The sequence below is a fragment of the Amycolatopsis alkalitolerans genome (assembly GCF_006152065.1).
In the GTDB taxonomy this organism is placed as follows: Bacteria; Actinomycetota; Actinomycetes; order Mycobacteriales; family Pseudonocardiaceae; genus Amycolatopsis_E; species Amycolatopsis_E alkalitolerans.
Window position 1 is genome coordinate 1 of record NZ_VDFW01000002.1, and the last position, 56,951, is coordinate 56,951.

At 69.3% G+C, this 56,951-nt stretch carries 51 protein-coding genes (1 of these 51 running past the window's edge); 30 read left to right on the forward strand and 21 right to left on the reverse strand.

Annotated elements, in window-relative coordinates:
* Nucleotides 1-123: 123 nt before the first annotated feature.
* Complete coding sequence (locus FG385_RS02025) at nucleotides 124-756, reverse strand: class I SAM-dependent methyltransferase (RefSeq protein ID WP_139094861.1); 633 nt, start codon at nucleotides 754-756, stop codon at nucleotides 124-126.
* A 160-nt stretch (nucleotides 757-916) separates the two neighbouring features.
* Between FG385_RS02025 and FG385_RS02030 the strand changes: the two genes are divergently transcribed.
* On the forward strand, nucleotides 917-1,654 hold the full coding sequence (locus FG385_RS02030) for a GntR family transcriptional regulator (RefSeq protein WP_139094862.1): 738 nt from the start codon (nucleotides 917-919) through the stop codon (nucleotides 1,652-1,654).
* 69 nt (nucleotides 1,655-1,723) lie between these two features.
* Here FG385_RS02030 and FG385_RS02035 read toward each other — a convergent pair whose 3' ends face one another.
* The 4 genes from FG385_RS02035 to FG385_RS02050 form a co-directional block, all read right to left on the reverse strand.
* The gene (locus FG385_RS02035; protein WP_235022334.1) at nucleotides 1,724-3,028 is read right to left on the reverse strand and encodes an OFA family MFS transporter; all 1,305 of its coding nucleotides are present in this window, start codon (nucleotides 3,026-3,028) and stop codon (nucleotides 1,724-1,726) included.
* Between the two features lie 190 nt (nucleotides 3,029-3,218).
* Entirely contained in the window at nucleotides 3,219-5,342 is a 2,124-nt protein-coding gene (locus FG385_RS02040; protein WP_139094864.1) for an acetate--CoA ligase family protein, read from the reverse strand.
* On the reverse strand, nucleotides 5,342-6,568 hold the full coding sequence (frc, locus tag FG385_RS02045; protein ID WP_139094865.1) for a formyl-CoA transferase: 1,227 nt from the start codon (nucleotides 6,566-6,568) through the stop codon (nucleotides 5,342-5,344). The genes FG385_RS02040 and frc overlap by 1 nt, the downstream gene beginning before the upstream one ends.
* 11 nt (nucleotides 6,569-6,579) lie before the next feature.
* Nucleotides 6,580-8,259: a thiamine pyrophosphate-binding protein gene (locus FG385_RS02050; protein WP_139094866.1), complete on the reverse strand. Its 1,680-nt coding sequence runs from the start codon at nucleotides 8,257-8,259 to the stop codon at nucleotides 6,580-6,582.
* Between the two features lie 160 nt (nucleotides 8,260-8,419).
* Here FG385_RS02050 and FG385_RS02055 point away from each other — a divergent pair, with 160 nt between their 5' ends.
* Together FG385_RS02055 and FG385_RS02060 are read left to right on the forward strand one after the other, a co-directional pair.
* Nucleotides 8,420-9,391: a 2-dehydropantoate 2-reductase gene (locus FG385_RS02055; protein ID WP_139094867.1), complete on the forward strand. Its 972-nt coding sequence runs from the start codon at nucleotides 8,420-8,422 to the stop codon at nucleotides 9,389-9,391.
* Nucleotides 9,388-10,920 (forward strand): aldehyde dehydrogenase family protein, encoded by a 1,533-nt coding sequence (locus FG385_RS02060; protein WP_139094868.1) that lies wholly within the window; start codon nucleotides 9,388-9,390, stop codon nucleotides 10,918-10,920. The genes FG385_RS02055 and FG385_RS02060 overlap by 4 nt, the downstream gene beginning before the upstream one ends.
* A 258-nt stretch (nucleotides 10,921-11,178) precedes the next feature.
* Here FG385_RS02060 and FG385_RS02065 read toward each other — a convergent pair whose 3' ends face one another.
* Complete coding sequence (locus FG385_RS02065; RefSeq protein WP_139094869.1) at nucleotides 11,179-12,489, reverse strand: DUF349 domain-containing protein; 1,311 nt, start codon at nucleotides 12,487-12,489, stop codon at nucleotides 11,179-11,181.
* Between the two features lie 213 nt (nucleotides 12,490-12,702).
* Here FG385_RS02065 and FG385_RS02070 point away from each other — a divergent pair, with 213 nt between their 5' ends.
* Genes FG385_RS02070 through dapF form a run of 3 tightly spaced genes read left to right on the forward strand, consistent with a single transcriptional unit; the run spans nucleotide 12,703 to nucleotide 15,179 of the window.
* Complete coding sequence (locus FG385_RS02070) at nucleotides 12,703-13,368, forward strand: class III extradiol dioxygenase subunit B-like domain-containing protein (RefSeq protein ID WP_139094870.1); 666 nt, start codon at nucleotides 12,703-12,705, stop codon at nucleotides 13,366-13,368.
* Nucleotides 13,365-14,348 carry a tRNA (adenosine(37)-N6)-dimethylallyltransferase MiaA gene (miaA, locus tag FG385_RS02075; protein ID WP_139094871.1) on the forward strand — a complete coding sequence of 328 codons (984 nt, stop codon included), beginning with the start codon at nucleotides 13,365-13,367 and terminating at the stop codon, nucleotides 14,346-14,348. The genes FG385_RS02070 and miaA overlap by 4 nt, the downstream gene beginning before the upstream one ends.
* Nucleotides 14,349-14,357: 9 nt before the next feature.
* The gene (dapF, locus tag FG385_RS02080) at nucleotides 14,358-15,179 is read left to right on the forward strand and encodes a diaminopimelate epimerase (protein ID WP_139094872.1); all 822 of its coding nucleotides are present in this window, start codon (nucleotides 14,358-14,360) and stop codon (nucleotides 15,177-15,179) included.
* On the opposite strand, the gene FG385_RS02085 is transcribed toward dapF, so the two are convergent.
* Complete coding sequence (locus FG385_RS02085) at nucleotides 15,170-16,411, reverse strand: MFS transporter (RefSeq protein WP_139094873.1); 1,242 nt, start codon at nucleotides 16,409-16,411, stop codon at nucleotides 15,170-15,172. The two genes, dapF and FG385_RS02085, sit on opposite strands and share 10 nt — an antisense overlap.
* A gap of 54 nt (nucleotides 16,412-16,465) precedes the next feature.
* Here FG385_RS02085 and FG385_RS02090 point away from each other — a divergent pair, with 54 nt between their 5' ends.
* From FG385_RS02090 to FG385_RS02100, 3 genes are read left to right on the forward strand one after another with little or no spacing between them, the layout of a single operon-like run.
* Entirely contained in the window at nucleotides 16,466-16,966 is a 501-nt protein-coding gene (locus FG385_RS02090) for a winged helix-turn-helix domain-containing protein (protein ID WP_139094874.1), read from the forward strand.
* Between the two features lie 43 nt (nucleotides 16,967-17,009).
* Nucleotides 17,010-18,443, forward strand: coding sequence for a GTPase HflX (gene hflX / locus FG385_RS02095; RefSeq protein ID WP_139094875.1), 1,434 nt, complete (start codon nucleotides 17,010-17,012; stop codon nucleotides 18,441-18,443).
* A gap of 26 nt (nucleotides 18,444-18,469) precedes the next feature.
* Nucleotides 18,470-19,495: a hypothetical protein gene (locus FG385_RS02100; protein WP_139095181.1), complete on the forward strand. Its 1,026-nt coding sequence runs from the start codon at nucleotides 18,470-18,472 to the stop codon at nucleotides 19,493-19,495.
* Here the strand turns inward: FG385_RS02100 and lexA are convergent, their stop codons facing one another.
* On the reverse strand, nucleotides 19,496-20,221 hold the full coding sequence (lexA, locus tag FG385_RS02105; RefSeq protein WP_139094876.1) for a transcriptional repressor LexA: 726 nt from the start codon (nucleotides 20,219-20,221) through the stop codon (nucleotides 19,496-19,498).
* Nucleotides 20,222-20,476: 255 nt separating this feature from the next.
* Between lexA and FG385_RS34235 the strand changes: the two genes are divergently transcribed.
* The 3 genes from FG385_RS34235 to FG385_RS02120 all read left to right on the forward strand — a co-directional run bounded on the left by FG385_RS34235 (nucleotide 20,477) and on the right by FG385_RS02120 (nucleotide 24,574).
* The gene (locus tag FG385_RS34235) at nucleotides 20,477-20,941 is read left to right on the forward strand and encodes a LysM peptidoglycan-binding domain-containing protein (RefSeq protein ID WP_200834263.1); all 465 of its coding nucleotides are present in this window, start codon (nucleotides 20,477-20,479) and stop codon (nucleotides 20,939-20,941) included.
* Between the two features lie 285 nt (nucleotides 20,942-21,226).
* Complete coding sequence (nrdR, locus tag FG385_RS02115; RefSeq protein ID WP_139094877.1) at nucleotides 21,227-21,721, forward strand: transcriptional regulator NrdR; 495 nt, start codon at nucleotides 21,227-21,229, stop codon at nucleotides 21,719-21,721.
* 27 nt (nucleotides 21,722-21,748) lie between these two features.
* Entirely contained in the window at nucleotides 21,749-24,574 is a 2,826-nt protein-coding gene (locus FG385_RS02120) for a vitamin B12-dependent ribonucleotide reductase (protein ID WP_139094878.1), read from the forward strand.
* Between the two features lie 145 nt (nucleotides 24,575-24,719).
* On the opposite strand, the gene FG385_RS02125 is transcribed toward FG385_RS02120, so the two are convergent.
* Both FG385_RS02125 and FG385_RS02130 read right to left on the reverse strand, forming a co-directional pair.
* Entirely contained in the window at nucleotides 24,720-25,055 is a 336-nt protein-coding gene (locus FG385_RS02125) for a MerR family transcriptional regulator (protein WP_139094879.1), read from the reverse strand.
* A 223-nt stretch (nucleotides 25,056-25,278) separates the two neighbouring features.
* On the reverse strand, nucleotides 25,279-25,494 hold the full coding sequence (locus FG385_RS02130; RefSeq protein WP_139094880.1) for a hypothetical protein: 216 nt from the start codon (nucleotides 25,492-25,494) through the stop codon (nucleotides 25,279-25,281).
* Nucleotides 25,495-25,531: 37 nt separating this feature from the next.
* Between FG385_RS02130 and FG385_RS33745 the strand changes: the two genes are divergently transcribed.
* On the forward strand, nucleotides 25,532-25,696 hold the full coding sequence (locus FG385_RS33745) for an amidohydrolase family protein (RefSeq protein ID WP_160148704.1): 165 nt from the start codon (nucleotides 25,532-25,534) through the stop codon (nucleotides 25,694-25,696).
* Nucleotides 25,697-25,856: 160 nt separating this feature from the next.
* Nucleotides 25,857-26,603: an SDR family oxidoreductase gene (locus FG385_RS02135; RefSeq protein ID WP_139094881.1), complete on the forward strand. Its 747-nt coding sequence runs from the start codon at nucleotides 25,857-25,859 to the stop codon at nucleotides 26,601-26,603.
* On the opposite strand, the gene FG385_RS02140 is transcribed toward FG385_RS02135, so the two are convergent.
* Nucleotides 26,569-28,599 carry a prolyl oligopeptidase family serine peptidase gene (locus FG385_RS02140; RefSeq protein ID WP_139094882.1) on the reverse strand — a complete coding sequence of 677 codons (2,031 nt, stop codon included), beginning with the start codon at nucleotides 28,597-28,599 and terminating at the stop codon, nucleotides 26,569-26,571. The genes FG385_RS02135 and FG385_RS02140 overlap by 35 nt on opposite strands.
* Before the next feature lie 224 nt (nucleotides 28,600-28,823).
* Between FG385_RS02140 and FG385_RS02145 the strand changes: the two genes are divergently transcribed.
* Entirely contained in the window at nucleotides 28,824-29,252 is a 429-nt protein-coding gene (locus FG385_RS02145) for a CBS domain-containing protein (RefSeq protein ID WP_139094883.1), read from the forward strand.
* On the opposite strand, the gene FG385_RS02150 is transcribed toward FG385_RS02145, so the two are convergent.
* The 4 genes from FG385_RS02150 to FG385_RS02165 are packed head-to-tail and all read right to left on the reverse strand — an operon-like array spanning nucleotide 29,234 to nucleotide 32,600.
* Nucleotides 29,234-30,304: a DUF2293 domain-containing protein gene (locus FG385_RS02150; RefSeq protein ID WP_139094884.1), complete on the reverse strand. Its 1,071-nt coding sequence runs from the start codon at nucleotides 30,302-30,304 to the stop codon at nucleotides 29,234-29,236. The genes FG385_RS02145 and FG385_RS02150 overlap by 19 nt on opposite strands.
* 20 nt (nucleotides 30,305-30,324) lie before the next feature.
* Nucleotides 30,325-30,999 (reverse strand): response regulator, encoded by a 675-nt coding sequence (locus FG385_RS02155; RefSeq protein ID WP_139094885.1) that lies wholly within the window; start codon nucleotides 30,997-30,999, stop codon nucleotides 30,325-30,327.
* Nucleotides 30,969-32,087 (reverse strand): histidine kinase, encoded by a 1,119-nt coding sequence (locus FG385_RS02160; RefSeq protein WP_139094886.1) that lies wholly within the window; start codon nucleotides 32,085-32,087, stop codon nucleotides 30,969-30,971. Before FG385_RS02160 ends, FG385_RS02155 begins: the two co-directional genes overlap by 31 nt.
* Before the next feature lie 15 nt (nucleotides 32,088-32,102).
* Entirely contained in the window at nucleotides 32,103-32,600 is a 498-nt protein-coding gene (locus FG385_RS02165; RefSeq protein ID WP_139094887.1) for a hypothetical protein, read from the reverse strand.
* A gap of 172 nt (nucleotides 32,601-32,772) precedes the next feature.
* On the opposite strand from FG385_RS02165, the gene FG385_RS02170 reads away from it, so the two are divergent.
* Nucleotides 32,773-33,834: a DUF4192 domain-containing protein gene (locus tag FG385_RS02170; RefSeq protein WP_160148705.1), complete on the forward strand. Its 1,062-nt coding sequence runs from the start codon at nucleotides 32,773-32,775 to the stop codon at nucleotides 33,832-33,834.
* A gap of 758 nt (nucleotides 33,835-34,592) precedes the next feature.
* Here FG385_RS02170 and galE read toward each other — a convergent pair.
* From galE to FG385_RS02185, 3 genes are all read right to left on the reverse strand, one after another.
* The gene (gene galE / locus FG385_RS02175; RefSeq protein WP_139094889.1) at nucleotides 34,593-35,561 is read right to left on the reverse strand and encodes a UDP-glucose 4-epimerase GalE; all 969 of its coding nucleotides are present in this window, start codon (nucleotides 35,559-35,561) and stop codon (nucleotides 34,593-34,595) included.
* 88 nt (nucleotides 35,562-35,649) lie between these two features.
* The gene (gene galK, locus FG385_RS02180) at nucleotides 35,650-36,870 is read right to left on the reverse strand and encodes a galactokinase (protein ID WP_139094890.1); all 1,221 of its coding nucleotides are present in this window, start codon (nucleotides 36,868-36,870) and stop codon (nucleotides 35,650-35,652) included.
* Between the two features lie 99 nt (nucleotides 36,871-36,969).
* Nucleotides 36,970-37,665, reverse strand: a complete 696-nt coding sequence (locus FG385_RS02185; RefSeq protein WP_200834264.1) for a metal-dependent transcriptional regulator — start codon at nucleotides 37,663-37,665, stop codon at nucleotides 36,970-36,972.
* Nucleotides 37,666-37,771: 106 nt separating this feature from the next.
* Here FG385_RS02185 and FG385_RS02190 point away from each other — a divergent pair, with 106 nt between their 5' ends.
* Nucleotides 37,772-38,944 (forward strand): acetoin utilization protein AcuC, encoded by a 1,173-nt coding sequence (locus FG385_RS02190; RefSeq protein WP_139094892.1) that lies wholly within the window; start codon nucleotides 37,772-37,774, stop codon nucleotides 38,942-38,944.
* Between the two features lie 31 nt (nucleotides 38,945-38,975).
* Entirely contained in the window at nucleotides 38,976-41,774 is a 2,799-nt protein-coding gene (locus FG385_RS02195; protein WP_139094893.1) for a bifunctional acetate--CoA ligase family protein/GNAT family N-acetyltransferase, read from the forward strand.
* A gap of 64 nt (nucleotides 41,775-41,838) precedes the next feature.
* Here FG385_RS02195 and FG385_RS02200 read toward each other — a convergent pair whose 3' ends face one another.
* From FG385_RS02200 to FG385_RS02210, 3 genes are read right to left on the reverse strand one after another with little or no spacing between them, the layout of a single operon-like run.
* Entirely contained in the window at nucleotides 41,839-43,329 is a 1,491-nt protein-coding gene (locus FG385_RS02200) for a long-chain-fatty-acid--CoA ligase (RefSeq protein ID WP_139094894.1), read from the reverse strand.
* Nucleotides 43,326-44,333, reverse strand: coding sequence for an acyl-CoA dehydrogenase family protein (locus FG385_RS02205; RefSeq protein ID WP_139094895.1), 1,008 nt, complete (start codon nucleotides 44,331-44,333; stop codon nucleotides 43,326-43,328). The genes FG385_RS02200 and FG385_RS02205 overlap by 4 nt, the downstream gene beginning before the upstream one ends.
* A gap of 9 nt (nucleotides 44,334-44,342) precedes the next feature.
* Entirely contained in the window at nucleotides 44,343-45,515 is a 1,173-nt protein-coding gene (locus FG385_RS02210) for an acyl-CoA dehydrogenase family protein (RefSeq protein ID WP_139094896.1), read from the reverse strand.
* A 103-nt stretch (nucleotides 45,516-45,618) separates the two neighbouring features.
* Between FG385_RS02210 and FG385_RS02215 the strand changes: the two genes are divergently transcribed.
* The 12 genes from FG385_RS02215 to FG385_RS02270 all read left to right on the forward strand — a co-directional run.
* Nucleotides 45,619-45,810, forward strand: coding sequence for a ferredoxin (locus tag FG385_RS02215; RefSeq protein ID WP_139094897.1), 192 nt, complete (start codon nucleotides 45,619-45,621; stop codon nucleotides 45,808-45,810).
* A gap of 34 nt (nucleotides 45,811-45,844) precedes the next feature.
* Nucleotides 45,845-46,681 carry an SDR family NAD(P)-dependent oxidoreductase gene (locus tag FG385_RS02220; protein WP_200834285.1) on the forward strand — a complete coding sequence of 279 codons (837 nt, stop codon included), beginning with the start codon at nucleotides 45,845-45,847 and terminating at the stop codon, nucleotides 46,679-46,681.
* Nucleotides 46,678-48,189, forward strand: a complete 1,512-nt coding sequence (locus tag FG385_RS02225) for an aldehyde dehydrogenase family protein (protein WP_139094899.1) — start codon at nucleotides 46,678-46,680, stop codon at nucleotides 48,187-48,189. The genes FG385_RS02220 and FG385_RS02225 overlap by 4 nt, the downstream gene beginning before the upstream one ends.
* Entirely contained in the window at nucleotides 48,190-48,945 is a 756-nt protein-coding gene (locus tag FG385_RS02230; RefSeq protein ID WP_139094900.1) for a glucose 1-dehydrogenase, read from the forward strand. It begins immediately after the preceding gene.
* Between the two features lie 118 nt (nucleotides 48,946-49,063).
* Nucleotides 49,064-49,858: an MlaE family ABC transporter permease gene (locus tag FG385_RS02235; protein WP_139094901.1), complete on the forward strand. Its 795-nt coding sequence runs from the start codon at nucleotides 49,064-49,066 to the stop codon at nucleotides 49,856-49,858.
* Entirely contained in the window at nucleotides 49,858-50,709 is an 852-nt protein-coding gene (locus FG385_RS02240; RefSeq protein ID WP_200834265.1) for an MlaE family ABC transporter permease, read from the forward strand. The genes FG385_RS02235 and FG385_RS02240 overlap by 1 nt, the downstream gene beginning before the upstream one ends.
* On the forward strand, nucleotides 50,706-52,040 hold the full coding sequence (locus FG385_RS02245) for an MCE family protein (protein WP_139094903.1): 1,335 nt from the start codon (nucleotides 50,706-50,708) through the stop codon (nucleotides 52,038-52,040). Before FG385_RS02240 ends, FG385_RS02245 begins: the two co-directional genes overlap by 4 nt.
* Nucleotides 52,037-53,080 carry an MCE family protein gene (locus tag FG385_RS02250; RefSeq protein WP_139094904.1) on the forward strand — a complete coding sequence of 348 codons (1,044 nt, stop codon included), beginning with the start codon at nucleotides 52,037-52,039 and terminating at the stop codon, nucleotides 53,078-53,080. The genes FG385_RS02245 and FG385_RS02250 overlap by 4 nt, the downstream gene beginning before the upstream one ends.
* A complete protein-coding gene (locus tag FG385_RS02255; RefSeq protein WP_139094905.1) occupies nucleotides 53,077-54,108 on the forward strand; it encodes an MCE family protein in 1,032 nt (343 codons plus the stop codon). Before FG385_RS02250 ends, FG385_RS02255 begins: the two co-directional genes overlap by 4 nt.
* Nucleotides 54,105-55,292, forward strand: coding sequence for an MCE family protein (locus FG385_RS02260; RefSeq protein ID WP_139094906.1), 1,188 nt, complete (start codon nucleotides 54,105-54,107; stop codon nucleotides 55,290-55,292). The genes FG385_RS02255 and FG385_RS02260 overlap by 4 nt, the downstream gene beginning before the upstream one ends.
* Nucleotides 55,289-56,446, forward strand: coding sequence for an MCE family protein (locus tag FG385_RS02265; protein ID WP_139094907.1), 1,158 nt, complete (start codon nucleotides 55,289-55,291; stop codon nucleotides 56,444-56,446). The genes FG385_RS02260 and FG385_RS02265 overlap by 4 nt, the downstream gene beginning before the upstream one ends.
* Nucleotides 56,446-56,951 carry the 5' portion of an MCE family protein gene (locus FG385_RS02270; protein ID WP_139094908.1) on the forward strand. The gene runs 751 nt beyond the window's last position, so 506 of the gene's 1,257 nt are visible here — the first part of the coding sequence; its start codon is at nucleotides 56,446-56,448; its stop codon lies beyond the right edge, outside the window. Before FG385_RS02265 ends, FG385_RS02270 begins: the two co-directional genes overlap by 1 nt.

Sequence of the window (56,951 nt, forward strand, 5' to 3'; positions counted from 1 at the left end):
TACTCGCCACCGCGCCGGGCAACACCGGCACACCATGCGCGGCGAAGAGATCCTTCGCCTGGTATTCGTAGAGGTCCATGAGCATATCGTAGACTGTATGCAGTATGGTGAGAAGGGGTGATCTCAGGGTTCTTGGGGTTTGCGTACCAGCAGGTGTGCCTGCCGGAACCGCTCGTTTTCGTAGGGCTCGCGCTGCATCCGGGCGATCTCCGAGAACCCGGCCTGGCACAACAGGTCCGCGAGGCTGTCCGGCGACCATTGATAGGCGAGCGTGACCTTGTGGTCGACTTCCCGCGGCAGCGGGTCGTCACCGGTGAGGAATCCGAGCAGCACGTGGCCGCCCGGCGCCAGCACCCGCTCGAACTCGGTGAACACGGCCGGCAAGTGCCGCGGTGGCGTGTGGATGGTGGAGAAGAACGCGAGAATGCCGCCGAGAACTCCGTCGGCGAGGTCCAGTGCGGTCATCGAACCCTCGTCGAACCGCAGGTCCGGATGAGCCTGCCGGGCCAGGGTGACCATCTCGGAGGACAGGTCGACGCCGAAGGCGGTCAGCCCGAGGGAGTGCAAGTGTGCGGTCACGTGGCCGGGTCCGCATCCGATGTCCGCGACCGGTCCGGTGTTGCTGGCCCGCACGAGTTCGGCGAACGTGGCCAGCAGCGCACGTTCCAGCGGTAAGGTCTCGAGCACGTTGCTGAATAGTTCGGCGTAGAGCGGTGCAACGGCGTCGTAGGCAGCCTTGGTGGAAGGTTCGGTCACGGCGGAAACATAGTCGCGCCCGACCTGCCGGCCTGGCGCGGCACTGGCTGGGTGCCACGATCCGCGAAGCGGCCGGCTGACCGGCGTGCGTCAGGTCACGGGAAAAGGGCGAACGGTTCATTGTATGCTGTAGCCAGTCGACTAAATGCTGGGAGTTCGCATGCCGCCGAGTGAGTTGCCGCAGGATATGGCGGCGCGCCGGATCGACCGGCCCGTACCCTTGCGGGAACGGGTTTACCAGGCGATGCAGGAGCTGATCATCTCGCGCCAGCTGGCGCCCGGCCAGCATCTCGTGGAGAGCGAGCTGGCGGAGATGCTCGGCGTTTCCCGCCAGCCGATCCGCGAAGCGTTGCAGCTGCTGAACTCCGAGGGCTGGGTGGACCTGCGGCCCGGGTACGGCGCGTTCGTGCACGCCCCTGCCGACACCGAGGTGGACCAGTTGCTGGCCGTCCGGTCCATCTTGGAGAGTGAGTCGGCCAGGCTGGCCGCCGAGCACGCGGACGAAACGAGCATCGAGCGGCTGCGCCAGATCTGCGCGGACGGCGAAGCCGCCCTCGCCTCCGACGACATCGACGGGATGGTCGCCGCGAACGCCGACCTGCACCGCGCGGTCACCGAGCTGTCCGGCAACCAGGTATTGCTCGATTTCGTGACGCAGGTCGACCGGCGGGTCCGCTGGTACTACACGCCGATCGCCAGGCAGCGCGGCAAGAAGTCCTGGCAGGAGCACGAGAAGCTGATCGACGCCATCTCTCGTGGCGACGCCGGACGGGCCGCGCAGATCATGCGCGAGCACACCGAGCGCACCCGTCAGTCCTATCTGGAAGAGCGGCGGAACAAGCCTGCCGAGGAAGCGGTACCCCTGCACACCCGGCGCCGCCGCCCCCGCCGCGCCTGACCCGCCTGATGCCGTGAGGGGCCCCCTCACGGCCCATAAGGGCATGAGGGGGTCCCTCACGGCATTTCGTCAGCTAGTGCCGCCTGCTTCGGTGGCCGGGCGCAGGCTCGCCGGGGCCCGTGGCGGCGTCACGGTGAGCCGCGGGCGCCGCAGGAACAGCGCGAGCACGCCCGTGCCGATCCCGATGCCGCCGGCCAGCAGGAACGCGCCGCCGTAACCCCAGGCGCCCACGACCACCGAACCGAGACCGGAGCCGACCAGTCCCGAAACCAGCTTGGAACTGTAGACGAGCCCGTAGTTCGACGCGTTGTTGTTCTCCCCGAAATAGTCCGCCGTCATCGCCGCGAACAGCGGGAAGATCGCGCCGCCGCCGAACCCGGAAACCATCGAGGAGAGCAGGAACAGCGGCATGTTCCCGACCGACCCCGACAGGTAGACCGCGAACTGCGCCAGCCCCAGTGTCACGCAGACGATCACCAGGGTCTCACGCCTGCCGTACCGGTCCGAGATCCAGCCGATCACACCCCGGCCGGTCCCGTTGATCAGCGCCTTCAGGCTCATCGCCAGCGCCACGATCCCGCCGGCGAACCCCATCTCCTCACCGAAGGGAACCTGGAAGGCGATCCCGAAGATGTTCACCCCGGCCGTGCAGAGCAGGCAGAACCACATCAGCGGCAGGACACCGGTCTTGAACGCTTCCCGCGGCGTGTACTGCTTGAGCGCCGGCGGGTTCTTGCGCAGCGACCGCCGCACCCGCGGGTCGTCGGTCGCGGCGCGCAGCGGGTCCACGTGCGGCGGCCACCAGTTCTTCGGCGGATCCCGGAAGAAGAACCCGCTCACGCCCACCGCCGCGGCCAGGAACACGCCCACCACGAACAGCACCGTGCGGTAGTTGCCCAGATCCAGGTACTGCTGGAAAAGGAAGATGAACGGGATCGAGCCGTAAGCGAACCCGCCGTTGACGAATCCCGTCTTGCCGCCCTTGCGCTCGGGATACCATTTCCCGACCATGTTCACGCAGGTCGCGTAGACGAACCCGGCCCCGGAACCGCCGAAGAACCCGAAACCGAGATAGGCCCAGAACACCGACGGCGAATAGGCGAGCGCCACATACCCCAGCAACGCCCCGGCGGCTCCCAGCAGCATCGCCGCCCGTGCGGACAACGTGCCGTTCTCGCGCATCCGCCCGGCCGGGAAAGCGACTCCGGCCTGGAAGAACACCCACACGCCCAGCAGCCAGAAAATGTGGGCGCCGTGCCAGTTGTGCGCCTCGGACAGGGTGTCTTCGGCGGAGGTGAAAGCGTATTCCGACGAGCTGATGGCCATCATGGCGACCCAGGGCAGCCACACCATCCACGCCCGTGCACGGCCCATGATATCCCGGTCGGTCTCCCCGACCCGGTAGATTCTCCCGTTACTGTCGACTACTTCCCGGAATTTCGGCGGCGCTGGCGAATCCATTCCGTTCTCCTTTTTCTGTTGTCCCCCCGTTTTCCTCCGTCAGGTGGTACTGGCGAACCGCCCGGCCGGCGCCGTCATCACCGGCCGGGCGGTTTCGCGTCGTTTACAGCAGTCCGGCCGCCCGTGCCCACTGGTACTTCGCGCCCAACACGGCCACCGGGCGTTCCGTCGTGTACGGGTAGGCGATCACCTTGTGGTCGAACAGGTACTCGCACGCCTTCTCGACCTCGGTGTCGCCCGCGAGCGAGGCGACCACGGGCTTGTCGATGCCCTTGGCCCGGAACTCCTCGACCACGCGGGCGGTCAGTTCGGCGAACACCATCGGCGGCGTCACGATCGTGTGCCAGTAGCCGAGAATGAGCGCGTGGATCCGCGGGTCCTCCAGGCCCAGCCGGATCGTCGCCTCATACGTCGACGGTGGCTCGCCGCCGGTGATGTCGATCGGGTTGCCCGCCGCGCCGAACGGCGGGATGAACTTCCGGAACGCCTCGTCGAGGTCCGGTGGGATGTCCATCAAGGACAGTCCGTTGTCGACACACGCGTCCGAAAGCAGCACGCCGGAGCCGCCGGCCCCGGTGATGATCACGACGTTCTCACCCTTGGGCGCCGGCATCAGTGGCAGCGACCGCGCGTACTCCAGCATCTCGTTCAGACCCGGGGCCCGCACGACGCCCGCCTGACGCAGGATGTCGTCGTAGACCTTGTCGTCACCGGCGAGAGCGCCGGTATGCGAACCGGCGGCCCGTGCGCCCATGTCGGTACGGCCGGCCTTGAGCACCACGACCGGCTTCGTCTTCGTCGTGCGCTGCGCGGCGGAGACGAACGCGCGCCCGTCCTTGAGATCCTCCAGATGCATCGCGACGCATTGGGTGTTGTCGTCCTGCTCGAAGAACGTCAGCAGGTCGTCTTCGTCCACATCGGACTTGTTGCCAAGGCCGACGATCGCGGACACGCCCATCTTCGTGGTCCGGCTGAACCCGAGGATCGCCATCCCGATCCCGCCGCTCTGCGAGGTCAGCGCGACGCCGCCGCGCACGTCGTACGGGGTGCAGAACGTGGCGCACAGGTTCTGCGGCGTGTAGTAGTAGCCGTAGATGTTCGGGCCCAGCATGCGGACCCCGTAGCGCCTCCCGATCGCGACGATCTCGTCCTGTAGTTCCTGGTTGCCGGTCTCGGCGAATCCGGACGGGATCAGCACCGCCGCCGGCACGCCCTTCTCGCCGCATTCGGTCAGGGCGGCGGCCACGGACTTCGCCGGGATCGCGAACACCGCGACGTCCACCTCGCCCGGGATGTCCCCGACCGCCGGGTACGCCTTGCGCCCCATGATCTCGTCGGCCTTCGGGTTGATCGGGTAGATCTCGCCCGCGTACCCGCCGCCCAGCAGGTTCTTCATCACCGAGTTGCCGATCTTGCCCTCGGTGTCCGAGGCGCCGATGACCGCGACCGAGCGCGGGTTCATCAGCCGGTTCATCACGCGCAGGATTTCCTCCTGCGACGGCCGTACCGGCTCGGTCACCTCGCCCGTCTCGACCAGGATCCGCACGTCCGCCGCGATCGCACCGTCCGCCGCCGCGAACACCGGGTTGAGGTCGAACTCCCGGATCTCCGGGAAGTCGGTGACCAGAGTGGACACTCGCTGGATCACCGCGGCGAGCGCATCCACGTCCACCGCGTCCGCGCCACGGACGCCGTGCAGGACCTCGGCGGCGTCGATACCGTCCACCATGGACTTCGCTTCGGCGAGATCCAGTGGTGCCAGCCGGAAGGTGACATCCTTGAGCACCTCGACGAGCACGCCGCCGAGGCCGAACGCGACCACCTTGCCGAACGTCGGATCGGTCGTGGCGCCGATGATGACCTCCTGGCCGCCACTGGCCATCTGCTGCACCAGCACGCCCGTGATGCTCGCGGAAGCGTTGTACGCCTTGGCATTCGCGACGATCTTGTCGAACGCCTCGCGGACCGCGCCCGCGCCTTCCACGCCCACGATGACGCCGCCGGCTTCGGTCTTGTGCAGGATCTCCGGAGAGACGATCTTGCACGCGACCGGGCCGCCGATCTCCTCGGCGAGCGCCGCGGCCTCGTCCGGCGTGGTGGCAAGCCCTTCCCAGGGTGCCGGGATGCCGTAGGCGTCGCAGATCTGCTTGCCTTCGGGCGCGGTCAGCGCCTCCCGGCCCTCGGCGCGCACCTTGTCCAGGATCTCGCGAACGATGCTCTGGTCCATCAGATGACTCCCTTGGCCTTGAGTCCCGCCAGTTGCTCGCCCAGCCCGAGTTCGCGGGCGTAGACGTCCTCGTTGTGCTCGCCGAGTAAGGGAGAACGCTGGACGTCGACCGGTGAATCGGACAGCTTGAGCGGGCAGCCGACAGTCGTGAACTCGCCGCGCTCGGGGTGGTCGACCTTCACGACCATCTCGTTGTCGGCCAGCGACTCGTCCTCGATGATCTCCTTGGTGGACAGGATCGGCCCGCACGGGATGTTGTGCGCGGTGAGCTCTTCCAGCACCTCCCATTTGCCGAGGCCGATGCTCCAGTCCTCGATCAGCTGGAACATCTTGTCCAGCTTGTTCAGCCGTGCCTCGGGCGTGGCCCACTCGGGATCCTCGGCCAGTTCGGGCCTGCCGATCAGGTTCGTGATGGGTCCCCAGCCGACGGGCTGCACGATCACGTAGATGTAGTCGTTCGGACCGCCGGGCGCGCATTTCACCGCCCAGCCCGGCTGCCCGCCGCCACTCGCGTTGCCCGAGCGCGGTACGGTGTCGCCGAATTCCTCGTTCGGGTACTCGTTGAGCGGGCCGCGCGTGAGCCGCTGCTGATCGCGCAGCTTGACCCGCGCGAGGTTCAGCACGGCGTGCTGCATCGCGACCGTCACCCGCTGGCCGCGGCCGGTGTGCTCCCGCTGGTACAGCGCGGCCAGGATGCCGGCCACCGTGTGGATCCCGGTGCCCGAGTCGCCGATCTGCGCGCCGGTGGCCAGTGGCGGCCCGTCCTCGAAACCGGTCGTGCTCATCGACCCGCCCATCGCCTGCGCGACTACCTCGTAAGCCTTGAAATGGGTGTACGGGCCCTCCCCGAAGCCCTTGATGGAGGCGAAGATCAGCCGCGGGTTGAGCTCCTGGAGCCTGTCCCAGGTGAAGCCCATCCGGTCGAGCGCGCCGGGCCCGAAGTTCTCCGCGAGCACGTCGAACCGGGGCAGCAGTTCGGTGAAGATCCGCTTGCCCTCGTCGCTTTTGAGGTTGAGCGTGATGCTCCGCTTGTTACAGTTGAGCATCGTGAAGTAGAGACTGTCCACATCGGGCAGGTCACGTAACTGTTTGCGGGTGATGTCGCCGCCGGGCGCTTCGAGCTTGACCACGTCGGCGCCGAGCCAGGCCAGGATCTGGGTGCAGGACGGTCCTGATTGGACATGGGTCATGTCCAGGACACGCACGCCTTCGAGTGCCTTTCCCATGACGTTTCCCCTCACTTGTACATGGTCTGGTTCATGGTTCCCGGCGCGTACACGTCCGGGTCCACCCACACGTTGATCAGCGACGGTTTGCCCGACTCGCGGGCGCGCTGCAGGGCCGGCGCGATGTCGGCCGGGTCGCGTACTTCTTCGCCGTAGCCGCCGAGCATCCTGGCGAACTCGCTGTAGGGCACGTTGCCGAGCGTGTTGCCGACGCGGCCGCGGTCCTCGCCGTATTTCTGGATCTGCCCGTAGCGGATCTGGTTCATCGACGAGTTGTTGCCGACGATCCCGATGAACGGGAGGTTGAACCGTACGAGCGTCTCGAAGTCCCAGCCGGTGAGGCTGAACGCGCCGTCGCCGAACAGTGCGACCACTTCCTGGTCCGGGCGGGCGTACTTCGCGGCGAGCACGAACGGCACGCCGACGCCGAGGGTGCCGAGCGGGCCCGGGTCCATCCAGTGGCCCGGCGCCTTCGGCTGCACGACCTGGCCGGAGAACGTGACGATGTCACCGCCGTCGCCGATGTAGATCGAGTCCGGCGTGAGGAACTCGTTGATCTCGTGGACGAGCCGGTACGGGTCGATCGGGTTCGCGTCGGAATGCTGGCGCGGCAACCGCTTCTCGTATGCCTGCGTCTCGACGGCGCGCAGCTCCTCGAGCCATTCCTTGCGCCCGGTCGCGCCGTTGTCGGCGCGGCCGGAAGCGGCCTGCGTGACCGAGGACAGCACGACCCCGGCGTCCCCGACGATGCCGAGGTCGATGTCGCGGTTCTTGCCCACCGTGCGGTAGTCGAGGTCGATCTGCACGACGGTCGCGTCGGGGGACAGGCGCTTGCCGTAGCCCATCCGGAAGTCGAACGGGGTGCCGACGATGATGATCAGGTCGGCGTTGCCGAAGGCGTAGCGGCGGGCCAGTTGCAGGTGGTGTGGGTCCTGCGGGGGCAGCGTGCCCCGGCCGGAACCGTTCATGAACGCGGGCACGTTCAGCTCGCGGACGAACTGGATCGCCGCATCGGTCGCCCGGCAGGTCCATACCTGGCTGCCCAGCAGCACGCACGGTTTCTCCGCCTGCACGACGAGATCCGCCAGCCGCTCGATCGCCTCGGGGTCGCCGGCCGACCGGGTGGAGGCGCGGTAGCCGCCCGCCTTCGGGATGCGGGCCTTCTCGAGCGGGACCTTCGCGTCGAGCACGTCGCGCGGGATCTCCAGGAACGACGGGCCCGGGGCGCCGGCGTAGCACTCGCGAAACGCCATCGAGACCAGGTCGGCGGCGCGTTCCGTCGCGGGTACGGTCGCGGCGAACTTCGTGATCGGCGACATCATGTCGACGTGCGGGAGGTCCTGCAGCGAGCCCATCTTGTGCTGGCTGAGCGCCCCCTGGCCACCGATGAGCAGCATGGGACTCTCCGCGCGCAGGGCGTTCGCCACGCCGGTCACCGCGTCGGTCGTCCCCGGCCCCGCGGTCACGACGGCGCAGCCGGGCTTGCCGGTGACGCGCGCATAGCCGTCGGCGGCATGGGCCGCGACCTGCTCGTGACGGACGTCGATCACGTCGATGCCCTCGTCCACACAGCCGTCGTAGATGTCGATGATGTGGCCGCCGCACAAGGTGAAGATGACCTCCACACCCTCCGCTTTCAGGGCCTTCGCCACGAGATGCCCGCCGGAGATCAACCCGGGTTCGCCTGACATGCGCCCTCTCCTCACAACATTGTGGCTACCGAATACTGCATACGATATGGAGCCATGGTGGCCCTCGATCGACGCGGTTGTCCAGAGCTTCGAAGCCATTGACCAAATCTCTCCATACCGTATACTGCATACAATACTCTCGCAAGATCGAGGAGACACCGTGAAAGTCGCTGTTCTCGGTGCCGGCGCCATCGGCGCGTATGTCGGCGCCAGCCTTCACCGCGCGGGAGCTGAGGTGCACCTCATCGCCCGCGGTCCGCATCTGGCCGCCATCCGCTCGTCCGGGGTGCGCGTGACCAGTGAGCGGGGCGATTTCACCGCGCACCCGCACGCGACCGACGATCCGGCCGAGGTCGGCCCGGTCGATCATGTTTTCCTTGGCCTGAAAGCGAATTCCTATGCCACCTGCGGCCCGCTGATCGAGCCGCTGCTGGCCGGGCACACGTCGATCATCGCCGCGCAGAACGGCATCCCGTGGTGGTACTTCCACGGCCTGCCCGGTCCGTACCAGGGGCGCCGGGTCGAAACCGTCGACCCGGGCGGGGCGGTCAGCGCGGTCCTGCCGGTGCACCGCGCGATCGGCTGCGTCGTCTACGCGGCGACGGAAATCTCCGCGCCGGGCGAGATCCGGCATCTGGAAGGTACGCGGCTGTCGATCGGTGAGCCGGACGGCAGCGTCTCGGCGCGCTGCCGCGAGTTCTCCGACGCCATGGTCGCCGGCGGTCTCAAATGCCCGGTCGAACCGGATCTGCGCCACGACATCTGGATCAAGCTGATGGGCAACATCGCGTTCAACCCCATCAGCGCGCTCACCCGCGCGACGATGCTCGGTATCTGCAAGCACACCGATACCCGCTCGACGGTGGTACAGATGATGCGCGAGACGCTCGACGTCGCCGCGCGGCTCGGCGTGCATCCGGAGGTGTCCATCGACCGGCGGCTCGCGGGCGCGGAACGGACCGGCGAGCACAAGACGTCCACGCTGCAGGACCTGGAGAAAGGCAAACCCCTCGAACTCGACGCCATCCTCGCCGCCGTGGTGGAGCTGGCGGATCTGACCGGCGCGCCGGTCCCGACGCTGCGCGTCGTCAACGCGCTGGCCGGGCTGCTCGGCGAGCAGGTGGCCTCGTGATCATCAAACCGGGAACCGAGTGGGAAAGCGTTTACAGCCGGTGCCGTTCCGTCGCGCCCGAGGCGTTCGGCGGAGAGCGGCTGCGGAACTTCTGGGGCGGGCGCTGGCGGTCGGAGGGGACACCGACCGAAACGACCTCGCCGATCGACGGCACGGTGATCACCGGCCCGCCCCGGCTGGAAACGGTCGACGCGAAGCGGGCGGTGCGGGCGAGCCTCAACGAGCACCGCACGTGGTCGTTCGCGCCCCTGGCCGAGCGGAAGAGGCGGGTGGTCGCCGCGCTCGGCGACCTCGCCGAGCACCGCGAGCTGCTCGCCCTGTTGCTGGTGTGGGAGATCGGCAAGACCTGGAAGTCCGCACAGTCCGATGTGGACCGGTGTGTCGACGGGGTTCGCTGGTACGCCTCGAATATCGAAGGCATACTCGAGGGCCGGGCGCCGTTGCCGGGGCCGGTCAGCAACATTGCGAGCTGGAACTACCCGATGAGCGTGCTGATGCACGCGATGCTCGTCCAGGCACTCGCCGGCAACGCGGCGATCGCGAAAGCGCCGACCGACGGGGGAGTGAACTGCCTGACACTCGCGGTCGCATTGGTGGCGCGCCAAGGGGTTCCGGTGACGCTGGTGAGCGGTGGCGGCGCGGAGCTATCCGAGGCGCTCGTGCGGTCGGACCTGATCGGTTGTCTGTCCTTTGTGGGCGGACGGAGCAGCGGAGGGGAGATCGCGGCGAGCCTCGTCGACTCCGGCAAGCGGCACATCCTCGAGCAGGAGGGGCTGAACTGCTGGGGCGTCTGGGAGTTCAGCGACTGGCCGGCCTTGGCGAGGCATGTCCGCGGCTCGTTCGAGTACGGCAAGCAGCGGTGCACGGCGTATCCGCGTTACGTGGTCCAGCGTTCGCTGTTCGACGACTTCCTCGCGGCATACCTGCCCGCCGTGCGGGAGCTGAAGGTCGGGCATCCGCTGGCCGTCGCTCGGGCCGAGGATCCGTTGCCACAGCTGGATTTCGGGCCGCTGATCAATGACGTGAAGGTCAAGGAGCTGTGCGATACGGTCGACGATGCGATCAGCCGTGGCGGTGTGCCGCTGCATCGCGGCTCCCTCGGGGAGGGACGGTTCCTGCCGGGACAGGACACCGCTGCGTACCTCGCGCCGGTGTCGATCCTGAACCCGCCGCCTTCGTCGCCGCTGCACCACGCGGAACCGTTCGGGCCGGTGGACAGCGTCGTGCTGGTGGACACCGAGGCGGAAATGCTGGCGGCGATGAACGCGAGCAACGGTTCGCTGGTGGCTTCGCTGGCTTGCGACGACGAGCCCACCGCGCGGCGGCTGGCGGCGGACCTGCAGGCGTTCAAGGTCGGCATCAACCGCCCGCGCTCACGCGGCGACCGCGAGGAACACTTCGGCGGCCGGGGCGCCTCATGGCGCGGCGCGTTCGTCGGCGGCGAGTTGCTCGTGCAGGCCGTCACCGAGGCGCCGGACCGCCCCCTCTACGGCCACTTCCCCACCCACACCCTCTACCCCCCGACCTGACCGACCCCCGGCGCGAGTCGGCCTCCCACAGCGGGTGTGTCCGGCTTCCGGGACGGGTGAGTTCGGCTTTCGATCCCGGTGAGTCCGGCTTTCGGTGCGGGCGAGTCTGGCTCCCGCGCGCCGCGAGTTCGGCTTTCGGCCCCCGCAAATCAGGCCCTCGTGTCCCGCAAGCTCGGCCCGCGGACGCCCACGCCCGAGCCCGACAAGACCGTCGCTCCGCGCCGTCAGCTCACCCGGCCGCGCGGAGCGCTTTCCACTTCACCGGTCGGCGACGGCGCGCTCCGCCGCCTCCATCCACTCCCGCCATTGCGCGGCCTGCTCGTCGGCCTTCTTCGCGCGGCGCTCGTCGCCCGCGGCGCGGGCCTTTTCCGCCTGGCTCTCGAACTGGTGCACCCGCTCGCGGAACTGGTCGACGCGGGCCTGCACCTCGGGATCCGTGCGCCGCCACCGGCTTTGCTCGACGTCGTGGACGCGGTCGGCCACCGCTTTGAGCCGGCCGTCGAGTTCGCGGATCCGTTCCCGCGGCACCTTCCCGATCTCGTCCCACTGCTCCTGGAGCCGCCGCAGGTGCGTCTTCGCCGCGTCCAGGTTCGCAGCCGGGTCGAGCTTCTCCGCCTCGGCCAGCAGCTCCTCCTTGCGCGTCGCGTTGGTGGCGAACTCCGCGTCGCGCTCTGAGTACACGGCCGACCGGCGTGCGAAGAACTTGTCCTGCGCCGACCGGAACCGCTGCCACAGCGCGTCGTCGGTCTCCTTCGGCGCGCGGCCCGCCGCCTTCCACTCGGCCATCAGGTCCTTGTACCGCCCCGCGGTCGGACCCCAGTCGGACGAGTCGACCAGCGACTCCGCCTCGGCGATCAGTTCTTCCTTGCGCGCCTTCGCCGCCGCGCGCTGCTTGTCCAGCTCCGCGAAATGCGACCCGCGGCGGCGGTTGAACGCCTCACGTGCCTTCGAGAAGCGCTTCCACAGCTCGTCGTCGGTCTTGCGGTCGACGCCCTTGACCGTCTTCCACTCGTCGAGGATCGCGCGCAGCCTGTCCCCGGCCGCCTTCCACTGAGTGGACTCCGCGGCGATCTGCTCGGCTTCCTCGGCGAGCGCCTGCTTGCGCTCGATCGCAGCCGAACGTGCTTCCTCCCGCTCGTGCTTGGCGTTGGCGAGCGCGCCCTCCGCCTGCTCGACGATCCGGTCGAGCCGGGTGCCGAGCGCGGTCAGGTCGCCGACCACGGCGGCCTCGGACAGCCCGCTCCGCAGCTGGGTCGCGCTCTGCAGTGCCTGCTTCGGGTCCCCGGCGCCTGAGCTCAGGCGGGTCGCGAGCAGTTCGACCTCGGTGCGCAGGTCGTCGAACCGGCGCGCGTAGTGCAGCAGCCCTTCCTCGGGGCCGCCTGCCTGCCAGACGCCGACCGTGCGTTCACCCTCCGCGGTCCGCACGTAGACGTTGCCCTCTTCGTCCACCCTGCCCCAGCGGGACGGGTTCGGCTCGGCCGGCGGAACCGGCCGGTCGTGGCCGGCCGGCGGGTGCGGGAGCGGCATCTTGTGCGGCGCGGGTACGCCGGGCTGGGTCTCGTCGGCCATCGCAGGCTCCTTATCGCCTGTCGGGCCCGCCGGTCGGCGGGCGCCCCACCGGGATGGGGCCGGGTCGTGCGGGGGAGTGCTTCCACCCCCACGCCGCATTCAAGCAGTTCAGCGCTGCTTGCGGTACTCGGTGTGGTGGGTCGGAGCGGGTGATTCTACTGTCTGTGGCTGTGGGGGCGGTGTGATCACGGCGGCCCGGTAACCTCGACCAGTGTGATCAGGCGTGCCGTCGTGGTACCACAACCCCCGTTGCTGGTGCCTCGGCTTTCCCCCGGACCCGCTCCTGACCTGGCCACTCTCCGCGAGGCGTGCGTTGCCGCGGCCGGCACGCTGGGCCCGGTGTGGACGGCTGTCGGCGTGCATACGCGGGACGAGGTCATCGGCCCGGACGCGGCCGGTTCCTTCCGTGGTTACGGCGTGGACGAGCGCGTCCGGCTGTCCGCGCACGGGACGGACCGTGATCTGCCGTTACCCGCGCTGATCGCGGGCTGGTTGCGGGAGCAGGCGGGGGCCGAGTCGGTTCAGGTGCGGCTGGTCGCGGAAGGCACGAGAGCCGCGGACTGTGCCCGCCTTGGTCACGAACTGGACGGTGACCTGCTGATCCTCGGTGACGGCTCGAACCGGCACGGCCCCGGCTCACCCGGCAGCGAGGACGAGCGCGCACCCGCGTTCGACGAACTGGTCGCGAAGGCGCTGGCGAAGGCCGACACCGAGGCCCTGCTGCGGCTCGACCCGGCGCTCGCCAGGGATCTCGGCGCCGGCGGCCGCGTGCCGTGGCAGGTACTCGCCGGCACGGGCGGGGACTGGCACGCGGAACTGCTGTACTCCGCGGCACCGTTCGGGGTCGCCTACCACGTCGCGGTGTGGGAGCGGGGATGAGGACCGGACCAGCAGGCGCGGACGAAGGAACGCCTGCGCAGGAGGACCGGCGGGGTGCGGGGTCTCCCGCATCGGCGCCGAGGGCACCGATCGCCGTGGTCGGGCCGACCGCGACCGGGAAGTCCGAGCTCGCCATCACCCTCGCGGAGCAGGTGGGCGGTGAGGTGGTCAACGCCGACGCGATGCAGCTCTACCGCGGCATGGACATCGGCACCGCGAAGGTGACGGTCGAGGAGCGCCGCGGTATCCCGCACCACCTCCTCGACGTGCTCGACGTGACCGAGACCGCGTCGGTCGCGGCGTATCAGCGTGACGCGCGGGCCGTCGTCGAACGCCTGCTCGCCGAGGGCAAGGTGCCGATCCTCGCGGGCGGCTCCGGACTGTACGTGCAGGCGGTGCTCGACGACCTGCGCTTCCCCGGCACCGACCCGGCCGTCCGTGCCCGGCTCGAAGCGGAAGCGGCCGAAGCCGGGGCCGCGACGATGCACGAGCGGCTCGCGCGCCTCGATCCCGCCGCGGCGGCGGCGATCCTGCCCTCGAACACCCGCCGGATCGTCCGCGCGCTCGAGGTCATCGAGCTCACCGGCGAGCCGTTCTCCGCCACCATGCCGAAACCCGGGCCGGCGCGTTACGGCGCGGTGCTCGTCGGCGTCGACCGCGAACCGGCGGAACTGGACGAACGGGTCGACCGGCGGGTGGACCGGATGTTCGCGGCCGGGCTGGTCGACGAGGTACGCGCGCTGGCCGATCGAGGGCTGCGCGAGGGGAAGACCGCTTCGCGGGCGCTCGGGTACCAGCAGGTGCTGGCGCAGCTCGACGGAGCCGGGGATTTCGCGGCGGCCGCGGCGGCGACGAAGCAGGCCACGCGCCGATTCGTTCGCAGGCAACGATCCTGGTTCCGCCGGGACGGCAGGATCGCCTGGTTCCCGGGAAACGATCACAGCGTGGCCGCGCGAGTGCTTTCCGTGCTCTGCCAGTAGTCTGACCGTGTGGCGATCGAGTTTCTCAAGGGGCATGGCACACAGAACGACTTCGTGCTGCTGCCCGATCCGGACGGCCGGCTCGACCTGACACCGGGCCGGGTTGCCGCGCTGTGCGACCGCCGGCGTGGGCTCGGCGCCGATGGGGTGCTCCGAGTGGTCCGGTCCACCGCGCTCGGGCAGGAGTCCGCGGGTGAGTGGTTCATGGACTACCGCAACGCCGACGGGTCCCTCGCGGAGATGTGCGGCAACGGGATGCGCGTGTTCGCGCGGTACCTGACCGAGTCGGGGCTGGCCGCCGGGCCGGAGTTCGTGCTCGGCAGCCGCGCCGGTGACAAGCGCGTGATCGTGCGCCCGGGCGGCTCGGTCACCGTGCACATGGGGCCGGCCTCGATCACCGGCGCCTCGGTCGCGATCGTCGACGACCGGGACTTCTCCGGCGTCGCGGTGGACGTCGGCAACCCGCATCTGGTGTCCGTTGTGGACGATGACGTCGCCGAGCTGAACCTGTGCGAAGAGCCGCGGTACGACAAGGACTTCTTTCCCGAGGGCGTGAACCTGGAGTTCGTGAACCCGCTGGGTGCGGGCGCCCTGCGCATGCGGGTGTACGAGCGGGGCGTCGGCGAGACGCGCTCGTGCGGCACGGGTACGGTGGCCGCGGTCGCCGCCGCGTTGCACCTCGCCGGCACCGACAGTGGCGAGTCCACAGTGGACATACCGGGCGGCCGGGTCACGGTGTCGATGGAGCGCGGCGAGGCCACGCTGACCGGCCCCGCGGAGCTCGTCGCGCGCGGTGAGCTCTACGACGAGTGGTGGGACGCTCAGGCGTAGGTCGCTTCCTTCGGCAGGTCACGCATCTTCCGCAGCGGTGAGAGCACCACCAACGCGACCGGGATGACGAGCGAGGCGGACCCGATCCACAACGCGCCCCGCACGCCGAGCCAGGCGCCGAGCCCGCCGCCGATCAGCCCGCCGATCGGCATCGTGCCCCACACCAGGAACCGCACGGTCGCGTTCATCCGGCCGAGCAGCCGGTCCGGGCAGATGGCCTGGCGGTAGCTGACCTGCGCGACGTTGTAGACGATCACGCCGAAGCTCATCACGGCGGCCCCCGCCGGCACGAGTGCGATGCGCCAGCCAGGCGCGGCGAGCGGTACCAGCAGCTGGAACGGCCAGGTGAGCAGGGGGATGAGCCAGATCGCCCTGGCCTGCCCGATACAGCGGGTGCACCAGCCCGAGACGAGTGCGCCCGCGACGCCCCCGACGCCCATCGTCGTCAGTATCGCGCCGACCGCCGCCGAGCCGAGGCCGAGGTTCCGGGTGAGGAACAGGATCAGCATCGCCTGGAAGATCGTGTTCCCCAGGTTCGCCGTGCCGGTGCACAGCGTGATGGCCCGCAGCGTCGGGTTGTGGAACACGAAGCGCATGCCTTCGGCGACCTGAGTCCGTAGCCGTGTCCCGTCGTGTCGTTCAGGTTCGGGCTCGACGGTCTTGATACGCAACAGGAAAAGCCCCGAGGCGAGGTAACCGAGCCCGGTCGCGAGCACCGCGTTCGCGGCGCCCGCGAGCTGTGCGAGTCCGCCGCCGAGCCCCGGGCCGGCGACCTGCGCGACGGACTGGCTGGCCTGCAGCTTCGCGTTGCCTTCGAGCAGGTGCTCCCGGCCTACCAGGGACGGCAGGTACGACTGGTAGGAAACGTCGAAGAACACCGTGCAGGCACTGACGAGCAGCGCCACGACGATCAACTGGGCCAGCGTGAGCACACCCGTCCACCACGCGAGCGGCACCGTGCCCAGCAGCGCGGCACGGGCGAAGTCGGCGCGCAGCATCAGCGGGCGGCGCCGCAACCGGTCCACCCAGACGCCCGCCGGCAGCCCGATGAGCAGGAAGGCCGCGTTCTCGGCGGCCGTGAGCAGGCCCATTTCGAACGGCGTCGCGGCGAGCACGGTCGCCGCGAGCAGGGGGATCACGGTCTGGCCCACGAAGGTGCCGCCCTGGCTGACCGTGTCGCTCGCCCACAGCCGCCGGAAGTCCGCATGGAACCAGAGCGTGTCGCGCCGCATGGGAACCAGTCTTCCCCGAGTGATTGGAAACAGTCAATCACTTAAGCTTGGGTAGTGACGACCCGCCGCGAAGCGACCGAGGCCGAGGCGAACGCGCTCGCCTCCGGAATACGGCTGCGCATCATCCGGTTGACCTATGCGGACGCGCTGACCAACAAGGAGTTGGCCGAGCGTCTGGGCCGCGACCCGGCGACGGTGCTACACCACGTGCGCAAGCTGGTGGACACGGGCTTCCTCGCTCCTCAGCCGCCGCGGCGCGGGAAGCGGGGCGCGAAAGAGATCCCTTACCTGTCCACGGGGTTGTCGTGGTACCTCACGGGCGCAGGGCTCCATGAGGAGACGGCGAAGGCGATGCTGGAGGCCTTTCTGGCGGAGATCGCCGAGGTGGCCCCGGCCCGGCTACGGCAGACGAGGCTCGTCGTGCAGGTGCCGGAAGAGGGCCTCACCGAGTTCGAGGACCGGCTCCAGGATCTGCTGGAAGAGTTCAAGGACCGGTCGGACACCGGCCGCGGCGAGCGCACCGCGATCTACGTCGCGACATACCCGAGCCTGTAATGCGCTCGGCATCTCCCGCGAATCGTGGGACGATAGAAGGACGATGACAGAACTGACACACACAGACTTCCTCGAAGAGGACCCGTCGGCCGGCGAGCTGGAACTGGAGGAACGCGCCTCTCTCAGGCGTGTCGCCGGGCTCTCCACCGAACTGGCGGACGTCACCGAGGTCGAGTACCGGCAGCTCCGCCTGGAACGAGTGGTGCTGGTCGGCGTGTGGACCGAAGGCACCGCGGCGCAGTCCGAAGGGTCGCTGGCGGAGCTCGCGCGACTGGCCGAGACGGCGGGCTCGGAGGTGCTCGAGGGGCTCGTGCAGCGGCGCGACAAGCCGGATCCCGCCACGTACATCGGCTCGGGCAAGGTGCGCGAGTTGTCCGACGTCGTCATCGCGACCGGTGCCGACACGGTGATCTGCGACGGTGAGCTCTCGCCGGGCCAGCTGCGCCAGCTGGAGGCCAAGCTCAGGGTCAAGGTGATCGACCGGACGGCGCTGATCCTGGACATCTTCGCCCAGCACGCCCGCTCGAAGGAGGGCAAGGCGCAGGTCGAGCTGGCCCAGCTGCAGTACCTCATCCCGCGGCTGCGCGGCTGGGGCGAATCGCTGTCCCGGCAGGCCGGTGGCCGCGCGGGTGGCGCGGGCGGCGGCGTGGGCCTGCGTGGTCCCGGTGAGACGAAGCTCGAGACCGATCGCCGACGGATCGGCAAGCGGGTGGCGAAGCTGCGCCGCGAGATCGCGGCGATGGACACGATCCGGGGCACCAAGCGGGGCCGCCGGCTCGCCAACGAGGTGCCGAGCGTCGCGATCGTCGGTTACACGAACGCGGGTAAGTCGAGTCTGCTCAACGCCATCACGGGCGCGGGCGTGCTCGTCGAGGACGCGCTGTTCGCCACGCTGGACCCGACGACCAGGCGGTCGGCGACGCCGGACGGGCGCACGTACACGCTGACCGACACCGTCGGGTTCGTACGGCACCTGCCGCATCAGCTGGTCGACGCGTTCCGTTCGACGCTGGACGAAGCGGCCGACGCGGATCTGCTGGTGCACGTCGTGGACGGGTCCGACCCGGCGCCGGAAGAGCAGGTCGACGCGGTGCACGAGGTGCTCGCGGAGATCAACCGCCGGCGGTCCTCGGCCCTGCCGCCCGAGCTGCTCGTGATCAACAAAGCGGACGCGGCGGACGAGCTGTCCCTGGTGCGGCTGCGGCATTCCCTGCCCGACGCGGTCGTGGTGTCCGCGCGGACCGGGAAAGGCGTGCCGGAGCTGATCGAGGAGATCGCCGCGCGGCTGCCCCGGCCTGAGGTCACCGTCGAGGCGCTCGTCCCGTACACGCGTGGAGCGCTCGTCGCCCGGGTGCACTCCGACGGCGAGGTGCTGACGGAGGAGCACCTCCCGGAAGGTACGCGGCTGTGTGCGCGAGTCCGGCCGGATCTCGCTTCGGCGCTGGAATCCTATGTCGTGAACGGCTCCCCGGCCTGACTGTCGGTACCGTCGGTTCGGTGACCATGCGCTGGGGCGCGCTGCTCGCCACCTTCTCGTTCGTCCTCGCGCTGTCCGTCGCTCCCGCCGCGGCGGCGGACGCGCCGGCCACGGTGTGCACGGTCTCGGACCAGCGGCTCACCGAGATGTCCGGGCTGGTCAGTGACGGGCAGTGGTGGTACGCGATCAACGACGGCGGCAGCAAGGTCCAGGTTTTCGTGCTCGGGCACGACTGTGCCGTGCAGCGGGTGATCACGAACTCTCTCGATCCGTATGACCCGGAGGACCTCGCGAGGACGCCGGACGGCACGTTGTGGCTTTCGGACACCGGCGACAACGACAAGAAGCGCGCCACGGTCGCGCTGGTCGCTCTGCCGCCGCAGGGCAAGGCGACGCTGTACCGGCTGACCTATCCGGACGGCCAGCACGACGTGGAAGCCCTGCTGCTCGACCGGCAGGGCACTCCCTATCTGGTGACGAAGACCCCGTTCGGCGACTCCGGCGTCTACCGTCCGGTTTCCGCGCTGACAAGCCCTGGGCCGACCCCGCTCGAGAAGGTCGGCACCGTCGAGTTCAAGACCACCGGCACTCCCGGCGGCCCGGTGGCCGGTTTCGGTTCCGTGCTCGTGACCGGGGCCGCTTCGAGCGCCGACGGCACGGTGGTGGCCCTGCGAACCTACACCGACGCCTATCTGTACCTGGCTCCGGACGGCGACGTGGCGGCGGCGCTGAAACGGGCCCCGGTGCGTATCCCGTTGCCCGACGAGCAGCAGGGTGAGGCGCTGGCGTTCGAACCGGACGGCACGCTCTTGTCCGGCGGGGAGGGCGCCGGACAGCCGATCCGCGCGGTCAAGAACGCCGCGTCTCTCGTTGCGCCACCGACGCAGGACGCTCGGGACGGCGCCCCGGCCGCCGCCGGTCACGAGAGCAGTTCCGGCGCTGGAGGCTCGCCGGGCATCAGCCCGGTATCAGCCCTGATCCTGGCCGTGGTCCTCGCGGGCGGTGGCCTCTTTGCGGTCGCCAGGCTCCGGCGCCGCTCCGCCCGTAAATAGCTACAGCCGGCGCAGAACGGCCACCACCTTCCCGAGAACGGTCGCCTCATCCCCATTGATGGGCTCGTACGCTTCGTTCTGCGGCAGCAGCCAGAGGTGGCCGCCCTGGCGTTTGAACGTTTTCACCGTTGCCTCGCCGTCGATCATCGCGGCGACGATCTCACCGTTGTTCGCGGTCGGCTGCTGGCGCACCGCGACCCAGTCGCCATCGGTGATCGCGGCCTCGACCATCGAGTCACCGGTGACTTTCAGCAGGAACACCTCGCCCTCGCCGATGATGTCCTTCGGCAGCGGGAACACGTCCTCGATCGCCTGCTCGGCCAGCACCGGTCCACCGGCGGCGATCCGGCCGACCACCGGCACGTACGCGGGCTTCGGCATGTCACTCTCGGTGCGCCCGATCCGCGCGGCGCGCTCGGCATCCGCGGTGAGCACGCCGACCGCACGCGGCCGGTTGGCGTCGCGGCGCAGATATCCCTTGCGCTGCAAGGTGCGCAACTGGTGCGAGACCGAGGATGTGGACGTGAGGCCGACCGCCTCGCCGATCTCGCGCACGCTCGGCGGATAGCCGAACCGGTCGACCCAGGCGCGAATGACCTCCAGGACCTGCTGCTGCCGCGGGCTCAGGCCCTCCTCGACATCCTCGGGATCGGGGAGCGGGTGCACATCCCCGAATCGTCCGCCGGGCCTGCGCGGAATCTCGGCCGACTCTTCGCTGTCTGTCATGGTGCTGCCTTCCAGCCACATCGCTCGGTTCGTACCTGCCGGGCCGCAGACCGTGCGCGACCGGCGCGTATCGCCTTGTCCTGGTCACCGAGGGTAGTGCACCGGACGCCGAACATCAAACAACTGTTCGAGCGACACGCCGGGTGGCTCTCGATTTTGTCGGACCCTGGTGGTACACATTCGCGCAGAGATTCGATAGAACGAGTGTTCGACCCGAGGCCCGCCCTGCGGGGCCGGGCCACGAGGAGGTTCACGATGTCGATACTGCTGGACAGTAGCGCGGTGACCAGCGAGAACGCGACTGGAGCCCGTCCGGTGCCGGTCCGGGCGCGAAGGCGCGGGGAGCCCCGCCGGCCACCCACACGCGCCCGGGTCGTCGCCGGTCGCCGCCGGGCGGTCGTACCTGACTGCGCGCCCCGGCGCGTCGTACCGCGCTGGCCGTGGCTCGCCGTGGTCGCTCTCGCCGTCGGGCTCATTGTCACCGGTCTGGGTGTTTTCGCCGAAGGGATGTCGGGCGCGGTGCCCGAGCGGACGGCCACGGTGACCGTCGGCGTAGGTGAGACGTTGTGGGACGTCGCCCAGGAGTACGCGCCGAGTGCGGATACCGGGGCCGTCGTGGCCCGCATCAAGCAGGTGAACGGCCTCGGCGACGCCACCGTCGTGCCCGGCCTGCCGCTGACCGTCCCGGTGGACTCGGGACCGCTCGGCGCGGGCCGGTGACCTCCCGCCGAGAGGTGCCTCGTGACACGCGCTTCACCCGGCCGGGTCGCTTGCGCCGCGTTGGCGTGCGATCTAAGGTCAACCGCTATATCTAGTAGTTACATGGCTGTAGTTGGTCCACAAGTTGGGGTAGACTGAAAAGCGAGTTGTCCACAGCTAGGTGATGTCCACCCACCGGATATCCACAAGATGATCACCAGGTCAGCATCGTTTCCGGGCCGTTGCGTGGCGGCCGGGCGCGACGGGTATCCAACGGGAACAGACGGAAGGGGAAGGTGATCGGTCGTGCGGTGCCCGTTCTGCCGCCATGCCGACTCCCGGGTCGTCGACTCCCGCGAGGTGGACGAGGGGCAGGCGATCCGCCGCCGCAGGTCGTGCTCGGCCTGCGGCCGCAGGTTCACCACCTCGGAGACGATGGTGCTCGCCGTCGTCAAGCGGTCCGGGGTGACCGAGCAGTTCAGCAGGGACAAGGTGGTCCGGGGCGTGCGCCGGGCCTGCCAGGGCAGGCCGGTCGACGACGACGCCCTGCAGCAACTCGCACAGCGGGTCGAGGAGTCGATCCGCTCCGCTGGCGTCGCGGAGATCCCGAGTCACGAGGTCGGCCTCGCCATCCTCGGTCCGCTCCGGGAACTCGACGAGGTCGCGTACCTCCGGTTCGCCAGCGTCTACCGCTCCTTCTCCTCGGTGGAGGACTTCGAGAAGGAGATCGCGGACCTGCGCGCGGCCATGGCGGATTCGGGAGCGCCGCACGACGGCGACAGGAGCGCGGCCGGCGAGTGAACTCGCCGGCGGGAGAGGGACAAGTCGATGACGGAGACCGTGGCGACAGGCAGTAAAGGCGCGAAGAGGGGTAAGCGCGGGCTCACCGTCGAGCGCGTGTTCACCACTGAGGGTGTGCACCCTTATGACGAGGTGAACTGGGAAAAGCGCGACGTCGTGATGACCAACTGGCGCGACGGTTCGATCAACTTCGAGCAGCGCGGGGTCGAGTTCCCCGGGTTCTGGTCGGTCAACGCGACGAACATCGTCGCCAGCAAGTACTTCCGCGGCGCGGTCGGCAGCCCGCAGCGCGAGAACAGCCTCAAGCAGCTCATCGACCGGGTCGTGAAGACCTACGTCAGGGCCGGCACCGAGAACGGCTACTTCGCCACCGGGGCCGACGCCGAGATCTTCGAGCACGAGCTGACCTGGATGCTGCTGCACCAGGTGTTCAGCTTCAACTCCCCGGTCTGGTTCAACGTCGGCACGACCTCGAAGCAGCAGGTCAGCGCCTGCTTCATCCTCGCGGTCGACGACAACATGGACTCGATCCTCAACTGGTACAAGGAAGAGGGCCTGATCTTCAAGGGCGGCTCCGGTGCCGGGCTGAACCTGTCGCGCATCCGCTCCTCGAAGGAGCTGCTCTCCTCCGGCGGCACCGCCTCCGGCCCGGTCTCGTTCATGCGCGGCGCCGACGCGTCCGCGGGCACCATCAAGTCCGGCGGGGCGACCCGTCGCGCGGCGAAGATGGTCGTGCTCGACGTCGATCACCCCGACGTCGAGGAGTTCATCCAGACGAAGGCGCGCGAGGAGGAGAAGATCAAGGTCCTGCGCGACGCCGGGTTCGACATGGATCTCTCCGGTGCCGACATCCACTCGGTGCAGTACCAGAACGCGAACAACTCCGTCCGCGTCAACGACGAGTTCATGCACGCGGTCGAGTCGGGCGGCGAGTTCGGCCTGCGTGCCCGCCTGACCGGCGAGGTGATCGAGACCGTCGACGCGAAGAAGCTCTTCCGGTCGATGGCGCAGGCCGCGTGGGAGTGCGCGGACCCGGGCCTCCAGTACGACAGCACGATCAACGACTGGCACACCTGCCCCGAGTCGGGCCGCATCTCCGCGTCCAACCCGTGCAGCGAGTACATGCACCTGGACAACTCCAGCTGCAACCTCGCCTCGCTGAACCTGCTGAAGTTCCTGAAGGACGACGGCATGTTCGACGCGGAACTGTTCGTGAAGGCCGTCGAGTTCGTCATCACCGCGATGGACATCTCGATCTGCTTCGCGGACTTCCCGACCGAGCCGATCGGTGACACCACGCGCAAGTTCCGCCAGCTCGGGATCGGCTACGCCAACCTGGGTGCGCTGCTGATGGCCACCGGGCACGCCTACGACTCCGACGGCGGCCGTGCACTGGCGGCGGCGATCACCTCACTGATGACCGGTACCTCCTACCGCCGGTCGGCGGAGCTGGCCGGGATCGTCGGCGCGTACGAGGGCTACGCCCGCAACGCCGAGGCGCACCAGCGCGTCATGCGCAAGCACGCCGCGGCGAACGACGCGATCCGCACCCTGCACGCGAACGACGCCGCGATGCGCGGCCTGGCCACCACCGAGTGGCAGCGCGGTATCGAGATCGGCGCCAAGAACGGCTGGCGCAACGCGCAGGCCAGCGTGCTCGCGCCCACCGGCACCATCGGTTTCATGATGGACTGCGACACGACCGGGATCGAGCCGGACTTCTCGCTGGTCAAGTTCAAGAAGCTGGTCGGCGGCGGCTCGATGCAGATCGTCAACCAGACCGTCCCGCGCGCGCTGAAGGCCCTGGGCTACCAGGACGAGCAGATCGAGGCGATCGTCGAGTACATCGCGCAGCACGGTCACGTCGTGGACGCGCCGGGCCTGCGCCCCGAGCACTACGAGGTGTTCGACTGCGCGGTCGGCGAGCGGTCGATCAGGCCGATGGGGCACGTGCGGATGATGGCGGCGGTGCAGCCGTTCATCTCGGGTGCGATCTCGAAGACGGTCAACATGCCGGAGGCGGCGACCGTCGAGGAAATCGAGGAGATCTACTTCGAGGGCTGGAAGCTGGGGCTGAAGGCGCTCGCGATCTACCGTGACAACTGCAAGGTCGGCCAGCCGTTGTCCACGGCGAAGAAGTCCGAGGCCAAGGCGGACGTCGAACCGGAGAAGGTCGTCGAGTACAAGCCGGTCCGCAAGCGCCTGCCGAAGAAGCGCCCGAGCCAGACCTTGTCGTTCACCGTCGGCGGCGCCGAGGGCTACCTGCACGCGGGTTCGTACCCGGACGACGGGCTCGGCGAGATCTTCGTCAAACTGGGCAAGCAGGGTTCGACCCTGGCCGGCGTGATGGACGCGTTCTCGATGTCGATCTCGGTGGGCCTGCAGTACGGGATCCCGCTCGAGTTCTACGTCTCGAAGTTCTCCAACCTGCGCTTCGAGCCGGCCGGGATGACCGACGACCCGGACATCCGGATCGCCACGAGCGTGCTGGACTACCTCTTCCGCCGGCTCGCGCTGGACTACCTGCCGTACGAGAAGCGGGCGCAGCTGGGCATCTTCACCGCCGAGGAGCGCACCAAGCAGGTCGAGTCCGGTTACGGCAGCTCCTCCGCTCCGGAGCTGGAGAGCGTGGACCTGGAGGAACTGCGCAGCACGGTCGAGTCGCGCCGCGCCGAAACGGAGCCGCACCGCCCGGTCGAGCCGGAGGCGGCGCACAGTACGGCCGAACTGATGGACCTGCACCTGGGCAAGGCCAACGACGCGCCGCTGTGCATGACCTGCGGCACGAAGATGCGCCCCGCGGGCTCGTGCTACGTCTGCGAAGGCTGCGGCGCCACGTCGGGCTGCAGCTGAGCCTTGGCTGACAGTAAATAAGGTGGTCAGATGGGGTGCGGACTTCGTGTCGGCACCCCATCTGCCGTTTTTTGGCGAGTCGGGCGTTGCGTTCAACCCAACACGTGCGCTGTAGTGGCCGGCGGTGGCTACTCGGCCTGTTCGGTTACCGGATGGCCTGTCGAAGTGTCTGGCGGGCGCGTGTCAACTCGTCCGCGCGCTGATCAAGGCGGGCGAGTGGGGTGCGTAACTTGTTCAGCACACCTGGGCACGGACGCAGCGAGCCGTCCGCGACGGCACAGGGCAGCAGCTGCCGAATCAGCTCGGTGGACAGTCCGGCGGCCAGCAGGGCACGAATGTGCCTGACCCTGTGCTCGGCGGCATCGTCGTAGTCGCGGTATCCATTGGCTGCCTGCTCGATGTGAGCAGGCCGAACCCGTTCGTAGTAACGGAGTGGGCGCTCGCTCGTCCCGGTGAGTTTGGCCAACTGTCCGATCAACATCGCCGCGCCACTGAGCTTGACCTTGCCATTGTGTCAACGTCCAACACTGGGGCCGGTGGCCGCATTCCGCCGCCACCGACCATGACCATTCGGCACCCGGCCGCATCCTGAGCGAGCCACCGATCTGGCCTCGTTCCGGCGCGAGAGGAGCGTGCGGGACGAGACGATCAGCGGACGGTCCAACGGGCCGGACAACTACCGAACCGCCTGGCAGGAACTCGACTCAGCGTGCGCGGCACACCCCGACCGTTTCATCGGGTTCGGCAAGGTTCGCCTGGACGTCCCGGCCCCGCAGATTGCGGCGGACGTCGAGCGAGAGGTCCTCGGCCGGGGCTTTCGGGGCATCGGTGAGCTGACGCCGCCACCGGACGGAGCCGGGCGGATCGAGCCGGTTCTGCGAGCAGCCACCGATCGAGCTGGCCCGGGAAACCCCGAACATCTACCTGGAGCTGTCGACAGCGAACATCATCTTCGCGGTGCGACTGGCCATCAACGAGATACCTGAGCGCGCACTGTTCGGTTCCGACGCCCCCTATGGCGACCCGATTCTCTCCCGCGCCACCGTCGAACGCGTGACTCAGCCAGGTGCGCTGCGCGATCGCGTCCTCGGCGGCACGCTGGCCGAACTGCTCGATCTCTGACCGCACGCACGGCTTCGACACAAGCTTGGGGGTGACCGAGCCAGGCCCGGTCACCCCGCCAAACCACTTGTTCACTTGCTGCCCGCTAACCTCTGTCACGTTCCGGCGTGCCGTCTCGTCGTAACTGCGGGAACCTGGAACCGGCGAACAAGGGGGTACCGTGAACGAGACGATCCTGGTCACCGGCGGTACCGGCACCCTCGGCCGCGTCGTGGCGGAACGGTTGCTGGGTGACGGGCGCGAGGTGCGCGTGCTCAGCCGCAAGCCCGCGCCCGCGGGCACGCCCTACTCGTGGCGAACGGGGGACCTGAAGACGGGTGCCGGGATCGCCGAGGCGACCGAAGGCGTCGACACGATCGTGCACTGCGCCTCGAACCCGATGGGTGGGGACGTCGCGGCCACGCGGAACCTGATCGAGGCCACCCGTGGGGCGCACCTGGTGTACATCTCGATCGTCGGGATCGGCCAGATCCCCTTCTTGTACTACAACGCGAAGCTCGCGACCGAGCGGCTCATCGAGAACTCCGGGTTGCCGTGGACGATCCTGCGTGCCACCCAGTTCCACGATCTCGTCGCCGGCTTCACCAAGGCCCAGCTCCGCCTGCCCGTCACCTTCACCCTCAAAGGCCGCTTCCAGCCGGTCGACGTCCGTGAGGTCGCCGACCGGCTGGTCGAGTTGGCGCTGGGGCAGCCCGCCGGTCGCGTGCCGGACATGGGCGGGCCCGAGGTGCGCGACTCGCGCGAACTCGCCAGGGCCTGCCTCGCCGCGGTCGGGCGGACCAAGCCGGTGGTCGCGCTTTCCTTACCGGGCAAGGCGGCCAGGGCTTTCCGCGCCGGGGCGAACCTCACGCCCGCGCACGCCGACGGGAAGGTCACCTTCGAGCAGTACCTGTCGGAGCATAGCTGAGCTGGGACCACAGGAACTCGAACAGCAACGCCCATTTCTGGGCCAGCTGCTCGTTGTCCGCGGCGGCGCCGTGCCCGCCCTCGATGTTCTCGTGGTAGCGCACCTGGTAATCCTGCTCGCGCATCTTCGCGACCATCTTCCTCGCGTGCCCGGGGTGTACCCGGTCGTCGCGAGTGGACGTCATGAACAGCGTCGGCGGGTAATCACGTCCACTGTGGACGTTCTGGTACGGCGAGTACTTCCTGATGTACTCCCACTGCGCCGGGTCGTCCGGGTCGCCGTACTCGGCCATCCACGACGCGCCCGCGAGCAGCAGGTGGTAGCGGCGCATGTCCAGCAGCGGCACCTGGCACACGATCGCGCCGAAGAGCTCCGGGTACCGCGTCAGCATGACGCCCATCAGCAGGCCGCCGTTGCTTCCCCCGTGCGTGCCGAGCTTCTCCCGCGTCGTGATCCCGCGATCGATCAGATCCTTCGCCACCGCGGCGAAATCCTCGTACACGAGGTACCGGTTCTCCTTCATCGCCCGGGTATGCCACGAGGGCCCGTATTCGCCGCCACCGCGGATGTTCGCGAGCACATACGTTCCGCCACGGGCGATCCACCCGCGACCGAGCACCCCGCTGTAGTCGGGCAGCCGCGAGACCTCGAACCCGCCGTAGCCGGTCAGCAGCGTCGGCCCGCCCGCCGCTTTCGGCCGGACCACGAAGTACGGGATCTGGGTGCCGTCGGGGGAGGTGGCGAAGTACTGGCCGACCGTCGTCCCCTCGGCGTCGAACCGGGTGGGTGACTGCTTCAGGACCTCGGCCGGCCCGCCGACCTGCCCGTAGGACAGCGTCGGTGGCTCGGCGAAACCACTGGTGCTCAACAGGTATTCGTCGCTTTCAGCCGGATCGGTGTCCACGATCTCGGCGACGCCCAGTTCGGGCCCCGCGGGCATCGGCTCGCGGCGCCAGCCCTCGCCCGGCGTCAGCACGTGCAACCGGGTGCGCACGTCGGACAGTGTGGTGAGCAGCAGGTGGTTCCGCGTCCAGGCGTAGTCCTCGAGCGAGGTGCGGGCGTCCGGCTCGAACAGCACGGTCAGCTCGCGCCAACCCGCGAGGTAGCCGTCGAACGGGGCGGCGAGCAGGGTGCCCGCTTCGTACTCCCGCTCGTTGACCGTCCACGGTGAACGTGTCCGGATGAGCAGCCATTCGCGATGCACCGTCGTCTGCGCGTCCTCGGGCACATCGATGCGCACGAGGCCGTCGGGGGTGCGCAAGAACTTCTCGACCCGGTAGAAGTCCGGCGAGCTGCCCACGAAATCGCGTTCGAAGCCCGGCGTGGAATCGTGGTAGCCGAACGCCGAAACGTCCTCCGGCTTTCCTTCGTAGACGGTCACCGCCTTTTCCAGCGGGGTGCCGCGCTGCCATTCCTTGATCACTCGCGGATAGCCGGAGGTGGTCAGTGAACCTTCGCCGAAATCGGTGCCGACATAGATCAGGTTCTCGTCGATCCAGCCGACGCGGCTCTTGGCTTCGGGCAACTGGAATCCGTCCTCGACGAACTCGCGGCGATCGAGATCGAACTCGCGGACCACGGTCGCGTCGGCGCCGCCGCGCGAAAGTTCGATCAGCCCGAGCCGGTAGCCGGGCCGCAGCACGCTCGCGCTCTGCCAGACCCAGTTTTCGCGCTCCCGCTGGGCAAGCGCGTCGATGTCGAGCAGCACCTCCCAGTTCGGACGGTCCTTGCGGTATTCATCCAGAGTTGTGCGCCGCCACAACCCGCGCGGATTGCCGGCGTCCTGCCAGAAGTTGTAGAAGTATTCGCCGCGCCTGCGGATGTAGGGAATCCGATCATCGGCGTCGAGCACCTCGCGGATTTCCGTGCGCAGTCGCTCGAACCGTTCGCTTCCGGTCATCTCCTCGAGCGTCTCGGCGTTGCGGGCGCGCACCCAATCCAATGCCGCATCGCCGGTCACGTCCTCGAGCCACAGAAACGAGTCATCGTCAGCCATGCGGGACAGTGTGCCAGCTGAAGACGATTTTCAGGACAGGTTCGCCGACCATCGCCCGGATGGAAGAATCGCGCCCTGGGGCACCCGGTTCGACGGGGGTTTCCGGTTCTTCGCAACGCGTCACCCGGTCGGTCCAACCGGCGGTTCGCCCGGATCGTGGCTTTCGTCTTCGAGTGCCGGGCCCTAACCTGATGTGAACCAGATCACTACCCGGGAGGTGCTGGATGAGGATCGCGGACGTCCTGCGCAACAAGGGCACGGCGGTCGCCACGGTCTCGCCACAGGCGACCGTCGCGCAGCTGCTGGCTGGGCTGGCCGAACACAACATCGGCGCCATGCCGGTGCTCGGCCCGGACGGGGTCGTGGGCATCGTCTCGGAACGGGACGTCGTGCGCAAGCTGCACGAACGCGGTGAAGGCCTGCTCTCGCGGCCCGTCTCGGAGATCATGACCACCGTCGTCGCCACCTGCACGCCACGGGACTCGGTGGACGACCTGAGCGTGCTGATGACCCAGCGCCGGGTCCGGCACGTTCCCGTGCTCGACGAGGGGCAACTCGCCGGCATCGTGAGTATCGGTGACGTCGTGAAGACCCGCATGGAGGAACTCGAAGCCACTCACGAGCAGCTCCAGGCCTACATCGCGCACGGTTGACCGCGCTCCCACAGCGCCAGCACACGATCGATATCGGCCCGGATGGCTTCCCGCGCCTCGTCGCGGGGCATCCCGGCCATGAGCATCGCGTCGTATCCGGTGTCCTCGTGGCGGATCGACGCGACCACGGCGAGCCGGACGGCCTCCTCGTCCAGCGCGCGGCCGGCCGCGGACCTGCCCACCCGCCCGCTGCCCCGGGCGCCCGCATGCTCCGCGATCGCGTGTGCGCGGCCGGTTGCGCACCCAGGGAACAGCCGGCGGATCTCCGCGGCCATCGCGGCCTGGAACTCCACGTCCTGCTCGGCGCGGCGGACGGCATCTCGTTCGCGGCGGCGGGCGCGGACCTCCTCGTCGGCGAGGCACTGGCTCTCGGCCCGTTCGAGCGCCGCGCGCTCGACCAGGAGCCCTTGCCGCTCATAGCGTTTACGGCGCTTGTTGAACCGCATCACGAGTACGGCGAGAGTGCTTTCCTTCTTCGCGCGCCGGGACAGCGCCGCGTTGCCCGAGGGCAGGAACACCAGATGGCCGAAGTCCGCGCACGGCAGGCACAGCGGCTGGTCGCCGTCGAGGTGCATCCATTCGCCCGCCGCGCCCTCGGTCCCGCAACCGGCGCACGTCCAGTCGTTCAGGGGTGAGACGGCGACGAGGTCCGGCGCCTGGTTCTGCCGGGTTTCGAGGCGCTCGCGCTGCTTGCCCGACAGCTCCGGCGACATCCAATGCGTGCGGAAGATCCGTTGCAGCGCCTCGTTTTCGGAGAAGACGAGGGGGCGCCGGTCTCTCGTTCCGGCCAGGTATCCGGCTTCGCCCGGCTGCAGTCCCCGCTCGCGGGCCCAGTCGCGCAGGTACTCGAATGCCGTCAGCACCTTCGTTTCGTCCACCGGGAGCACGCCGGCCAAGGCGCCCGGGCGCCCGCCTCGCCACTCCCGCACGGCGATTGGGGACAGCCACCGCAAACCCGTCAGCACCTCGACCGGCGCCACGTACTTGGTGTTGCGCAGCAACGACTCCGCGACGTCCACGACCCGGCGCTGGAGTTTCGGCTGATCGGCCATGGCCGGGCAGTTTACCGGGGTCAGTGCTGCGCGAGACCGGTCCGGTAGGCGAACGCCACGGCCTGGGCCCGGTCACGCAGACCTGCCTTCGCGAACAGGTGGTTCACATGCGTCTTGACCGTCGCCTCGCTGATGAAGAGCGTTCGCGCGATCTCCGTATTGGACAGGCCGCCCGCGATCAGCCGGAGTACCTCGACCTCGCGTGCGGTGAGCCCGCCGACCTCCGGTGTGCGCGGCGCCTGTGCCCGACTCGCTGCCTCGACGAGCCGCCGCTGCAACTCCGAATCCACTGTGGACACCCCGCTGGCGGCTGAGCGCAGCGCCCGCGCGATCGACTCCGCGTCGGCGTCCTTGGTGAGGTAACCCCGCGCGCCGGCGCGCAGCGCGGACAGTAGGGAGTCGTCGTCGGCGTAGGTGGTCAGGACCACCACTTCGGTATCGGGATGTTCGGCGCGGACGCGAGCCGTCGCGGCCACCCCGTCGCAGCGCGGCATCCGCAGGTCCACGAGCAGCACGTCGGGTTCGTGCTCGGCCACGAGCCGCACCGCCTCGATCCCGTCGGCCGCGGCGCCCACGACATCGATTTCGGGCAGCAACCCGAGCAACGTCATCAGGCCCTCGCGGACCACGGCCTGGTCGTCGGCCAAGACCACACGCAGCGGTTTCACGCCGGTACCGTCAGCTGTACCCGCCATCCATCCTCCCCCGGTCCCGTGGCGAGCCGCCCGCCGAGCTGCTCGGCCCGCTCGCGCATCCCCCGTAGACCGTAACCCGGCGACGTGCCCGGCGCGGGCCGCTTGCCCTGCTGGTCGAGGACGGTCACCTCGACTTCGCCGGCCGAGTAGGCCAGTTCGACCCGCACACGGGCGCCCGGCGCGTGCTTACGGGTGTTGGACAGCGCCTCCTGCACGGCCCGCAGCAGCGTGGTACTGGTGGCCGCGTCTATTGCGCGAGGCTCACCGCGCACGGTCAGCGCCGCGGGCGCGCTCGTGTCGAGCCGGTAGCCCGCGAGCAGGTCCTCGATCGCGCGCTCCAGCGGCACCGGATCGTCGCGCAGGGCGGCGACGGCCTGCCGTGCTTCGCCCAGGCCGTCGGCGGCGAGTTGCTGTGCGCGTTCGATCTGCGCGAGCGCCTCGGCGCTCGCCCCGTCCCGGATCAGCATCAGGCGCGCGCCCTGCAGGTTGAGGGCGAGCCCGGACAGTGAGTGGGCGAGGACGTCGTGCAGTTCGCGGGCGATCCTGGCGCGCTCGGCGAGCGCGGCGGCGAGCGCGTGCTCCTCGGCGGCGGTGCGGGCACGGGCCAGCGCGAGCTCGGTCTGCTCGAGGCGGGCTACCCGGTCGCGGCGGTTGAGCCCCAGCAGGATCACGACCGCGATCAGCGAGATGTCGAGCAGCGCGTTCCGCAGGGTCACGTCGTAGCGCAGGAACAGGGCGGTCGTCGTGCCCGCCATGACCAGCCCGATCGCGAGCGCCGTCCAGAGCGACACGAACCGTGACGCGTAGAAGATCGTGGTGAACACGACGACCGAGACGAGCGAAGCGGGATGCAGCACCCACAGCGTCCCGCTCGCGGCGGCGAGGACGATCAGCCCGGCGGGCAGGAGCCAGGCGGGCTTGGACGGCAGCCACAGCATCGGCAGCGAGGCGACGAGCGCGACCGCCGCCAGCGGCCAGGTCAGCGGCGTGTACCGCGGGGCCGTGCTGATCAGCGGGATGAGCACGAGCAGCCAGCGCAGCGAGTCCAGCGCGAGGGAGTACCGCTCCCGCCTGATGCCGGGCGTCATGCCGTTCAGCATGCCTCAGCTTGGGGCGGTCTCGGACCTGCTGGCGGCGATCGGGAGGTCGCGGCGGCGTGCCCGGTGGTAGATGAGCGCGTTCTGGACGCCGATGCTCACACCGAGCGAGAGGAGAGTGGACGACGAGGTCAGCGGGCCCGTGAGTCCCATCTTCACCCCGGCGAGGGCGAACCCGATCCGGATCGCGATCGTCACGAGCCACAACGCGAGGGTCACCGCCGTGCCCTTCTGGAAGGCGTAGCCGTCGCGGGTGTCCAGATGCGTGCTCGCGCCGCGCGCGATGCCGAGCGCCAGCAGCACCAGCAGGTCGGCCGCGAACAGGCCGATCTCGCCCCCGGACGCGGTGGGCAGGGCGCGGGCGGAGTTCAGCACGCCGAGGACCAGCAGGATGCCCGGGAACAGGACCAGACCGCGCACGGTGATGGTGCTGCCCCGCTGTTGCCGGTACACCACGCGCCACACCACGAACGCGGCGATCACGATATACAGCACGATCTCCATGCGTTCCAGCCTCGACCGCGCTCGCCCGGTGCGCGTCGGCTTCCGGGTGGCTTCCGGGTTGATCGCGGCTCAACCCCAGGGTGGAGTACCCGGTTTGTCCACAACACCCCGGTTATCCACAGGCTGTCCATTTTCTTTCCCGCCACGGCCCGTCATCCGCCATTGTGGAGTGGTGACCACCACCACGCAGATCCTTCCTGACGGCACCCCCTGCATCAGCCTCCGCGACCCGGCACAGATCATCGCGTCCGTGCCGCCGCTGCTCGGGTTCCGCCCCGAGAACTCCGTCGTCGTGCTCGGGCTCGGCGGTGCCGACGGCACGCGAGTGCGGCCGGTCGTCCGTCTCGACATACCGGCCGCGATGCACGAGCCGGACGCCGTGCGGGCGTTACAGCAGGTATTCGACGAGAATCCGGTGAAAGCAGCCCTGATCGTCCTCATCGGACACCGTCCCGGGCAATCGCCGCCGTCCGAAGGGCCGCCGCACCGGCGGTTCGTCGAGTCGCTGTGCGCGAAGCTCGGTCCGCGCGTGCCGTATGCCGTGTGGGCGGCGGAGATCCGTGAGGGAGCGCGCTGGTGCGCGTACCACAGCGAGGAAAGCGGCGTGCTCCCGGACGACACCAGCACGGTGACCGCGGCAGTCTTCACAGCGGGTGGCAAAGTGACGTTCGAGAGCCGGGAGGAGCTGGCGGCCCAGCTGGCGCCGGATGACGTCGAAGCCGTGGCCAGGCGCGCGAAACTGGTGACAGCGGCGGTGAACGCGCTCGACCCTTCGGTGAGCCCGGAACGTCTGCTGTCGGCACAGCTGGCGCTCGTCCGTTCCGCGCTGGAGCGCGTACGGCGTGGCCATCTGTCCTTTTCGGACGGCGAGATCGTCGGGCTGGCACTGGCGCTGTCCAATACTGGCGTCCGCGACGCTTGCCTGGCGCTGGCCCGGGTCCCGCACGTCAGCAGTGATGCGGAGCGGCTTTGGCTGGAGCTGGTCCGCCGCATGCCGGCGCCGGAACGCAGCGAGGCGGCGGTCCTGTTGAGCTACTTCGCGTACCTTCGCGGCGAAGGCGCGCTGGCCGGAATCGCCGCGGACAACGCACTGGACGCCAACCCGCGCAACGTACTCGCCGATCTGCTTTCGTGCTGCCTCGTCACCGGTCTCCCACCGGAGCGGCTCCACGGCCTCGCCTGCACGGAGGATCCCGACCTCCTGTGCCCGGAATCCGCCGGGAGCGAGAAGTGACGGCTCCTCCCGGCAGCGGGGTATACGGCGGGACCGTGCCCCGCCCCGCCGCGACCTCGTGGGGACCCGCGACCTCGTGGGAACCCTTGGCGCCCGGGCCTCGACCTCGTAGAGACCGCGCCCGCGACCCGGCTGCGACCCTGTGGCGGCCTGGCTACGATCCTGCCGCGGCCCGGCTGCGATGGGGTGGCGGCGCTGGCGCGTCTTGGTGGCGACCCCGCCGCGATCCCTTGGCGATCCTGCCGCGTCCTCGCGGGGCACCTGGCCGCGATCTCGTGGGACCCGGCTGTGTCGTCATGGCGACTCGGCTGCGGGTTCTAGTGTTTCGTGATCTTGTTGTTTTTGCGCGCGGGTGTGTTTGTTTGCCAGGGTGCTGAGTTGGCTCTTGGCGTCGCTGAGTTGGCTCGGGGCGTTATCGAGTTGGCCGGCCGCTGTCGCCGGGGGCAAAGTCAGCGACCGGACCGGCCAACTCGACACCGCAGCGGACAAACCCAACGACCCAACGGGCAAACACGGCAACGTAAACCGGACAGGATCACACGACACTAGTGGGCATCCAGCGCCGACCCGTTGCTACTCGGCTGCGATCCGTGGGCACCCGGCCGCGACCCGTTGCCACCCGGCTGTCCTCGTGGCCACCCGGCTGCGATCCGTTGCCCCTCGGCTGTCCTCGTAGGCACCCAGCCCCGACCCGTTGCCACTCGGCCCTGTCCGGGTTACAGGCCTGCGCGCGACGGAGCTTTGGCCGTCGGATCTGGTCAGGCCCGGCGTCGCTTCTCGGTGAAGTGCCAGGCGTCGCTGACGATGTCGTGGAGGTCGGCGTGCTCGGGTTTCCACCCGAGCTCCTCGCGTGCCCGATCGCTCGCGGCGACCAGAACGGCCGGGTCGCCCGCGCGGCGCGGCGCGGCCACGGCCGGGATCTCGTGCCCGGTGACGTCGCGGCAGGTCTCGATCACCTGCCGCACCGAGAACCCGGTGCCGTTCCCGAGGTTGTAGATCCGGTGCTCGCCGGCGGTGGCGTGCTGCACCGCGAGCAGATGCGCGTCGGCGAGGTCGGCGACGTGGATGTAGTCGCGGACCGCGGTGCCGTCGCTGGTCGGATAGTCCTCGCCGAAGATCTGGATCTGGTCGCGGTCCCCGGTGGCGACCTGCAGCACGAGCGGGATCAGGTGGGTCTCGGTCGTGTGCCGCTCGCCGTAGCGGCCGTACGCGCCCGCGACGTTGAAGTACCGCAGGCTCACGGCCGCCAGGCCATGAGCCCGGGCGTAGCTGGTGATGGCGTGATCGATCGCCAGCTTCGACGCGCCGTAGGTGTTGGTGGGCTGGGTCGGCGCGGTCTCGGGGATCGGGGACACCTCCGGTTCGCCGTAGGTCGCCGCGGTCGAGGAGAACACCAGCCGGGCAGTGCCGTGCTCGCGCATCGCATCCAGCAGCCGGATCGCGGTGAACACGTTGCCGCGCCAGTACTTCCCGGGGTCGCTCATCGACTCGCCGACCAGCGACTTGGCCGCGAAGTGCAGCACGCCGTCGAAGCCTTCGGCGAGGAGCGAAGCGGTCGCGTCCGCCGCGTCGCCCTCGACGAAACGGGCGCCCTCGGGCACGGCGTCGGCGTGCCCGGTCGACAGGTCGTCCACCACCACGACCTCGTGCCCGGCCTTGAGGAGCTTGGCCGTGCAGACGCTGCCGACGTAGCCGGCGCCGCCGGTGACGATCAGTTTGAGGGCCATGAGTTGTCGGGAGCCTTTCTCGGAGACTGGCGAAGGAGGTGACAGCGCCCAGTGTGGACCATCACGCTGTGAGCCCAGCACAGGCTCTTCAGCGGTCGCGCCCCGCCCCGGCGGAGGGCACCGCGACGAACGTGCGCGGTGAACGCCAGCCTTCGCGCTCGTACGCCGCCGTGACGCCGGCCTCGACGGCGCCGACCTTCGACTCGGGCACGAGTGCGATCGCTGAGCCGCCGAAACCGCCTCCGGTCATGCGCGCGCCGAGGGCGCCTGCGGCCCTGGCCGCCTCGACGGCCGTGTCCAGCTCGACGGTCGAGATCCGGTAATCGTCGCGCATGCTCGAATGGGAGGCGTCCAGGAACGGGCCGATGTCCTCGATCCGCCCGGCGTGGAGCAGGTCCACCACGTCGAGCACGCGCTGGTTCTCGGTCACGACATGCCGCACCAGCGGCGCCAGATCGGAGGGCAACCGGCCGAGCGCGGCGTCGAGGCCGGTCAGCGGGACGTCGCGCAGCGCCTTCACGCCGAGCAGATCGGCGGCCCGCTCGGTGCCGCGGCGACGGTCGCCGTAGCCGGACTCGCTGTGGGAGTGCTTCGTGCGCGTGTCGATCACGACGATCCGCAGCCCGACGGCCGCGGTGTCGAACGGCACCTGCTCGGTCTCACCCGAGCGCACGTCGAGGAACAGCACGTGGGATTCGGTGCAGCACAGGGACGCCGTCTGGTCGAGCAGCCCCGTCGGCGCGCCGACGAAGTCGTTCTCCGCGCGCTGCACCCAGCGGGCGATCTGCATCCGGTCCGGCGTGCCGGGCCGGTCGAGCTCCTGGCCGTGCAGCCCGAGCAGAGCGAGCGACACCGCGCACTCGAGCGCGTGCGACGAGGACAGGCCCGCGCCGGTCGGCACGTCACCGGCCAGCACGATGTCGGCGCCACGGTCGGCGCCGTGGTCGCGCAGCACCCACGCCACGCCGGCAGGGTAGGCGGCCCATCCATGGACGGCGCCAGGCTCCAGCGGCGGGATCTCGACGGGATCGGCCTGCTGGATCCGCCCGTCGGAACCGAGCGTGGCGACCGTCAGCACCTGGTCTTCGCGCGGTGACGCCGCCGCGGCAATCCGGTGCGGCAGGGCGAAGGGCAGGACGAAGCCGTCGTTGTAGTCGGTGTGCTCACCAATCAGGTTGACCCGCCCGGGCGCGGACCACACGCCCTCGGGGTGCCTGCCGTGCACCGAACGGAACGCCCGGGCGGCCGCTTCGTGCGCCTGGAACCGCGCGGAACGGTCCGCGCCTGCCTGGCTCTGCCTTTCGTTCAACCCTCACCCGCTTCTACCGGAGACCTGCCCACCATCGCCCGGAACCCCGAGGTTCCCGCCGTCCAGTGTGCCGGAACGTCCCCGGCCGGCGGAGGGCCGTCAGCGGGCCTGCGCCAGCACCGCGTGCAGGACCGCCATCGGCACCTGTACCGACGACGTCTCGCCGGTGACCTCGACCGTTCCGCCGCCGGCGGCGCGGCCGACCTTCACCGTCGCGCCCGGCACGACGCCGACCTGCTTGAGGTCCACCATCAGCTTCTCGTCCAGCTGCACGTGCTCTGCGATCCGCCGGATCCGCGCCGCCCCGCCACCGGCACGCGCGAACTCGTCCAGCCGGATCAGGTCGGCCTCCGCGGGCGGGGCCGGCAAGGCGGCCTTGTCCAGCTTGTCCAGGCCCGGGATCGGGTTCCCGTACGGCGATGTGGTCGGGTGGTCGAGCAGCTTGATCAGCTTGCGCTCGACGGCCTCGCTCATCACGTGCTCCCAGTGGCAGGCCTCGGCGTGGACCTGCTCCCACTCGAGCCCGATGACGTCCAGCAGCAACCGCTCGGCCAGCCGGTGCTTGCGCATCACCGCCGTCGCCAGCTCCCGCCCGTGATCGGTCAGCTGCAGATGCCGGTCGTCGGCGACCCGCACCAGGCCGTCACGTTCCATCCGGGCCACGGTCTGGCTCACCGTCGGCCCGCTCTGCTCCAAACGCTCGGCGATGCGGGCGCGGAGCGGTACGACACCCTCTTCTTCAAGCTCGAAGATGGTTTTCAAGTACATCTCTGTGGTGTCGATGAGATCGTTCACGATGTCCCCTTCGTCCGCAGGGATCCATGGTAGTCGCTGGCACCGACGTTCAGCCCGGGTGATCGGGCCGCGAAAACCGCGCTGACCCCGGCTACCATCGGGCTGCATGGAGCCGCCCGCCGTCGTCTGGGATCCCGCGTTGCTCGGCTACGACCTCGGCGGCGAGCATCCGTTCAACCCCGTCCGGCTGCAGCTGACCATCCGGCTCGCCGCCGAACTGGGGGTGCTCGACGGCGTTCCGCTCCTGGTTCCCGAAGCGGCGGGCGATGCCGAACTGCTGCGCATTCACGCGAACGAGTACCTCGAAGCCGTCAAGCAGGCGCCGATGGCCGGCTGGGATGTCGGGCACGGCCTCGGCACCGCCGACAACCCGGTGTTCAGCGACATGCACGAGGCCTCGGCCCTGGTCGTCGGCTCGACGCTGCTCGCCGCCCGCAAGATCGCCGAGGGGGAGGCGCGCCGGGCGGTGAACATCGCCGGGGGCCTGCACCATGCGATGCGCGATCACGCCGCGGGCTTCTGCGTGTACAACGACTGCGCGATCGCCATCTCGTGGCTGCTGGACCACGGGTTCGAGCGGATCGCGTACGTCGATACGGATGTCCATCACGGCGACGGCGTGCAGGCCGCGTTCTACGAGGACCCCCGGGTCCTCACGATCTCGCTGCACCAGCACCCGTTCACGCTCTGGCCCGGCACGGGCTACTCCGCCGAGACAGGCCGGGGGGCCGGTGATGGCATGGCGGTGAACATCCCGCTGCCGCCCCGCACGCACGATCAGGGCTGGTTGCGGGCCTTCCACGCGGTGGTGCCCTCCCTGTTGGCGCAGTTCCAGCCGCAGCTGCTGGTGACGCAGTGCGGGGTCGACTCGCACGAGGAGGATCCGCTCGCGGACCTTTCTCTTTCGGTCGACGGGCATCGCACGATCTACACGACCCTGCGCGAGCTCGCCGAGCGCTATGCGGGCGGGAAGTGGCTGGCGATCGGCGGCGGCGGGTACCAGCTGATCCGCGTGGTGCCGAGGTCGTGGACGCACCTGCTGGCGACCGTGCTCGGCCGCGACGTCGAGCCGTCCACCCCGATCCCGCCGGGCTGGATGGACATGGTGCGCGCGGCGGCGCCGCAGGCCGAACTGCCGGTGACGATGTCCGACGGCGCGGACACCGGCCACCGGCCGTGGAGCGACGGCGACGACGATCCGGTGGACATCGCGATCCGCGACACGCGGCGGGCGGTCTTCCCGCTGCACGGCCTGGATCCGGACGATCCGAGGGACTGAGCGAAATGGGCGAATCAGGCGGCAGAAGGCGATGAGTACGGGCGACGAGGGTGGCCTCCGGGGCCGCACGGCAGGCGGGCCGCCAAACGGGCGTAGCTCGTGGAACGGTGCCGCCGGACACGACGGCCAGGCCCGCCGCGAGCCGGCGACGCACGGGCCCCGCGATCCCTACGACTACCCGCGCAAGTGGGAGGCCGACGTCGTGCTCTCCGACGGCGGTGTCGTCCACCTGCGACCGATCGTGCCGAGCGACGCCGACCGGCTCGTCACCTTCCACGGCAAACTCTCCGAACGCACGCGGTATCTGCGCTACTTCGGTGCGTACCCGCGGATCCCTCCACGCGACCTCGAACGTTTCACGGTCGTCGATCACCACGACCGCGTGGCGTTCATCGCGCTGCTGGGCGACGACATCGTCGCCGTCGGGCGGTATGAGCGGCTGGGCGACGGGCCGTCCGCCGAAGTCGCCTTCGTCGTCGACGACGCGCATCAGGGGCGCGGGCTGGGCTCGATCCTGCTGGAACACCTGGCCGCCGCCGCGTCCGAATCCGGCTTGCGCCGCTTCGTTGCCGAGGTCCTGGCCGAGAACTCCGCCATGGTGCGGGTTTTCCGCGACGCCGGTTACCAGGTGAGCCGCGCGATCGAGGAAGGCGTCCTGCATCTCGAGTTCGACATCGAGTCGACCGAAGAGTCACTCGCGGTCGCGCGCGCCCGTGAACAGGCCGCCGAGGCACGCAGCGTGCACAACCTGCTGCATCCGCATTCGGTCGCGGTGATCGGCGCCAGCACGGACCCCACGAAGGTCGGCTACGCCGTGCTGTCCAACCTTCTCGCCGCCGACTTCGCGGGCACCGTCTACCCGGTCAACCCCGAACATCGCTCGGTCCGTGGCGTGCGCGCCTACAAATCCGTGCTCGAGATCCCCGACCCGGTCGACCTCGCCGTGGTCGCCGTGCCCGCCGACCAGGTCGAGTCCGTACTGGACGGGGCGCTGGCCAAGGGCGTGAAGACCCTGCTCATCGTCACCGCCGGGTTCGCCGAGGCCGGGCCGCACGGCCTGCACGCCGAGTTGCGGCTCGTCGGGGAGGCGCGGGCGCACGGGATGCGGGTGGTCGGGCCGAACGCGCTCGGCGTGCTCAACACGGATCCCGCCGTCCGCCTCAACGCGACCCTCGCGCCGCGGCTGCCCGCCCGCGGCCGCGCCGGGTTCTTCTGCCAGTCCGGCGCGCTGGGCACCGCGATCCTCGCCGACGCCGAGGCGCGCGGGCTGGGCCTCTCGACGTTCGTCTCCGCGGGTAACCGCGCCGATGTCTCCGGCAACGATCTGCTGCAGTACTGGGAGACCGACCCGGCCACCGATCTCGTGCTGCTGTATCTCGAATCCTTCGGCAACCCGCGCAAATTCGCCCGCCTGGCCCGGCGGCTGGGCCGCAGCAAGCCGATCGTCGCGGTGAAATCCGGCCGGCACGCCGTGCGCCCGCAACTGGCCGCGACCTCCGCCGAGGTCGACGAGGCGAGCGTGCAGGCGCTGTTCGAGCAGGCCGGCGTGGTGCGGGTGGAGACGCTGGCGCAGCTGTTCGACACCGCGCTCGTCTTCGCGCACCAGCCGCTGCCCGCCGGCTCCCGGGTGGGGATCGTCGGCAATTCCAGCGCCATCGGGCTGCTGGCCGCCGACACCGCGCGGGCGCAGGGCCTGCGGCTGGCGTTCGAGCCGGTGGACGTCGGGCCGCAGGCGGGTCCGGACGAGTTCGCCGCCGCCGTGCGCGAGGCGCTGACCTCACCCGACACCGATGCGCTCGTCGTGGTGTTCGTGCCGCCGGTCGCCACCCCCGGGACCGCCTACGCCCGTGCGCTGCGCGAGATCGTGCGAGGTCTGGACCAGCGAAAGCCGATCGTGTCAACGTTCCTCGCGGCCGAGGGCGTGCCCGCGGAACTCGCGGTCGGCGGTGAAGGCGGTGCTCCCGGCCCCGGTTCGATCCCGTCGTTCTCCAGTCCGGAGCGCGCGGTGAACGCGCTGGCCAAGGTCATCCGCTACGCGGCGTGGCGGCAGCGTCCGCAAGGGAATCTCGTCCGGCCGTCCGGGGTGCACGCCGAGGCGGCGCAGCAGATCGTGCGCGAGTTGCTCGCCGACGGTGAGAAGAACATCGTGCTCACCGACTCCGACGTCGTGCGGCTGCTGGGTTGTTACGGCATCGACGTCGTGCGGTACCGGGTCGCGGCGAGCGCCGGTGCCGCGGTCGCCGCAGCCGAGGAGATCGGCTACCCGGTCGTCGTCAAAGCGGTCGACGAGCGGCTGCGCGGCCGCCCGGACCTCGCCGGGGTGCGGTTGGATCTCGGATCGTCCGAGGCCGTCCGCCGCGGGTACGACGATCTGCGCCAGGTGTCCAATGAGGACGAAGTGTACGTGCAGAAGATGGCGCCCAAAGGGATCTCCTGCTTCATCGGCCTGCAGGACGACCCGTCGTTCGGCACGCTCGTGTCGTTCGGGTTGTCCGGCCTGGTCAGCACGTTGCTGGGGGACAGGGCGTACCGCGCGGTGCCGCTGACCGACGTCGACGCTGCGACGCTGGTCCGCGAGCCGAAGAGCGCGCCGCTGCTCACCGGGTACCGGGGCGACGAGCCCGCGGATCTGGCCGCGTTGCAGGACATGGTGCTGCGGGTGGCGGCGCTCGCCGAGGACAACCCGGAGGTGCGCGCGCTGAGTCTGGATCCGGTGATGGCTTCGCCCGAAGGCGCGTTCGTCGCCAACGCGCGGATCGTGCTCGGCCCACCACCGGCCCGCCCGGACACCGGCCCGCGGCGGCTTCGGCCCATCACGGCGGTGGATTAGCCGGCGGAACGTCGAACACCGTCGTCCGGCCGTCGTACCGGCTGCTCCCGTAGGCGTCAGCCGGTCAGGTTAGAAGTACCTCGTAGGAAGTTTTCGCGTTTTGCCGGAACCATACCGGATCGGCGCAGTGTGAACCTTCGCCCGCCAACTGCCGTTTGATCACTTTGTACGTGGAAGTGCGCGGTAGTTCGTTGACGATTCGCACATACCGTGGCACCTGCTTCGGGCCGAGATCGGACTGCGCGGAAAGGAACGACCCGAGCGACGAGGGGTCGAGCGGGCCCGAGAGCACGAGCGCGGCCATCACCTGATCCCCGGTGACCGGGTCCGGCACCGCGTACACGGCGGCCTCGGCGACGCTCGGATGCCGCAGCAGGATGCGTTCGATCGGTGCGGTACCCAGGTTCTCCCCGTCGACGCGGAGCCAGTCGCCCAGCCGGCCGGCGAAGTAGCAGAAGCCGTCCTCGTCGGCATAGGCGAGATCGCCGGTGTGGTACCAGCCGCCGCGCAGCCGTTCGGCGTCGGCTTCCGGGTTGCGGTAGTAGCCCGCGAACGCGCCCGGACCAGCCGTGTTCACCAGCTCACCGATGGTGTGCGGCGGGCAGGGTTTCCCGGTCTCCGGGTCGACGATCAGGACGCCCTCGGCCGGGCGGCCGAGGGAACCGCGCGGCGAGCCGGGCGTGCGCGAGAACCCGATCCCGCCTTCCGTCGAGCCGAACGCGTCCACGACCTGGCAGCCGAACCGGCGACCGAACTCCGCCAGATCCGCCTCGGCGCCTTCGTTGCCGTACACGAGCCGGAGCGGATTGTCCGCGTCGTCCGGGCCTTCCGGTGTCTTGACCACATAGGACAGTGGTTTGCCGACGTAGTTCGCGTACGTGGCACCGAACTTGCGGACATCGGGGAGGAACCCGGATGCGGAGAACTTGCGCCGCAACGCGACGGTCGCACCGGCCGCGAGCCCGACCGCCCAGCCAGCCATGATCGCGTTGGAGTGGAACATCGGCATCGACACGTACACGGTGTCCGAAGGGGACAGTCCGAACCGGGAGGCGAGCATCGAGCCGGGGAACGCGATCTTCTCGTGCGTGCACCGCACCGCCTTCGGCTCCCCGCTCGTGCCCGAAGTGAAGATCAGCATCAGCAGATCGTCGGGCGCCGCGGGAACCGGTTCCGGCTCGGTGGGTTCGGCCGGCCGCAGCTCGTGCACCGGCAGCCCGTCGAGCAACGGGAGGTACCGCGGTTCGGCGAACACGAACTGGCAGTCCGCCAGCCGCACGTCCCGCGCCAGCGCTTCACCGCAGCGCGTCGGGTTCAGCCCGACCAGCACCGAACCGGACAGCGCGCACCCGCCGAGCAGGAACGAGAACGCGGGCACGTTGTCCGCGAGGATCCCGACATGCGGCGGCGCCTCCGGCCGCAGCATCCGCCGCAGCAAGGCCGCATAACCCGCGGACGCCCGGACGCACTCGGCCCACGTGTGGCGCTCGTCCTCGAACAGCAGACCCGGGCGCCGGTCGTCGGCGCGGGCGAGCAGGAGGTCGGTGACGGTCATGCCGGCTCGGCGGCCAGTAGCTCGCCCAGCGCCCGCAGGTGCGCGGTCGCGCCGCCGAAGGTGAACTCGTGCCGCTTGGCCGCGGCGAAGTACCGGTGCACCGGATGCTCGATGTCGATCCCGACCCCGCCGTGCAGGTGGACCACGGTGTGCGCGACGCGATGCCCGGCCTCGGCGGCCCAGTACTTCGCCGTCGCGACCTCCTCCGCCGCGGGCCGCCCCTCGGCCAGCCGCCACGCCGCCTGCCACATCGACAGGCGTACGGCCTCGACGTCGATGTAGGCGTCCGCGAGCCGTTGGCGCACCGCCTGGAACCCGGCCAGTGCGTGGTCGAACTGTTTGCGTTCCTTGGTGTACTCGGCGGTCCGGTGCAACGCGCTCTCCAGCACCCCGAGCTGGAGGGCGCACAGCCCGACCGTCCCGTGCAGCCGCAGCCATTCCCCGGCGCCCGTGCCCAGCGGCTCGCCGGGGGCATCGTTCAGCTCCACCAGCGCGGCGTCGGCGGTATCGATCACGCTCTGCGGCCGCACTTCCGCCTTCTCGACGAGGTACACGCCGTCGTCGCAGGCGATCAGGAACGCGTCCGCGAACGCGCCGAACGGCACGGCGCTCTGGGCACCCGAAACCCGCCCGTTCTCCGCCGTGAACCCGCACGGTGCGCCCGGGTCGGGGAGGGCGACCGCGAGCACTCGCGCACCGCGCACCGCGGGCATCGCCCAGCGCTCGATCTGCTCCGGCGTGCCGAACTTCAAGATCGCGCCGGCGGCCATCGTCCGCGTCGCCAGATACGGCACCGGGGCGACGGCCCGCCCGATCTCGGTCAGCACGGTGCACTGTTCGAGCAGGCCGAAATCGACGTCCACCACGCCCGCCTTGACCAGATCCCGCCACAGCGCGGGATCGAACCCACCGGAACCGTGCTGACCGGGCTGAACCTGGTCGGCCAGTATCCGGCGGGTCAGCCCGGCCAGTTCTTCCTGTGCCTCGCTCAACGCGAAATCCATGGCAGGCTCCTAACGGGTGACGGGCAGGCCGAGCGCGGTCGCGGCGATGAGATCGCGCTGGATCTCGTTCGTGCCGCCGCCGAAGGTCAGGATCAGCGCGGACCGGTGCGCACGCTCGATCCGCCCGCGCAGCACGGCCCCGGGCGAGCCCGCACGCACGACGGCGCCCGCGCCGAGGATCTCCATCAGCAGGCGGTAGGCCTCGATCGCCAGTTCCGTGCCGAACACCTTCGTCGCCGAAGCCTCGGCCGGGCTCAGGCCGGAGGTCGTGGCGATGCGCCAGTTCCGCAGCTTGAGGTACTCGGCGTGGGCGTGCACGCGGGCCAGATGCAGCCGGACCCACTCGGCGTCGATCACGCGGCTGCCATCGGGTTGCTTGGTCTCCTGCGCCCACAGCCGGACCTCGCGCAGCGCCGACTGCACGGGCGCGGCCGAGGTGAGCGCGACGCGTTCGTGGTTGAGCTGGTTGGTGATCAGCGGCCAGCCCGCGTTCTCCCCGGCGACCCGCGCGGCGACGGGCACCCGCACGTCGTCGTAGTAGGTCGCGCTCGTACCCGGACCGGCCACGGTGCGGACCTTCGTCCACGAGAAGCCGGGCGCGCCGGTCGGCACGATCACGATGCTCAGGCCCTTGTGCTTGCGGGCTTCGGGGTCGGTGCGCACGGCGAGCCACACGTAGTCGGCGTACTCGATCAGGCTCGTCCACATCTTCTGGCCGTTGACCACGTAGTCGTCGCCGTCGCGGACCGCCCGGGTGCGCAGCGAGGCGAGGTCGGTACCGGCCCCCGGCTCGGAGTACCCGATGGAGAAGTGCAGCTCGCCGGCGGCTATGCGAGGCAGGTAGAACGCCTTCTGCTCTTCGGTGCCGAACCGCATGATCGTCGGTCCGATCGTGTTGACCGTCAGGAACGGCACCGGCACCCCGGCGACGGCCGCCTCGTCGGTGAAGATGAGCTGGTCGATCATCGGCCTGTCCTGGCCGCCGTACTCGGCGGGCCAGCCGAGCGCGAGCCAGCCGTCACGGCCCAGTTCACGCACGATCTCCTTGTACGCCAAGCCGTCCCCGTACTCTCCGCCCTCGCCCGCGAGCGACTCGCGCCGCTCCGGCGTCATCAGGCCGGCGAAGTACTGGCGCAGCTCGTCGCGCAGTTCCCGCTGCTCGGCGGTGTAGTCGATCCGCATGCGTCACCTCCACCGCGTCCCACTCGTTCTGGTAGCGAGCCGGGCGCGACGCTAGTCTAGAACAGGTTCTAGTTCTACCAGCTGTGCCGGACTGGAGGAAGTCATGCGCGTCGACGTCGACCGCGACCTGTGCGAGGCGAACGGGGTGTGTACCGGGTTCGCGCCGGAGGTCTTCGAACTGGACGACGAGGATGAACTGGTCGTCAAGTACCCCGAGGTTCCCGAGGATGAAGTAGAACGTGTTACTCAAGCTGTCGCGGCTTGCCCGAGGAATGCCCTGTTCATCCGGGATTGAATGACGCTTGCTCTAAGCGAGAACAGATTCTAGTCTGTGCTGCGTGAGCAGAGTTGCGATCGTCACAGGCGCCGGTGCGGGACTCGGTCGCGCGGAGGCGCTGGCGCTGGCCGCGAGTGGTGCCTCGATCGTGGCCAACGACGTCGCCGGCACGGATGTGGTCGACGAGATCGAGGCCGCGGGCGGGAAGGCGCTCCTGATCAAGGGCGACGTCGGGGAGCGGAAGACGGCCGACGCGCTGGTGGCGGCGGCGCTGGAGCATTTCGGCGGGCTGCACGTGCTGGTCAACAACGCCGGCGTGCTGCGGGACCGGATGCTGTTCTCGATGTCCGACGAGGAGTGGGACACCGTCATCCGCGTGCACCTGCGGGGGCATTTCCTGCTGTCCCGCAACGCGACCGCGCACTGGCGCCGGCAGTCCAAAGCGGACGGTAAGCCGGTGTACGCGCGGATCGTGAACACGGCTTCCGAGGCCTTCCTGTTCGGCTCGGCCGGTCAGCCCAACTACGCCGCCGCGAAGGCCGGGATCGCCGCGCTCACCGTCGCGACCGCTCGCGGCTGCGCCCGCTACGGCGTGCGGGCCAACGCGATCTGCCCCCGCGCGCGGACCGCGATGACCCAAGGCACCTTCGGGGACGCACCGGAGGGGCCTGATCCGCTGTCGGTCGGGCACGTGGCGCCGTTCGCCGCCTTCCTCGCCTCGCCCGAAGCGGACCAGATCAACGGCCAGGTCTTCGTCGTGCACGGCGGGAAGGTCGGGCTTGTGCGCCCGCCCGCGCTCGAACGGACCTGGGATCTCGCCGAGCTTTCCGGGATGCCCGGTTACTTCAGCGGCCGCGACCAGATGTTCGCCAGTCAGGAGTTGCTATGACGCTTACCGTGCAACCGCACCGCGAGTCCGTCGGCCTCAAGGCCGGTCAGCTGCTCGTCGACGGGCAGTGGGGACCGGGGACGGGCGGGGACACGTGGACCCATCGCCACCCGGCGACGGGCGAGGCGATCGGCGAGTTCGCGGTCGCCACCGCGGGAGACGTGGACGCGGCGATCGGGGCCGCGCGCCGCGCCTTCGACTCGGGGACCTGGTCGAACGCGCGCGCCGGCACGCGGATCAAGGTCCTGCACCGCTACGGCGACCTCCTGCGCGAGCACGCCGGACAGCTGCGCGCGTTGCAGGCGCTGGACAACTCGGTGCCGATCTCGTTCAGCGGTTCCATCTACGCGACCTCGGTCGAGGCCGCGGCCGACGTGTTCGACCATCACGCCGGGTGGGTGGACAAGCTCGGCGGCCAGACGCTGCCGCCGTATCAGGGCGGCGACCACCTCGCGATGACCTTCCGCGAGCCGATCGGCGTCGTCGCGGCGATCCTGCCGTGGAACGCGCCGTTCCTGCTGTTCGCGCAGAAGGTGGCGCCGGCGCTCGCCGCGGGCTGCACGGTGGTGCTCAAACCGTCCGAGTACTGCACGTTCACGGTGCTGCGCATGGTGGAACTGCTCGCCGAGGCCGGGCTGCCACCGGGCACGCTCAACGTCGTGACCGGGCCGGGCGATCCCGTCGGCGAGGCGCTGATCACGCACAAGGACATCGACAAGATCAGCTTCACCGGCAGTCGCGCGGTCGGCAAGCGCATCGTCGAGGCCTCGGCCGGGACGCTCAAACGGGTCTCGCTCGAACTGGGCGGCAAGAGCCCGGCGCTCGTCTTCGCCGACGCACCCAACGTCGGTCTCGCCGCCGCGACGACGATCGGCGCGGTCACGATGGGGCTGTCCGGCCAGGCCTGCGTCGCCAACACGCGGGCACTCGTGCACCGCGACGTGTACGACGAGTTCATCGCCGCGGCACAGGGGATGGCCGCCGCGATCACCTACGGCGACCCGTTCGACCCCGGCGTGCTGGCGTGCCCGCTCATCAACGAGCGCCAGCTCGACCGCGTGCTCGGCTACATCGAGCAGGGTAAACAGCAGGGTCGACTGGTCACCGGCGGGGAACGGCTCGGTGGTGACCTCGCGGCCGGGAACTTCGTCGCGCCCACGATCTTCGCCGACGTCGCCAACGACGCGACCGTCGCGCAGGAGGAGATCTTCGGCCCGGTGCTCGCCGTCGTGCCGTTCTCGGACGAGGAAGAAGCGATCCGGCTGGCCAACGACACCGAGTACGGCCTGGGCGCGAGCGTGTTCAGCGCCGACGCCCAGCGCGCGTTCCGCGTCTCGCGGAAACTGCGCGCCGGGACGATCGGCGTGAACGGGTTCCAGATCGAGCCGCATCTGCCGTTCGGCGGGTTCAAGCAGTCCGGGCTCGGGCGCGAGGGTGGGCTGTCCTCGATCGAGGCCTTCACCGAGCTCAAGTCCGTGTACCTGCCGCTGACCGAAGAGATGATGTAGATGGGCAGGCTGGATGGGAAGGCCGCGCTGATCACCGGCGCGGCGCGCGGGCAGGGCGCCGCGGCCGCGCGGCGGTTCGTCGAGGAGGGCGCGAAGGTCCTCATCGCGGACATCCTCGACGAGGAAGGCAAGGCGCTGGCCGACGAACTCGGCGCGCTCTACCAGCATCTCGACGTGTCTTCCGAAGACGACTGGGCCGCGGCGGTGGACCGCGCGGTGACGGAGTTCGGCGGGCTGACGGTGCTGGTCAACAACGCCGGCATCCTGCATTTCTCCGAACTGGGCCAGACCACGCTGGCCGACTACGAGCGCGTCATCAAAGTGAACCAGATCGGTGCGTTTCTCGGCATGCGCTCGGTCGTTGAACCCATGTCCCATGCGCGAAACGGTTCGATCATCAACGTGTCCTCAGTGGAGGGATTGGCCGGAATGCCGTTCCTGGTCGCCTACACCGCGAGCAAGTTCGCGATTCGCGGGATGACCAAGGTGGCCGCGCTCGAGCTGGGTCCGAAGGGGATCCGGGTCAACTCGGTGCATCCGGGCATGATCGACACGAAGATGATCTCCGACGCTGCCGGGGGCGCGGAAATCGACACTTCCTGGGTGCGCAAGAAAGTGGCGCTCGGGCGGGCCGGGCAGCCCTCGGAAATCGCGAACCTGGTCGTTTTCCTGGCCAGTGACGAGAGCTCGTACAGTACGGGCGCGGAGTTCGTGGCCGACGGCGGCGCGACCGCCACGCATGCGCTGAAGGTCTGACCGTGATCGAGAGCACCTGGAGGCCGTCGCATTGATCATGTGAACACCGCTAACGAAAGCGGCTGCACATGGTGGGCAAGACTCAGGGCGACGAGGCTGAGGGGTCGGCGGAGGTGTGATGGGTTCGCGCAGTGGCACGGTGAACGTTCCGGGCACCGCCGCGCTCGCTCAGATCGGGAGGCTTTCCACGCTCGCGTGGGAGGTCCTGCTCGCGATCCCGCGCCGGCCGTTCCAGTTCCGAGAATGGATCCAGCAATGCTGGTTCTTTGCGAGCGTCACGATCCTGCCGACCGCGCTCGTCGCGATCCCGTTCGGCGCGGTGATCGCCCTGCAGCTGGGCTCGCTCACCGAGCAGATCGGCGCGCAGTCCTTCACCGGCGCCGCGAGCGCGCTCGCGATCGTGCAGCAGGCCTCGCCGCTGATCACCGCGCTGCTCGTCGCCGGCGCGGGCGGCAGCGCGGTCTGCGCGGACATCGGGGCACGCAAGATCCGCGAAGAGATCGACGCGATGGAGGTGCTCGGGGTCAACCCGGTCCAGCGGCTGATCGTGCCGAGGGTGCTCGCCGCGATGGTCGTGTCGATCCTGCTCAACGGCCTGGTCAGCGTGGTCGGCGTGCTCGGCGGGTACTTCTTCAACGTCGTCATGCAGGGCGGCACGCCGGGTGCGTACCTGGCGAGCTTCAACGCGCTCGCGCAGTTGCCCGACCTCTATATCAGTGAGATCAAGGCGCTGCTGTACGGGTTCGTCGCCGGGGTGGTGGCCGCCTACCGGGGGCTCAACCCCGCCGGCGGGCCGAAGGGCGTCGGGGACGCGGTGAACCAGGCCGTCGTGGTCACCTTCCTGCTGCTGTTCCTGATCAACGTCGTGCTCACGGCCATCTACCTGCGGGTCATCCCGCCGAAGGCGCTCTGATGACGACTCAGGCCGAGGACCGGACCGACCGGACGTTGGAGCTGATCGCCCGCCCGGGTGCGATCTTCGAGGGCTTCGGCGAGCAGCTTTCGTTCTACTTCCGGGCGCTGGCCTGGGCGCCCCGCACGCTTCGCCGCTACACCAAGGAGACGCTGCGGCTGCTGACCGAGGTGTGCTTCGGCACCGGCGGGCTCGCGGTGATCGGCGGGACGCTCGGCGTGATGATCGGTATGACGATGTTCACCGGCCTGATCGTCGGCATGCAGGGTTACGCCGCGCTGAACCAGTTGGGCACGGCCGCGCTGACCGGGTTCATCTCCGCCTACTTCAACACGCGCGAGGTGGCGCCGCTCGCGGCGGGGCTCGCGCTGTCGGCGACGGTGGGCTGTGGGTTCACCGCGCAGCTGGGTGCGATGCGGATCTCGGAGGAGATCGACGCGCTCGAGGTGATGGCGGTGCCGAGCCTGCCGTATCTGGTGACGACGCGGGTGCTCGCGGGGGTCGCCGCAGTGATCCCGTTGTACGCGGTGGGGCTGCTGTCCTCCTATCTGGCCGCGCGGCAGATCACGGTGTGGCTCTACGGGCAGTCCGCGGGCACCTACGATCACTACTTCAACCTGTTCCTGCCGCCCGAAGACGTGCTCTGGTCGTTCCTGAAGGTGCTCTTCTTCAGTGCGATCGTGATCCTCTCCCACTGCTATTACGGCTATACGGCCAAGGGCGGCCCGGCGGGGGTCGGCGTCGCCGTCGGCCGGGCGGTGCGCACCTCGATCGTGTTGATCTCGCTGCTCGACTTCTTCCTGAGCCTGGCGATCTGGGGTGCCACCACGACGGTGAGGATCTCGGGATGAACTCCTCGATCCTGCGCCGCCGGTTGTGGCATCAGCTGCTGGGTCTGATCTTCATCGTGGTGTGCGCGCTGTTCTTCGTCACCACGGTGGCGATCTACAAGAAGGCCTTCACCCCGGTTTCGATGGTGACACTGGAGACCGGCCACATCGGCAACCAGCTCGGCGCGGGCTCGGACGTCAAGATCCGCGGGGTCGAGGTCGGTGAGGTGCGCTCGGTCGCCTCGCTCGGGGATCACGCGGAGATCCGGCTGGCGCTGGACCCGGGCAAGATCGGTGAGATCCCGGCGAACGTCTCCGCGAGGCTGCTGCCGAAAACCCTGTTCGGGGAACGCTATGTGGCGTTGCAGATCCCCGCCGATCCCTCGGCGAAGCACATCGAGGCCGGGGACGTGATCCCGCAGGATCGCAGCAGTTCCGCGATCGAGCTGGAGAAGGTGCTCGACGACGTGATGCCGCTGCTGCAGGCGGTGCAGCCGCAAAAGCTTTCGGCGACGCTGAGCGCGGTCTCGACGGCCTTGCAGGGCCGGGGTGATCAGCTGGGCAAGACGCTCGACCAGCTTTCGGACTATCTGGGCAGGCTCAACCCGTCGCTGCCCGACATCAAGGCCGACATCACGAGCTTCGCGAACGTCACGGATACCTACAACAAGGCCGCGCCGGACTTCCTGCAGGCGCTTTCTGATCTCACGACGACGAGCAAGACGCTGGTCGACAAGCAACAGCAGCTGTCGCAGTTGTTCGGCTCGGTGACGAACGCCTCGGACGACCTGACGAGCTTCCTGAAGGTCAACGAGAACAACATCATCCGGCTGACCACCACCTCACAGTCCACATTGGACGTGCTGGCCAAGTACGCCCCGGAATACCCGTGCATGCTCAAGCAGTTCGCCGACTCCGTGCCACGCGCGTACGAGGCCTTCGGCTACGGCACCGACCAGATGAACCACGTGACGATCCGGTTCATCGCGGACCGCACCAAGTACCTGCCCGGGGTGGACGAACCGAAATACCTCGACAAGCGCGGCCCGCGCTGCTACCCGCAGGTCGTGCCGCCGGGCCGGTGGCCGCAGTACCCGCCGGGCGGTCCGGTGCAGGACGGGTCGAGCCATCCGCCCGTGCCCCCGGGGGAGAACACGCCCTTGCCCAGCAACGGGATGATCCAGGGCGGTTCGGGCACGACGGCGGGTTCGGTGGCGAACTCCCCGGCCGAGCAGGACCTCATCGGCGTGCTGCTCGCGCCAGAGCTCAAGACCACGCCCGACCAGGTGCCGGACTGGGCGAGCCTGCTCGTCGGCCCGCTCTACCGCGGGGCGGAGGTGGATCTGAAATGAGGAACTTCGTCGCGCCGCTGATCAAGATCTCGATCTTCGCGGTCGTGACCATCGTGCTCACCGGAATCCTCGGCGCCACCATCGCCAACACCAACTTCGGGGTCACCTCCGACTACACGGCCCGCTTCACCGACGCCTCCGGCCTGCACCAAGGCGACGACGTGCGCATCGTCGGGGTCAAGGTCGGCCAGGTCGACAAGATCAACGTGGTCGACGGCGACGGCCGCAATCTCGCCGATGTGCACTTTTCGATCTCTTCGGCGTACAAGCTGCCCGCCGCGGTCACCGCGACCGTCAAGTACCGCAACCTCGTCGGGCAGCGCTACCTTTCGCTGGGGACCACTGTGGACGGTGGCGGCCGGCTGCCGTCCGGCGGGCTCATCCCGCCGGCGCGAACCCAGCCTGCACTCAACCTGACGGTCCTGTTCAACGGGTTCAAACCACTGTTCGCCGCGCTCGACCCGAACCAGGTCAACCAGCTGTCCTACGAGATCATCCAGGTGTTTCAGGGCGAGGGCGGCACGATCGAAAGCCTGCTGGCCCACACCGCGTCGGTGACCACGGCGATCGCGGACCGGGACAAGGTGATCGGCCAGGTCATCGACAACCTCAACAACGTGCTGGCCACGGTCAACCAGCGCGGGCCCGAACTCGGCAACCTCATCGACCAGGTCCAGCAACTGGTCACCGGGCTCGCGCAGCAGCGCAAGCCGATCGGCGACGCGGTCTCGGCGCTGTCGAACCTCACCAACACGACGGCGGGCCTGCTGCAGGACGCGCGACCTTCGGTCAAGGAGGACATCGCCCACCTGGGAGTGCTGTCGAACACCCTGGCCGACTCGGGGCCGCTGCTCGATCATCTGCTGCAGGTGCTGCCGGGCAACCTCGACAAGTTCACCAGGACGCTCAGCTATGGCGGCTGGTACAACTACTACCTCTGTGGCCTGTCCGGCACGATCGGCATCTCCCAGCTGGATATCACCCTGCCGATGCTGCCCATCCCGAGTACCGAGACGCCGGAGAGGTGCAAGCCGTCGTGAAACGTCTCCGCGAGCGCAACCAGGCCGCCGTCGGTGCGGTGGCGCTGGTGCTCATCGTGCTGGTCACCGTCGTGTCGTACTTCTCCGACGAAGTTCCCCTGCTGGGCACGGGAACCACCTACCAGGCCTACTTCGCCGAGTCGGCGGGGCTGGTGCCGGACGACGAGGTGCAGGTCGCGGGCGTGAAGGTCGGGCAGGTCAGCTCGGTCTCGCTCGCGCGCAAGCAGGTGCTGGTCAAGTTCAAGGTGCAGGGCACCAAGGTCGGGAACCTGAGCACGGCCTCGATCGAGATCAAGACCCTGCTCGGGGACAAGTACCTGGCGCTGCAGCCGAAAGGCGGCCAGGCGCAGGATCCGGACGAGCCGATCCCGGTCGCGCGCACCACGACCCCGTTCCAGCTGCAGGACGCCTTCCAGCAGCTTTCGGACACCGTCGGGAACATCAACACCCAGCAGCTCGCGCAGGCCTTCGACACGGTGTCGGCCGCGTTGAAGGACACCCCGCAACCCTTGCGCGCCACGTTGAACGGGCTCTCGGCGCTGTCGAAGACGATTTCCTCGCGAGATCAGGAGCTGGCGGACCTGCTGAGTAACACCAGCCAGGTTTCGAAAACGCTGTCCGACCGCAACGCCCAGCTCCAGCAGGTGATCAACGACGGGAACCTGCTGCTGACCGAGCTTCAGCAGCGCAAGGCCGCGATCGACGCGCTGCTCACGGGCACACAGGCGCTTTCGGCCCAGCTGAGTGGCCTGGTCGCGGACAACCGGGCACAGCTGAGGCCGACTCTGCAGAAGCTCGGCGACGTCACCGACATCCTGCAGCGCAACCAGGACAACCTCAGCCGCAGCCTGGCGCTGCTCGCGCCGTTCTCGCGACTGGGCGCCAACGCGACCGGTAACGGCCGCTGGTTCGAGGGGTACATCTGCGGACTGTTCCCGCCGGTGATCAAGGCCGGCGGGCTGTCGGTCAACCCGGAGGGCTGTACGCCGCCGATTTCCGCGCCGGACCAGGGGGTGAGTGGAGGATGACGCTCGACACGAGGAACGGGCGCTCGGTCTACCGCTGGGTCGCCACGGCGTGCGTGTTCGCGCTCCTGCTGACCACCGGGCTGTGGCTGGCGTTCCGCGATCAGGGCGGGACGCGCGTGTCCGCGATGTTCGACAAGACCGTTGGGCTGTACGCGGGTTCTTCGGTGCGGGTGCTGGGCATCAAGGTCGGCGAGATCACCGGCGTGACCCCGCAGGGCGGTGCCGTGCGCGTGGACATGCGGGTGGACCCCGGCGTGCAGATCCCGGCCGATGCCGGGGCGGTCGTCATCGCGCCGTCGCTGGTCAGCGACCGGTACGTGCAGCTGACCCCGGCCTATGACAGCGGCCCGGTGATGGCCTCGGGCACGGTGATCCCGAAGGAGCACACGGCGACGCCGATGGAGATCGACGATCTCTACGGCAGTATCGACAAGCTCTCCACCGCGCTGGGCCCCAATGGCGCCAACGCGAACGGCGCACTGTCCAATTTGCTCGATACCGCGGCGAAGAACCTCGACGGCAACGGTAAGAACATCAACGACACGGTGACGGAACTGGCGAACCTCTCGCGCACGCTCGACAGCTCCAAGGGCGACCTGTTCTCGACGGTCCGCAACCTGCAGTCGTTCACCACGGCGCTCGCGGACAGCGACAGCCAGCTCAACCAGTTCTATTCACGGGTCGCGGATGTGACGGGCTTCCTCGCCGACGACTCGGGTGACGTGGGGAAAGCGCTTTCGTCGCTCGCGTCGTCGCTCGGCGAAGTGCAGCAGTTCGTCGAGGAGAACCGTGACCTGCTGACGTCCAATGTGGACAAGCTGGCGAGCGTCAGCAAGGTGCTCGTGGACCAGCGGTCGGCGCTCGCGGAGGTGCTCGACGTCGCGCCAACGGGCATGACGAACTTCATCAACTCCTACGACGCCGCGTCCGGCAGCATCGCGATCCGTTACAACGCCAACGAGTTCACCAACCCGCTCCTGGTCACGTTGTGCCGGGTGCTGAAGGCTTCGACCCCGGTCGGCCTGCCCGACGTGGTCGGCAACCTGTGCAAGACACTCCAGCCGGTCGTCGACGGGATCGCCAAGGTTCCCTCGATCCCGCAGCTGATGCAGGAGATGAACGCGGGCAAGATCCCGCCCCTGCCCTTGCTGCCGTTGGTGTCCATCCCGGAGAGTGGCTCGTGAAAAGGCTGCTGGGCGTGCTGGTCGTGGTGCTGCTGCTCGGCGGCTGCGGCACCGGGGGCTTCTCCGGGCTCTACAGCATGCCGCTGCCCGGCGGCGCGGATCTCGGCGACCACCCGTATCGCGTCACCGCGCAGTTCGCCGACGTACTCGACCTCGTGCCGCAGGCCGCGGTGAAGGTCAACGACGTGGCGGTGGGGCGGGTCGACAAGATCGAGCTGGCGCCGGACACGCGGTCCGCGCTGGTGACCATGCGGGTCAACGGCGACGTGCATCTTCCGGCCAACGCCTACGCCAACCTGCGGCAGTCGAGCCTGCTGGGGGAGAAGTTCGTCGAGCTGGCCGAACCGCCCGAGGGCGCGGCGGGCACGCTCACCGACGGCGCGACGATCCCGCTGTCCCGGACGAACCGCAACCCGGAGGTCGAAGAGGTCCTCGGCGCGCTTTCCCTACTGCTCAACGGCGGCGGCATCAACCAGCTCGCGGACATCACGCGCGAGCTCAACAAGACGCTCACCGGCAACGAAGCGGATATCCGCGCGCTGCTGTCGAGAGTGGACCAGCTGGCGACCGAACTGGACGGCCAGAAGAGCGAGATCATCCGCGCGATCGACGGGTTGAACCGGTTGTCGAGCACGCTGAACGCCCAGACGGCGAACCTGAGCAACGCGCTGGACAACCTCGCGCCCGGGCTGCAGGTCGTCAACGAGCAACGGGACCAGCTGGTCGGGATGCTCCAGTCTCTCGACCAGCTGTCCGGGGTAGCGGTGGACACCATGGACAAGAGCAGGAACCAGCTGATCGACAACCTGAAAGCGCTGGCCCCGACGCTGCAGAAGCTCGCCGAGGCCGGTAACGATCTGCCGACCGCGCTGAGGATCCTGCCCACGTACCCGCTGCCCGATGTCGCGGGCGACGTGGTCAAGGGCGACTTCGCGAACGTGCGCGCGCGGCTGAACCTCGACCTGAGCGATATCTACCAGTACGTCTCCAACGCGGGCCGGATCGGGATCGACACGCCGGCCGGGAGCATCCAGCTCGGCGGTGGGTCCGCGCCGCCGCTTCCGCTGCCACAGCAGGAAGCGCCGGCGCCGGCACAGTCCGGTGGCGGCGTGCTAGGCGGTCTGCTGGGCAGCCTGCTGGGAGGTGGGCACTAATGTTCACCAGGCGGCACTGGGTCAAATTGCTGGCGTTCGGTCTCATCGCGGTGCTTTCCGTCGGGTACGCCGGAGCGAAGTACGCGGGGCTGGACCGGTTGTTCGGTCCGCGCGGGTACGTGGTGACGGCCCAGCTGGCCGACTCCGGCGGGATCTTCGTCAACGCGGAGGTCACCTACCGCGGGGTGTCGGTCGGCCGGGTCACCGCGATGCGCCTGGACGATCAGGGCGTCGCGGTGGACCTGGACATGGACTCGGGCGGGCCGAAGATCCCGGCCGACACCCAGGCCGTCGTCGCGGACCGGTCCGCTGTCGGTGAGCAGTATGTCGATCTGCGGCCGAACCACGAGACCGGGCCGTACCTGCACAACGGTTCGGTGATCCAGCGGGACCGGACCGCGCTGCCGGTCTCCCCGGACACCGTGCTGGCCAACCTGGACAAGTTCGTGTCCAGTGTGGACCCTTCGGCACTGCGGACGGTCGTGGACCAGACCTACGACGCGTT

Bases quoted from the DNA above. Each gene is read 5' to 3' on its own strand.
- FG385_RS02030 (WP_139094862.1), top strand. From the start codon at position 917: ATGCCGCCGAGTGAGTTGCCGCAGGATATGGCGGCGCGCCGGATCGAC.
- FG385_RS02035 (WP_235022334.1), bottom strand. From the start codon at position 3,028: ATGGGCCGTGCACGGGCGTGGATGGTGTGGCTGCCCTGGGTCGCCATG.
- FG385_RS02040 (WP_139094864.1), bottom strand. From the start codon at position 5,342: ATGGACCAGAGCATCGTTCGCGAGATCCTGGACAAGGTGCGCGCCGAG.
- frc (WP_139094865.1), bottom strand. From the start codon at position 6,568: ATGGGAAAGGCACTCGAAGGCGTGCGTGTCCTGGACATGACCCATGTC.
- FG385_RS02050 (WP_139094866.1), bottom strand. From the start codon at position 8,259: ATGTCAGGCGAACCCGGGTTGATCTCCGGCGGGCATCTCGTGGCGAAG.
- FG385_RS02065 (WP_139094869.1), bottom strand. From the start codon at position 12,489: ATGGCCGACGAGACCCAGCCCGGCGTACCCGCGCCGCACAAGATGCCG.
- miaA (WP_139094871.1), top strand. From the start codon at position 13,365: ATGAGGACCGGACCAGCAGGCGCGGACGAAGGAACGCCTGCGCAGGAG.
- FG385_RS02085 (WP_139094873.1), bottom strand. From the start codon at position 16,411: ATGCGGCGCGACACGCTCTGGTTCCATGCGGACTTCCGGCGGCTGTGG.
- hflX (WP_139094875.1), top strand. From the start codon at position 17,010: ATGACAGAACTGACACACACAGACTTCCTCGAAGAGGACCCGTCGGCC.
- FG385_RS02100 (WP_139095181.1), top strand. From the start codon at position 18,470: ATGCGCTGGGGCGCGCTGCTCGCCACCTTCTCGTTCGTCCTCGCGCTG.
- lexA (WP_139094876.1), bottom strand. From the start codon at position 20,221: ATGACAGACAGCGAAGAGTCGGCCGAGATTCCGCGCAGGCCCGGCGGA.
- FG385_RS34235 (WP_200834263.1), top strand. From the start codon at position 20,477: ATGTCGATACTGCTGGACAGTAGCGCGGTGACCAGCGAGAACGCGACT.
- FG385_RS02120 (WP_139094878.1), top strand. From the start codon at position 21,749: ATGACGGAGACCGTGGCGACAGGCAGTAAAGGCGCGAAGAGGGGTAAG.
- FG385_RS02125 (WP_139094879.1), bottom strand. From the start codon at position 25,055: ATGTTGATCGGACAGTTGGCCAAACTCACCGGGACGAGCGAGCGCCCA.
- FG385_RS02130 (WP_139094880.1), bottom strand. From the start codon at position 25,494: ATGTTCGGGGTTTCCCGGGCCAGCTCGATCGGTGGCTGCTCGCAGAAC.
- FG385_RS02140 (WP_139094882.1), bottom strand. From the start codon at position 28,599: ATGGCTGACGATGACTCGTTTCTGTGGCTCGAGGACGTGACCGGCGAT.
- FG385_RS02145 (WP_139094883.1), top strand. From the start codon at position 28,824: ATGAGGATCGCGGACGTCCTGCGCAACAAGGGCACGGCGGTCGCCACG.
- FG385_RS02150 (WP_139094884.1), bottom strand. From the start codon at position 30,304: ATGGCCGATCAGCCGAAACTCCAGCGCCGGGTCGTGGACGTCGCGGAG.
- FG385_RS02155 (WP_139094885.1), bottom strand. From the start codon at position 30,999: ATGGCGGGTACAGCTGACGGTACCGGCGTGAAACCGCTGCGTGTGGTC.
- FG385_RS02160 (WP_139094886.1), bottom strand. From the start codon at position 32,087: ATGACGCCCGGCATCAGGCGGGAGCGGTACTCCCTCGCGCTGGACTCG.
- FG385_RS02165 (WP_139094887.1), bottom strand. From the start codon at position 32,600: ATGGAGATCGTGCTGTATATCGTGATCGCCGCGTTCGTGGTGTGGCGC.
- galE (WP_139094889.1), bottom strand. From the start codon at position 35,561: ATGGCCCTCAAACTGATCGTCACCGGCGGCGCCGGCTACGTCGGCAGC.
- FG385_RS02190 (WP_139094892.1), top strand. From the start codon at position 37,772: ATGGAGCCGCCCGCCGTCGTCTGGGATCCCGCGTTGCTCGGCTACGAC.
- FG385_RS02195 (WP_139094893.1), top strand. From the start codon at position 38,976: ATGAGTACGGGCGACGAGGGTGGCCTCCGGGGCCGCACGGCAGGCGGG.
- FG385_RS02200 (WP_139094894.1), bottom strand. From the start codon at position 43,329: ATGACCGTCACCGACCTCCTGCTCGCCCGCGCCGACGACCGGCGCCCG.
- FG385_RS02205 (WP_139094895.1), bottom strand. From the start codon at position 44,333: ATGGATTTCGCGTTGAGCGAGGCACAGGAAGAACTGGCCGGGCTGACC.
- FG385_RS02210 (WP_139094896.1), bottom strand. From the start codon at position 45,515: ATGCGGATCGACTACACCGCCGAGCAGCGGGAACTGCGCGACGAGCTG.
- FG385_RS02215 (WP_139094897.1), top strand. From the start codon at position 45,619: ATGCGCGTCGACGTCGACCGCGACCTGTGCGAGGCGAACGGGGTGTGT.
- FG385_RS02225 (WP_139094899.1), top strand. From the start codon at position 46,678: ATGACGCTTACCGTGCAACCGCACCGCGAGTCCGTCGGCCTCAAGGCC.
- FG385_RS02230 (WP_139094900.1), top strand. From the start codon at position 48,190: ATGGGCAGGCTGGATGGGAAGGCCGCGCTGATCACCGGCGCGGCGCGC.
- FG385_RS02235 (WP_139094901.1), top strand. From the start codon at position 49,064: ATGGGTTCGCGCAGTGGCACGGTGAACGTTCCGGGCACCGCCGCGCTC.
- FG385_RS02240 (WP_200834265.1), top strand. From the start codon at position 49,858: ATGACGACTCAGGCCGAGGACCGGACCGACCGGACGTTGGAGCTGATC.
- FG385_RS02245 (WP_139094903.1), top strand. From the start codon at position 50,706: ATGAACTCCTCGATCCTGCGCCGCCGGTTGTGGCATCAGCTGCTGGGT.
- FG385_RS02250 (WP_139094904.1), top strand. From the start codon at position 52,037: ATGAGGAACTTCGTCGCGCCGCTGATCAAGATCTCGATCTTCGCGGTC.
- FG385_RS02260 (WP_139094906.1), top strand. From the start codon at position 54,105: ATGACGCTCGACACGAGGAACGGGCGCTCGGTCTACCGCTGGGTCGCC.